The sequence below is a fragment of the Cohnella rhizoplanae genome (assembly GCF_948329515.1).
GTDB lineage: Bacteria > Bacillota > Bacilli > Paenibacillales > Paenibacillaceae > Cohnella > Cohnella rhizoplanae.
In genome coordinates, this window is sequence record NZ_CAOJCN010000026.1 from 1 (window position 1) to 56,231 (window position 56,231).

The 56,231-nt window shown below is 62.3% G+C and carries 60 protein-coding genes (1 of these 60 running past the window's edge); 22 read left to right on the forward strand and 38 right to left on the reverse strand.

Annotated features, from left to right (window positions below; translation table 11 throughout):
- Positions 1-262 (forward strand): integrase core domain-containing protein (locus PQG80_RS24960; RefSeq protein ID WP_271754394.1); only part of this gene is annotated, 262 nt, incomplete at its 5' end.
- Positions 263-638: 376 nt separating this feature from the next.
- Positions 639-1,196 carry an NADPH-dependent FMN reductase gene (locus PQG80_RS24965; RefSeq protein ID WP_271754395.1) on the forward strand — a complete coding sequence of 186 codons (558 nt, stop codon included), beginning with the start codon at positions 639-641 and terminating at the stop codon, positions 1,194-1,196.
- A gap of 71 nt (positions 1,197-1,267) precedes the next feature.
- Here PQG80_RS24965 and PQG80_RS24970 read toward each other — a convergent pair whose 3' ends face one another.
- Positions 1,268-2,476, reverse strand: coding sequence for an MFS transporter (locus PQG80_RS24970; RefSeq protein ID WP_271754396.1), 1,209 nt, complete (start codon positions 2,474-2,476; stop codon positions 1,268-1,270).
- Positions 2,477-2,641: 165 nt separating this feature from the next.
- Here PQG80_RS24970 and PQG80_RS24975 point away from each other — a divergent pair, with 165 nt between their 5' ends.
- Entirely contained in the window at positions 2,642-2,989 is a 348-nt protein-coding gene (locus tag PQG80_RS24975; protein ID WP_271754397.1) for a winged helix-turn-helix transcriptional regulator, read from the forward strand.
- Between the two features lie 34 nt (positions 2,990-3,023).
- Here PQG80_RS24975 and PQG80_RS24980 read toward each other — a convergent pair whose 3' ends face one another.
- The 3 genes from PQG80_RS24980 to PQG80_RS24990 all read right to left on the reverse strand — a co-directional run bounded on the left by PQG80_RS24980 (position 3,024) and on the right by PQG80_RS24990 (position 4,869).
- On the reverse strand, positions 3,024-3,536 hold the full coding sequence (locus PQG80_RS24980; RefSeq protein WP_271754398.1) for a GNAT family N-acetyltransferase: 513 nt from the start codon (positions 3,534-3,536) through the stop codon (positions 3,024-3,026).
- Positions 3,537-3,544: 8 nt separating this feature from the next.
- Positions 3,545-4,288, reverse strand: a complete 744-nt coding sequence (locus PQG80_RS24985) for an MBL fold metallo-hydrolase (RefSeq protein WP_271754399.1) — start codon at positions 4,286-4,288, stop codon at positions 3,545-3,547.
- A 128-nt stretch (positions 4,289-4,416) separates the two neighbouring features.
- Positions 4,417-4,869 (reverse strand): SRPBCC family protein, encoded by a 453-nt coding sequence (locus PQG80_RS24990; RefSeq protein ID WP_271754400.1) that lies wholly within the window; start codon positions 4,867-4,869, stop codon positions 4,417-4,419.
- A gap of 125 nt (positions 4,870-4,994) precedes the next feature.
- On the opposite strand from PQG80_RS24990, the gene PQG80_RS24995 reads away from it, so the two are divergent.
- Both PQG80_RS24995 and PQG80_RS25000 read left to right on the forward strand, forming a co-directional pair.
- Complete coding sequence (locus PQG80_RS24995) at positions 4,995-5,264, forward strand: DUF6597 domain-containing transcriptional factor (protein ID WP_271754402.1); 270 nt, start codon at positions 4,995-4,997, stop codon at positions 5,262-5,264.
- Positions 5,265-5,371: 107 nt separating this feature from the next.
- Entirely contained in the window at positions 5,372-5,809 is a 438-nt protein-coding gene (locus PQG80_RS25000) for a helix-turn-helix domain-containing protein (RefSeq protein WP_271754403.1), read from the forward strand.
- 45 nt (positions 5,810-5,854) lie between these two features.
- On the opposite strand, the gene PQG80_RS25005 is transcribed toward PQG80_RS25000, so the two are convergent.
- Positions 5,855-6,664 carry an NAD(P)H-binding protein gene (locus tag PQG80_RS25005; protein ID WP_271754404.1) on the reverse strand — a complete coding sequence of 270 codons (810 nt, stop codon included), beginning with the start codon at positions 6,662-6,664 and terminating at the stop codon, positions 5,855-5,857.
- A gap of 126 nt (positions 6,665-6,790) precedes the next feature.
- Complete coding sequence (locus PQG80_RS25010) at positions 6,791-7,234, reverse strand: MarR family winged helix-turn-helix transcriptional regulator (protein WP_271754405.1); 444 nt, start codon at positions 7,232-7,234, stop codon at positions 6,791-6,793.
- 160 nt (positions 7,235-7,394) lie between these two features.
- Between PQG80_RS25010 and PQG80_RS25015 the strand changes: the two genes are divergently transcribed.
- From PQG80_RS25015 to PQG80_RS25025, 3 genes are all read left to right on the forward strand, one after another.
- The gene (locus tag PQG80_RS25015) at positions 7,395-7,961 is read left to right on the forward strand and encodes an Hcp family type VI secretion system effector (protein ID WP_271754406.1); all 567 of its coding nucleotides are present in this window, start codon (positions 7,395-7,397) and stop codon (positions 7,959-7,961) included.
- Between the two features lie 32 nt (positions 7,962-7,993).
- Complete coding sequence (locus PQG80_RS25020; protein WP_271754408.1) at positions 7,994-8,146, forward strand: hypothetical protein; 153 nt, start codon at positions 7,994-7,996, stop codon at positions 8,144-8,146.
- Positions 8,147-8,209: 63 nt separating this feature from the next.
- On the forward strand, positions 8,210-9,052 hold the full coding sequence (locus PQG80_RS25025) for a type VI secretion system tube protein Hcp (RefSeq protein WP_271754409.1): 843 nt from the start codon (positions 8,210-8,212) through the stop codon (positions 9,050-9,052).
- Between the two features lie 79 nt (positions 9,053-9,131).
- Here the strand turns inward: PQG80_RS25025 and PQG80_RS25030 are convergent, their stop codons facing one another.
- Positions 9,132-10,595, reverse strand: a complete 1,464-nt coding sequence (locus PQG80_RS25030; RefSeq protein WP_271754410.1) for an alpha-amylase — start codon at positions 10,593-10,595, stop codon at positions 9,132-9,134.
- A 218-nt stretch (positions 10,596-10,813) separates the two neighbouring features.
- Here PQG80_RS25030 and PQG80_RS25035 point away from each other — a divergent pair, with 218 nt between their 5' ends.
- Both PQG80_RS25035 and aguB read left to right on the forward strand, forming a co-directional pair.
- The gene (locus PQG80_RS25035; protein WP_271754411.1) at positions 10,814-11,842 is read left to right on the forward strand and encodes an agmatine deiminase family protein; all 1,029 of its coding nucleotides are present in this window, start codon (positions 10,814-10,816) and stop codon (positions 11,840-11,842) included.
- Between the two features lie 224 nt (positions 11,843-12,066).
- Positions 12,067-12,942 carry an N-carbamoylputrescine amidase gene (gene aguB, locus PQG80_RS25040; RefSeq protein WP_271754412.1) on the forward strand — a complete coding sequence of 292 codons (876 nt, stop codon included), beginning with the start codon at positions 12,067-12,069 and terminating at the stop codon, positions 12,940-12,942.
- A gap of 151 nt (positions 12,943-13,093) precedes the next feature.
- Here aguB and PQG80_RS25045 read toward each other — a convergent pair whose 3' ends face one another.
- Positions 13,094-14,209 (reverse strand): citrate synthase, encoded by a 1,116-nt coding sequence (locus PQG80_RS25045; RefSeq protein WP_271754413.1) that lies wholly within the window; start codon positions 14,207-14,209, stop codon positions 13,094-13,096.
- A 460-nt stretch (positions 14,210-14,669) separates the two neighbouring features.
- Between PQG80_RS25045 and PQG80_RS25050 the strand changes: the two genes are divergently transcribed.
- Entirely contained in the window at positions 14,670-16,094 is a 1,425-nt protein-coding gene (locus PQG80_RS25050; protein WP_271754414.1) for an RtcB family protein, read from the forward strand.
- A gap of 8 nt (positions 16,095-16,102) precedes the next feature.
- Complete coding sequence (locus PQG80_RS25055; protein WP_271754415.1) at positions 16,103-17,437, forward strand: AAA family ATPase; 1,335 nt, start codon at positions 16,103-16,105, stop codon at positions 17,435-17,437.
- A 120-nt stretch (positions 17,438-17,557) separates the two neighbouring features.
- Here PQG80_RS25055 and PQG80_RS25060 read toward each other — a convergent pair whose 3' ends face one another.
- Positions 17,558-18,010 (reverse strand): Lrp/AsnC family transcriptional regulator, encoded by a 453-nt coding sequence (locus PQG80_RS25060; RefSeq protein ID WP_271754416.1) that lies wholly within the window; start codon positions 18,008-18,010, stop codon positions 17,558-17,560.
- Between the two features lie 170 nt (positions 18,011-18,180).
- On the opposite strand from PQG80_RS25060, the gene PQG80_RS25065 reads away from it, so the two are divergent.
- Positions 18,181-18,843, forward strand: coding sequence for a YitT family protein (locus PQG80_RS25065; protein WP_271754417.1), 663 nt, complete (start codon positions 18,181-18,183; stop codon positions 18,841-18,843).
- Positions 18,844-18,960: 117 nt separating this feature from the next.
- Here the strand turns inward: PQG80_RS25065 and PQG80_RS25070 are convergent, their stop codons facing one another.
- Entirely contained in the window at positions 18,961-19,530 is a 570-nt protein-coding gene (locus tag PQG80_RS25070) for a spore coat protein (protein WP_271754418.1), read from the reverse strand.
- Positions 19,531-19,730: 200 nt separating this feature from the next.
- On the opposite strand from PQG80_RS25070, the gene PQG80_RS25075 reads away from it, so the two are divergent.
- A complete protein-coding gene (locus PQG80_RS25075) occupies positions 19,731-20,408 on the forward strand; it encodes a hypothetical protein (protein WP_271754419.1) in 678 nt (225 codons plus the stop codon).
- Positions 20,409-20,502: 94 nt separating this feature from the next.
- Here PQG80_RS25075 and PQG80_RS25080 read toward each other — a convergent pair whose 3' ends face one another.
- The 9 genes from PQG80_RS25080 to PQG80_RS25120 form a co-directional block, all read right to left on the reverse strand.
- Positions 20,503-20,892: a hypothetical protein gene (locus PQG80_RS25080; RefSeq protein ID WP_271754420.1), complete on the reverse strand. Its 390-nt coding sequence runs from the start codon at positions 20,890-20,892 to the stop codon at positions 20,503-20,505.
- 200 nt (positions 20,893-21,092) lie between these two features.
- The gene (locus PQG80_RS25085) at positions 21,093-22,550 is read right to left on the reverse strand and encodes an arylsulfatase (RefSeq protein ID WP_271754421.1); all 1,458 of its coding nucleotides are present in this window, start codon (positions 22,548-22,550) and stop codon (positions 21,093-21,095) included.
- Between the two features lie 775 nt (positions 22,551-23,325).
- The gene (locus PQG80_RS25090) at positions 23,326-25,104 is read right to left on the reverse strand and encodes a glycoside hydrolase family 35 protein (protein WP_271754422.1); all 1,779 of its coding nucleotides are present in this window, start codon (positions 25,102-25,104) and stop codon (positions 23,326-23,328) included.
- Positions 25,105-25,456: 352 nt separating this feature from the next.
- Positions 25,457-25,906, reverse strand: a complete 450-nt coding sequence (locus PQG80_RS25095; protein WP_271754423.1) for a YdeI/OmpD-associated family protein — start codon at positions 25,904-25,906, stop codon at positions 25,457-25,459.
- 78 nt (positions 25,907-25,984) lie between these two features.
- Positions 25,985-26,548 (reverse strand): DUF2812 domain-containing protein, encoded by a 564-nt coding sequence (locus tag PQG80_RS25100; RefSeq protein WP_271754424.1) that lies wholly within the window; start codon positions 26,546-26,548, stop codon positions 25,985-25,987.
- Between the two features lie 2 nt (positions 26,549-26,550).
- Positions 26,551-26,886, reverse strand: coding sequence for a PadR family transcriptional regulator (locus PQG80_RS25105; RefSeq protein WP_334219849.1), 336 nt, complete (start codon positions 26,884-26,886; stop codon positions 26,551-26,553).
- A 161-nt stretch (positions 26,887-27,047) separates the two neighbouring features.
- A complete protein-coding gene (locus PQG80_RS25110; RefSeq protein WP_271754473.1) occupies positions 27,048-27,488 on the reverse strand; it encodes an SRPBCC family protein in 441 nt (146 codons plus the stop codon).
- Positions 27,489-27,597: 109 nt separating this feature from the next.
- Entirely contained in the window at positions 27,598-28,296 is a 699-nt protein-coding gene (locus PQG80_RS25115; RefSeq protein ID WP_271754425.1) for a hypothetical protein, read from the reverse strand.
- On the reverse strand, positions 28,293-28,799 hold the full coding sequence (locus PQG80_RS25120) for a GNAT family N-acetyltransferase (protein ID WP_271754426.1): 507 nt from the start codon (positions 28,797-28,799) through the stop codon (positions 28,293-28,295). The genes PQG80_RS25115 and PQG80_RS25120 overlap by 4 nt, the downstream gene beginning before the upstream one ends.
- 158 nt (positions 28,800-28,957) lie before the next feature.
- Here PQG80_RS25120 and PQG80_RS25125 point away from each other — a divergent pair, with 158 nt between their 5' ends.
- Positions 28,958-29,722, forward strand: coding sequence for an SDR family oxidoreductase (locus PQG80_RS25125; RefSeq protein WP_271754427.1), 765 nt, complete (start codon positions 28,958-28,960; stop codon positions 29,720-29,722).
- A 260-nt stretch (positions 29,723-29,982) separates the two neighbouring features.
- Here the strand turns inward: PQG80_RS25125 and PQG80_RS25130 are convergent, their stop codons facing one another.
- Entirely contained in the window at positions 29,983-30,582 is a 600-nt protein-coding gene (locus PQG80_RS25130; protein ID WP_271754428.1) for a GNAT family N-acetyltransferase, read from the reverse strand.
- Between the two features lie 87 nt (positions 30,583-30,669).
- On the opposite strand from PQG80_RS25130, the gene PQG80_RS25135 reads away from it, so the two are divergent.
- Positions 30,670-31,401, forward strand: coding sequence for a suppressor of fused domain protein (locus tag PQG80_RS25135; RefSeq protein WP_271754429.1), 732 nt, complete (start codon positions 30,670-30,672; stop codon positions 31,399-31,401).
- Positions 31,402-31,520: 119 nt separating this feature from the next.
- On the opposite strand, the gene PQG80_RS25140 is transcribed toward PQG80_RS25135, so the two are convergent.
- From PQG80_RS25140 to PQG80_RS25190, 11 genes are all read right to left on the reverse strand, one after another.
- Positions 31,521-32,192: a ThuA domain-containing protein gene (locus PQG80_RS25140; protein WP_271754430.1), complete on the reverse strand. Its 672-nt coding sequence runs from the start codon at positions 32,190-32,192 to the stop codon at positions 31,521-31,523.
- A 76-nt stretch (positions 32,193-32,268) separates the two neighbouring features.
- Positions 32,269-33,291 carry a Gfo/Idh/MocA family protein gene (locus tag PQG80_RS25145; protein WP_271754431.1) on the reverse strand — a complete coding sequence of 341 codons (1,023 nt, stop codon included), beginning with the start codon at positions 33,289-33,291 and terminating at the stop codon, positions 32,269-32,271.
- A gap of 81 nt (positions 33,292-33,372) precedes the next feature.
- The gene (locus PQG80_RS25150) at positions 33,373-34,236 is read right to left on the reverse strand and encodes a sugar phosphate isomerase/epimerase family protein (RefSeq protein ID WP_271754474.1); all 864 of its coding nucleotides are present in this window, start codon (positions 34,234-34,236) and stop codon (positions 33,373-33,375) included.
- A 31-nt stretch (positions 34,237-34,267) separates the two neighbouring features.
- Positions 34,268-35,416: a Gfo/Idh/MocA family protein gene (locus tag PQG80_RS25155; RefSeq protein ID WP_271754432.1), complete on the reverse strand. Its 1,149-nt coding sequence runs from the start codon at positions 35,414-35,416 to the stop codon at positions 34,268-34,270.
- Between the two features lie 12 nt (positions 35,417-35,428).
- Positions 35,429-36,490 (reverse strand): Gfo/Idh/MocA family protein, encoded by a 1,062-nt coding sequence (locus PQG80_RS25160; RefSeq protein WP_271754433.1) that lies wholly within the window; start codon positions 36,488-36,490, stop codon positions 35,429-35,431.
- 288 nt (positions 36,491-36,778) lie between these two features.
- On the reverse strand, positions 36,779-38,092 hold the full coding sequence (locus tag PQG80_RS25165; RefSeq protein WP_271754434.1) for an extracellular solute-binding protein: 1,314 nt from the start codon (positions 38,090-38,092) through the stop codon (positions 36,779-36,781).
- A 56-nt stretch (positions 38,093-38,148) separates the two neighbouring features.
- Positions 38,149-39,003, reverse strand: a complete 855-nt coding sequence (locus tag PQG80_RS25170) for a carbohydrate ABC transporter permease (protein WP_271754435.1) — start codon at positions 39,001-39,003, stop codon at positions 38,149-38,151.
- 3 nt (positions 39,004-39,006) lie between these two features.
- Positions 39,007-39,975: a carbohydrate ABC transporter permease gene (locus PQG80_RS25175; protein WP_271754436.1), complete on the reverse strand. Its 969-nt coding sequence runs from the start codon at positions 39,973-39,975 to the stop codon at positions 39,007-39,009.
- A gap of 71 nt (positions 39,976-40,046) precedes the next feature.
- Positions 40,047-41,459: an ABC transporter substrate-binding protein gene (locus tag PQG80_RS25180; protein ID WP_271754437.1), complete on the reverse strand. Its 1,413-nt coding sequence runs from the start codon at positions 41,457-41,459 to the stop codon at positions 40,047-40,049.
- A 132-nt stretch (positions 41,460-41,591) separates the two neighbouring features.
- A complete protein-coding gene (locus PQG80_RS25185) occupies positions 41,592-42,380 on the reverse strand; it encodes a response regulator transcription factor (protein ID WP_271754438.1) in 789 nt (262 codons plus the stop codon).
- On the reverse strand, positions 42,377-44,155 hold the full coding sequence (locus PQG80_RS25190) for a cache domain-containing sensor histidine kinase (protein ID WP_334219850.1): 1,779 nt from the start codon (positions 44,153-44,155) through the stop codon (positions 42,377-42,379). Before PQG80_RS25190 ends, PQG80_RS25185 begins: the two co-directional genes overlap by 4 nt.
- Before the next feature lie 204 nt (positions 44,156-44,359).
- On the opposite strand from PQG80_RS25190, the gene PQG80_RS25195 reads away from it, so the two are divergent.
- On the forward strand, positions 44,360-45,349 hold the full coding sequence (locus tag PQG80_RS25195) for a glycoside hydrolase family 43 protein (protein ID WP_271754440.1): 990 nt from the start codon (positions 44,360-44,362) through the stop codon (positions 45,347-45,349).
- Between the two features lie 188 nt (positions 45,350-45,537).
- Complete coding sequence (locus tag PQG80_RS25200) at positions 45,538-45,750, forward strand: DUF378 domain-containing protein (protein ID WP_271754442.1); 213 nt, start codon at positions 45,538-45,540, stop codon at positions 45,748-45,750.
- Positions 45,751-45,885: 135 nt separating this feature from the next.
- Here PQG80_RS25200 and PQG80_RS25205 read toward each other — a convergent pair whose 3' ends face one another.
- From PQG80_RS25205 to PQG80_RS25225, 5 genes are all read right to left on the reverse strand, one after another.
- Positions 45,886-46,335 carry an SRPBCC family protein gene (locus tag PQG80_RS25205; protein WP_271754443.1) on the reverse strand — a complete coding sequence of 150 codons (450 nt, stop codon included), beginning with the start codon at positions 46,333-46,335 and terminating at the stop codon, positions 45,886-45,888.
- 57 nt (positions 46,336-46,392) lie between these two features.
- The gene (locus PQG80_RS25210; protein WP_271754444.1) at positions 46,393-46,878 is read right to left on the reverse strand and encodes a MerR family transcriptional regulator; all 486 of its coding nucleotides are present in this window, start codon (positions 46,876-46,878) and stop codon (positions 46,393-46,395) included.
- Between the two features lie 385 nt (positions 46,879-47,263).
- Complete coding sequence (locus PQG80_RS25215) at positions 47,264-48,046, reverse strand: sporulation protein (protein ID WP_271754446.1); 783 nt, start codon at positions 48,044-48,046, stop codon at positions 47,264-47,266.
- A gap of 103 nt (positions 48,047-48,149) precedes the next feature.
- Positions 48,150-49,010: an NAD-dependent epimerase/dehydratase family protein gene (locus PQG80_RS25220; protein WP_271754448.1), complete on the reverse strand. Its 861-nt coding sequence runs from the start codon at positions 49,008-49,010 to the stop codon at positions 48,150-48,152.
- 43 nt (positions 49,011-49,053) lie between these two features.
- Positions 49,054-50,100, reverse strand: a complete 1,047-nt coding sequence (locus tag PQG80_RS25225; protein ID WP_271754449.1) for a DMT family transporter — start codon at positions 50,098-50,100, stop codon at positions 49,054-49,056.
- 133 nt (positions 50,101-50,233) lie between these two features.
- On the opposite strand from PQG80_RS25225, the gene PQG80_RS25230 reads away from it, so the two are divergent.
- Complete coding sequence (locus PQG80_RS25230; protein ID WP_271754450.1) at positions 50,234-51,571, forward strand: aminotransferase-like domain-containing protein; 1,338 nt, start codon at positions 50,234-50,236, stop codon at positions 51,569-51,571.
- A 40-nt stretch (positions 51,572-51,611) separates the two neighbouring features.
- On the opposite strand, the gene PQG80_RS25235 is transcribed toward PQG80_RS25230, so the two are convergent.
- Positions 51,612-53,300, reverse strand: coding sequence for an ABC transporter substrate-binding protein (locus PQG80_RS25235; protein WP_271754451.1), 1,689 nt, complete (start codon positions 53,298-53,300; stop codon positions 51,612-51,614).
- 247 nt (positions 53,301-53,547) lie between these two features.
- Here PQG80_RS25235 and PQG80_RS25240 point away from each other — a divergent pair, with 247 nt between their 5' ends.
- From PQG80_RS25240 to PQG80_RS25250, 3 genes are all read left to right on the forward strand, one after another.
- Positions 53,548-53,766 (forward strand): hypothetical protein, encoded by a 219-nt coding sequence (locus PQG80_RS25240; RefSeq protein WP_271754452.1) that lies wholly within the window; start codon positions 53,548-53,550, stop codon positions 53,764-53,766.
- 233 nt (positions 53,767-53,999) lie between these two features.
- Positions 54,000-54,806, forward strand: coding sequence for an alpha/beta fold hydrolase (locus PQG80_RS25245; protein ID WP_271754453.1), 807 nt, complete (start codon positions 54,000-54,002; stop codon positions 54,804-54,806).
- A gap of 29 nt (positions 54,807-54,835) precedes the next feature.
- Positions 54,836-55,810: a sensor domain-containing diguanylate cyclase gene (locus PQG80_RS25250; RefSeq protein WP_271754476.1), complete on the forward strand. Its 975-nt coding sequence runs from the start codon at positions 54,836-54,838 to the stop codon at positions 55,808-55,810.
- 59 nt (positions 55,811-55,869) lie between these two features.
- Here the strand turns inward: PQG80_RS25250 and PQG80_RS25255 are convergent, their stop codons facing one another.
- Positions 55,870-56,231: the 3' portion of a YdeI/OmpD-associated family protein gene (locus PQG80_RS25255; protein WP_271754454.1), read on the reverse strand. Its footprint extends 304 nt past the window's final position; only the last 362 of its 666 coding nucleotides appear in the window; its start codon lies beyond the right edge, outside the window; the stop codon is at positions 55,870-55,872.

Consider the following 56,231-nt stretch of genomic DNA (forward strand, 5'->3'; position numbering starts at 1 on the left):
GAGCGGCATTCACCACGAACGCATCCCGGTAAGGACGCCAAACAAAAATGCGTTCATTGAATCCTTTCACAGCGTACTGGAGCGCGAGTGTTACCAGCGTCATGCTTTCGAGACTTACGAGCAGGCATTTACGACGGTTGACCGCTACATTAACTTTTACAACGAGCGTCGGCTCCACGGCAGTCTCCGGGATCTGGCGCCTGCGGAGTACCTCAAACAATTTCTCTCCGGCGCCATTAAGCCGATAAATATTGCGGTTTAGGGAGAGAACCCCGGGTTTTGGACGAAAGTGTCCAAGGTTAGGGGGTTGAACCGCAAATGCGCTTATCTCCACGCCTGGGCGACTGGTGGAGGGCTAGTTAGTGCCCAAATGCGCTTATCTCCTCGCCCGGGCGGCACTTGGAGGGTGAGTTAGTGCCCAAATGCGCTTATCTCCTCGCCCACCTTCATACTGCGCTGCCTACGCGCAACTTGCGGAGCGCCACGGGTGCCCGCGGCCCCCGTTTCCGAAGCTTGATCAATCCCGTCTTCTGGGCTACGATACTTGCGAGGCAAGCTCCTCCCGCGGACCCGCAACGCATCGTTCAACCCAGAGCGCGGGGAGACGGCTCCTACACATCCGCCTGGAGGAATCATACATGACCAAGATCGCCATCATCATCGGCAGCACGCGCCCCGGGCGCAAGGCCGAGGACGTCGCCAAGTGGGTATACGAGATCGCCGCGAAGCGGGACGACGCCTCGTTCGAGCTCGTGGACATCGCCGAGTATGCGCTGCCCGTGTACGACGAGCCGATCCCTCCCGTCATGGGGAACTACAAGCATGCGCATACGCTGGCCTGGTCCGAGCGCATCAAGGGCTTCGACGGATTCGTGTTCGTCACGCCGGAATACAATCACTCCATGTCGGGCGCGCTGAAGAACGCGATCGATTTCCTTTATCACGAGTGGAACGACAAAGCGGCCGGCTTCGTCGGATACGGCAGCGCGGGCGGCGTCCGGGCAGTCGAGCATCTGCGGCAGATCGCGGCCGAGCTGAAGATCGCGGACGTGCAGGCGCAGGTATCGTTGTCGCTGTTCCACGACTTCGAGAACTTCAGCGTCTTCCGTCCAGGCCCCAAGCAGGAGACTTCGGTGAATAACATGCTGGGCCAAGTCGTCGCATGGAGCGGCGCGCTCAAGGTACTGCGGGCGTAATGGAATCACAGACAGACGGTCAGTCATAGGGGCGGGACTGCGGCGCGAGCCGCGATCCCGCCTCTTGGCCGTTAATCGGGCGCGAGCAGGCCGCTTCCGACATCCGGCGCGCGCGCTCTGGCCTTGGCGAAGGATAGGAGTCCAGCCGTTAGCGACAATAAGGCGAACACCAAGCTGGCCCAAGGATGATAGCGTACCGTGGAAGACGCGTCGGCGAGCAGTCCGCCCGTCACCGAGCCGATCGCAACGCCCAGATGCAGCAGCGAGGTGTTGAGTCCGAGCACGATGTTCGCCGATGCCGGCTCGATCCGCACAAAGTAAGTCTGGATCGCCGGGATCGCCGCGGAGTATGCCAGCATCCACGCGACGGCGACGGCTAGACCCGCGGCGAGACCGCCGGCCGCGGAGGAGACCGCGTGGGCCGCGACCGGCATCAGCGCAAGAGCCAGCGCCATGACGGTTAGACCGCGCACGATGACCGCGGGCGGGCCCAGCTTGTCGGCGACGCCGCCGCCAAGCCGCGTGGCGATCGTGCCGCCCAAGCCTAGCAGCAGCATCGTCCAGCCCGTGTAGGATACCTTCAGTCCGAGGTCGTCCTGGAGGAAAGGCACGAAGTACGTGTTCAGCAGCGCGATCCCCGATGAGAACAGGAGCGACATCAGCAGCCCCGCGGCGAGCGCCGGACGACCGAGCACGGCGAACTGCCGGCGGAATCCGGTAGGCGCGTCTCCCTCGACGTCGGGCATCCATCGCAGTACGCCCAGCATGACGAGCAAAGCGCCGCCTCCGAGCAGCAGGTACATGCCTTGCCAGGACCATCCGTCCGCCAGCGCGATGCCGACGGGCGCGCCGAGCACGGTAGCTGCGCTGAATGCCATCATCATCGTGCTCATCGCGCGTCCAAGCCGATCGGCAGGCATGAGCTTGGGCAGCGCGCCGAGCGCCGTCGTCAGATAGACGCCCGCGCCGACGCCGAGCACGGCGCGAAGCGCGATCATCGCGGCGTAGCCGTCGCTCGCGTACGAGAGCAGGCTCCCCGCGGCGAAGACGAACAACGCGGCGGCAAGGAGCCGGCGGCGGGATACCCGCTGCGTCAGCGAGACGAGGATCGGCGTGCCGACGGCGAAGCCGAGGGAGAAGGCGGCGACAAGCTGGCCCGCCTGGGCGATGCTGATACCGGCATCCCGGGATATGATCGGCAGGATGCCGACGACGGCCAATTCGGCGAAGCCTGTCAAAAAAGTACCCAGCGTGAGCATATACAAGATCATGCGATTCATTTTTAACCACCTCTTATCGTTGTCGCGGAGCCGCGCGGCCCTTGTAGCGACAGTATAAGCGCGATACTATATAAAAGTAAGAACGCAAAGCGTTTGGGGATAATCCTAACGAATGGACTTACTAACTTAAATTAAGTAATTGCATTACGGAGGGGAGCGTTGTTCATGTCCGTCTCGGACCCAGACAAACCGATATGCGAGGTGCTCCAGGTGCTCGGGGCCAAGTGGTCCTTCGTCGTGATCGCGGAGCTGCAGAAGGGGCCCAAGCGGTTCAACCGGCTGCAGCGGGACGTCGCGATCGTCGGGACGCAGTCGCTCACGGATACGCTGCGGCATCTAGAGCAGAGCGGCATCGTGCGGCGGGAGGTATACCCGACCGTGCCCGTCACGGTGGAATACAGCCTGACGGAAAAAGGCTTGGACTTTCAAGCCGCTCTCGCGGAGATGGAGAAGTGGGCGCTGCGCTGGCGCGAGCGGGGCCCGGAGGAGAAGCAGCCGACGGGCGAGGGATGACGGAGCCCCGCCGACTGTCGGGCCGATCGGTCATTCATGCTTGGCCTATGCTGTACAAGCAGGTCTCCTTATCCCGGTTCCGCTTGTTATAAAAATGCTTCTCGAGCTTCATCCCCAGCTTCTCCGCCACTTTTCTGGAGGCCAGATGGTCCGTCGGCATGTTCGCGACCAAGCGATCCAGTCCCAACGCATCCAAGCCATAACGAAGGCAGCCTTCGGCGGCTTCGTATCCGTATCCTTTGTTCCACGCGTCCGCGTGAATAATATAGCCGAGGTCGTTCTCAACCTTGCCGTCGATCTCGCTCGCCACGATGCCGGCATCGCCGATCATGACGCCTTCCTCTATCCTGATTACGGCCCATCTGCCGTAACCGTTCGCCGTATAGGAAGCGATCTGGCGTTGAATCCAGCTCTCGGTCTGTTCGTAAGAAAAGGGAGCCGGCCAGAACGACATCGTGGCCGGATCGGATTGTATGGCGTACAGTCCTTCGATGTCCGCTTCCGTATGCTCCCTCAGAATGAGCCTTTTCGTGCGAATAATTTCCATTTGTCCGGTCACCCTTCCTCGCTATATTTTTGAATCAGATCCAGCAGCGCCTGCTTCACGTCTCCCTCGTACACGCCCCCATGATAGCAGATCAGCCGATCGATCTCGTAGTCGAGCAGCAGCCGCACGGATCGGACCGCTTCCTCCAGATCCAGCGCGTATTGGGGATTGGCGATATTGAGCTTCCCTTCTTCTACGACGACCGCATCCGCGGCGATCAGGGTCTTGCTGGACGGGAGGTACAACGAGATATGGCCCGGCATATGGCCGGGGGTGTGAACGATCCGGATGCCGCCGCACCAGGGGAGCCGTTCGCCGTGGACGACGGTCCGATCGACGGCAGTCGGCTCGATGGCATTTAAAAAAGAGATAAAGCCTTCGGCCTGCGCGCGCTCCTGACCCGTCAATCCGTCCAGCGTGGCTTCCGCCTGCACGACGCGAAGCGATTTTTCCGAGCCTTCTATGTAAGGCTTCTCGGTCTCGTGAGCGATAACCTCCAGGTTAGGCAGCATCCGCTTCAGCGCCGCGAGCGATCCGATATGATCCATGTCGTGGTGCGTCGCGATAAGCTTGGTCACCGAGCGCAGAGGAACGCCATGCCGGGCGGTCGCTTGCTCCAGGTATTCGACGAAATGCGGATAGCCGCAGTCGACGAGAATCGTCTCCCGCTCGTCCTGCAGCAGCGTCAGCGTAAGGACGTCTCTCCGACCGTTGTTCTCGAATGCGATGTCGAGGGGCAGATAAGGGTTCATACCAAGTGACTCCTTTGTTCGAAATAATGGCGAGTCGCCGACTTGCCGCAGACGACAAAAATACAGTCCTGCCGGCGGCGGCGCCGATCGGACTGCATCTTGGTCATTATAGCGGGCGGAACGCGCAATTACCAGCCCAGATCCAGCGTCTTGCCCGTCTCGACATAGGACTTGATGTTGCTCAGGATCATCGGCCAGCTCTCCTTGGTGCTCTCGTAGGAAGGATGCCCCTCCGGCCACCGGTCGTTGACGAACGTCACCTTCGTGCTGGCGCCCATCGGCTCGAGCGTCATCGTAATGCGCGTCTCCAACGCCTCGTGGTTCTCCCGATAGGAAGGTCCCGGATGCTCCGTATAGCTCATCATGCGATAAGGCTCGAACGCCAGCACCGTGCCGTAGACGTGGACGGTCTCGTCGCCGTCGTTGCCCGGACCGACATACGCGTAGGGCGCGCCCGCCTCGAACGTAGATTCCAGTACGCTGCCGAAAAAGATCGCGCGCGTGCCCTCCGGCGATACGAGCGCCTCCCATACCTGCTCCGGCTTGCCGCCGATATAGATCGTGTACTTTAAGTCTTCCATGCTCTTCCCTCTTCTCCCGGTTCGATTGGAATTGCGGCGTATGCTGCGGACTGCTAGTATCGATTGTAACGGAACGGCGGCGGTATGTATTGGAAAAACGCGACAAAATCCGGAGGTGCACGGCCATGAAGCCCATCGAGCGTCCCTTGGATAAAGCCATCCTCAAGCCGGAGGAGGCCGCGCGCCACTTCAATCTGCGGCTGTACGCCCCATCCGCGGAGCTAGCGGACTGGGTCGAGCATTACTGGACGCTCGCCTGGGACCTGCGGGGCCATGCGCCCTTCAGCCAGCAGGTGCTCTCCTACCCGAGCATCAACCTGACCCTGGAAAATGAAAACGGCGCCTCGCACGCCGAAGTATACGGCGTGCCGCGGGTACCTTCACCCGCACGCTGACGGGATTCGGCGAATGCTTCAGCGTCAAGTTCAAGCCCGGCGGCTTCTATCCCTTCTGGCGTCAGTCCGCCGCCCGGCTGACGGGCCGCAGGGTCGCCGCATCGGAGGTGTTCGGCACGGCGGGCGAGGGACTAACCGGCCTGCTGGATGCCGTGCCCGCAGCCGAAGCGCGGCTCGCGGCCATGGAGCGGTATCTGCTGGACCTGCGGCCCGAGCGGGACGGATCGGCGGAGCTGGCCGCCCGGATCGTGCAGGATGCGGCGTCCGATCGCGGCCTGCGGCACGTCGAAGCGATGGCGAGCCGGCACGGCTTGAGCGTCCGTACCCTCCAGCGGCTGCTCGGCCGGTATATCGGCGTGTCGCCCAAGCGGATCCTGCAGCGCTTCCGGCTGCAGGAAGCGGCGGAACGCATCCGGCAGGAGAAGCTGCAGGACTGGGCCGGGCTGTCGGCGGAGCTGGGCTACTACGATCAGGCGCATTTCACCCGAGACTTCAAGGCCGTCGTCGGCGTGCCGCCCGAGACCTACGTACGCCAGCTGGGCTGAACCGAGTTCGAACCGGGCTGGCGAACGGAAGGCTGGGTTGACCGGCTACACGTTCCGGTCCGCCAGCCATTCCTTGAGGCCGCGCAGCGGCGCGCCGACGAGCCGCCTGAGATCCGGGGAGACCGCCGCCGTCTCGGAGAGGGGCAAGAGCGCGTAAACCATGCCCTGCATCCCCGGGTCGGCGCGGTGGACGACCGGTCTGCCCGACCGTTCGGTCAGCGCGCGGGCCAGATCGCCCAGGCGCCACGGACTCGACGCCGTCAGTTCATAGACCTGGCCGTCGTGACCGCTCTCCGTCAGCACCGCGGCCGCCGCGGCGGCGAGATCCTCTCTGGCGGCCGTGTTGAAGATCCAGTCGCCCGGCGGACTCGGCAGCACGCCCGCGGCCAGCGCCTCGCGCCAGCCCAGCATCTCGACGATGTCCATATAATAGGCATTGCGCAGGATCGTATAAGCGAGCCCCGATTCGCGAATAAGCCGCTCGGTCGCCAGATGCAGCTCGTGCAGCGGCAGACGTCCTCGTTCGGCGTACGCGACGCTCGTGTAGACGATCCGCCCGACCTTCGCCTCCGCCGCGGCCTCTACCGCAGCCCGATGCTGCCGCAGGCGCGCTTCCTCGTCCCGCAGCGGCGACGAGATGAACAGCAGCCTGTCGGCACCGCCGAACGCCCCGGGCAGCGATGCCGGCACGTCATAATCCCCGTATCGGACCTCGACGCCCCTGCCGCGCCATTCCTCGGCTTCCTCCGGCCGACGCGTCACGATCGCGATCCGCGCCGCCGGCACGCGCCTAAGCAATTCCCCCAGTACGAGAGAGCCAAGATGCCCGGTGGCGCCCGTCATCACGATTTTCATCCAAAATCCACCCTTCTTCGATTGAAGTTAGTTAAGTATTTAACCAAATGGATAAGAGACGCCTTACTGAATCGCCCCCATCTACCTCCGGCCTCTGGCGCCGGAAGCCTACGCATCCGTACGTCCTCAGCCCTCCAGCTTGGCGAGCAGTCCGAGCAGCTGACGAATCTCCGACTCGTCGAGCCGGCTCATGAGCTTCTCCAGCACTTCCCTGTTGCCTGGCAAGGCGTCCAGCAGCAGACGTTCCCCCTCGGGCGTCAGCGTCACGCGCCGCCGGCGGCCGTCCGCCGGGTCCCCGGCGATCCGCACGTAGCCCTCGCTGGCGAGCGGCACGAGCAGCACGCTGATATTCGCCTTCGTCACGCCGATGCGCCGCGCCAGCACGGAAGGCAGCAGAGCGCCGCCCGCCTTGGCGATCTCCACGAGGATGCGGATGCGCGCGCCGTTCAGGCCTCGCGATTGCCAATACTTCTCGGATACGCCGATCAGGCTTGCCGTCGTCTCTACCAGCGCGAAAAACGCGCGCACCTTGGGCGGCTGCTCCGACACGTATCCCTGCAAATCGTCCATGCCATCTTCTCCATTTAATTAAATACTTAACTATATGAAGAATACGACAAGGAACCTCGCGTTGTCAACGCAAGATTCGATTCCTTCAAGGACCTAGGCAAGAATAATGATCTATGCTATCATCGATACATATTGTATCATATCTGAGGAGTTGATCGTTTTGTTCGCACGTTTTATGCCAAAAGCAGCCTTGTTTCTGCTCGCCTTTCTGATTCTCGCCGCCGCATCTCCCGTAACCGCTTCCGCTGCAGGCGGTTCCTACATCCTGCTGACGCTGGATAAGATCAACGGAGAGAGCGCGGCCGATGGCGTCAAAGGGGCGATCGACATCACTTCCTTCTCGTTCGGCGCGTCGAATGCGGCTCCCTTGCCGGGCGGCGGCAGCGGTGGCGGAAAGCCTGTATATTCGGAATTTAATATGACCAAATACCAGGATTCCGCCTCCATCTCTCTGCTGCAGAATCTGACCTTGGGCAAGGCGATCAAGAACGGCACGATCGGATTCTACAACGGGCAAAGCCGGAAGCCCTACTTGACGATCAAGCTGGAGAACGTGTTCGTCACGTCCGATGCGTATACCGCAAGCGGCGGTGCGGACCGGATGACGGAATCCTTCTCGCTTCAGGCCGGCAAGGTCACGTTTATCTACGAAGCCGTCGACGCCAAGGGTCAGCCGCTTCCCCCGCAAACCTTTGAATACGACTTGGGTAAAAACGTCGGCAAATAAATCAAAATCCCGGGTAAAGGAGCTGCATCGCCATGAACGAAACGGTCAACGAGAAAACCAAGCTGTCCTGGTACGCACCCGTGCTTGAGGTGCTGTCCATCAAGGAAACCATGGACACCGGCGGCGTGTGGGCATTTACGCCAACGGACGATTTCTACCAGCGCAGCCTGCTGCTGGACAGCTGATTCCGGCGGACGCCGGGCGGCAAGCGGACATCTCCCGCGCCGCCGACAAAGGAGAAGATCGATTTGCTTGCTAAAATATTAAAATGGAGCCTGATCGCGGCTATCGCCTCCGGAATGCTGTTCCTGGCGCCATCCCAGCCGTCCGCAAGCGCGGCGGAAGGCGACCTGCCCCCGATCCTGCTGACGCTGGAGGGCATCCCGGGCGGGTACGACGGCAAGAGCAAGGATCTCAAGGGCGCGATCGTAGTGAACGGCTTTAACTACGGCGTGACGACGGGCGCCCCCATAGGCGGCGCCGACATAGGCGAACCGGTACAGTCGGCGGTCGTGGTCTCCAAGACCTTCGATTCGTCCTCGCTCCCGTTGCTGAAGGCGCTCGCGGACGGCAGGAAGATCAAGGACGGCTACCTGTACTTTCAGACGCGCACCGCCGGCCAGAGCCGGACATATATGGTCGTGCATCTGACGAACGTCCAAGTGACGGGATACAGCTCCGCGTCGGGAGGCGCGCAGCTGTCCGAATCGCTTGCCCTGAACGCGGAATCCGCGCTGTTCAAGTATATGCCCGAGAAGCCGGGCGGCGGGGGCGGCGGCGACCCGGATCCGGCCGGAGAGGTGCTGACCCAGTATCGATTCGACCCGATACAAGCAGTCACCGCCCAAGGTCACCCCTATGTCAAAGGCTTCAAGGTAACGCTCCGGGCCGAAGGGACCGACGGTACCTCGGCGAAGACGCGCTATCGCGTGAACGGAGGCGCCTGGATCGATTACGCGGGTCCGTTCGAGATTTACGCCGCGGACACGCATACGGTCGAATATTACAGCGTCGGCGAGGACGGCCGCGCCGAAGCAACCAATGTCATGGACTTCGACCGAGGGACCTTCTCCGGCCACGGCTCTTATTAAATCGGACTCGTCGATCAGCCTTTACGCCAGAGACCCCCGCGCTGCCCGCGCGGGGGTCTCTATGCGTAAGTCCGACCGGTCACGCCGGATCGGGCTGCGCCCATACCGACACGCTGCCGCCGTTCGCCGGGAATGCGGCGAAGCCGTCCTCCCCGATGACGATCCTGTCGTCCCGGGTCTGCGTGAAGTCGACCCATTCCTCGCCCGCCCGCTGCTCCCCGACGTACATCCGCTTCTCGCCGCCTTCGCCGCTCGCGACGACGACCGCGCAGCCGGAGCGCTCGATCTCCGCGACGCCGCGCCGTACCCAGCCGATCAGCTGCGGATCGTCGAAATAGTCCTCTTGCTCGCCGTAGGCCTTGTGGTGGCGGCTGTAGAGCAGCGGATCGATGGCGTTCTTTTTCCCCTCGATCTCCTCTTCGTCTCCCCCGATATGGAAGTAGTCGCCGTAGAACACGCAAGGATAGCCGCCTTCCCGCAGCAGGACGAGCGCGTACGCGCTCTGCTTGAACCAGTCCGCGATCCACGACTCCAGCGCCTCGCCGGGCTGCGAATCGTGATTGTCGACGAAAGTGACGGCGTTGGTCGGATTCGATTGGACGAGCGTATCGTCGAACAGCTTGGTCAGGTCGTATTCGGCTCCTTTCTCCGAAGCCTCGTGCAGGTTGTAATGCAGCCGTACGTCGAACAGGCTGATGCGTCCGCCGACATCCTCGAGGAACCGCTGGCAGGCGCCCGGATCGCTGTTCCAGAACTCCCCGACGATGAAGAACTCATCGCCTCGCTCCGCGTAGATCGTATCCGTGAATTCTTTTACGAAGGTGTGATCGATGTGCTTGATCGCATCCAGCCGATAGCCGTTGCAGCCGAGCGTCTCCGCCAGCCACTTGCCCCACGCGATCATCTCCCGGCGCACGTCCGGATGGTGATAGTCGATATTCGCATACATCAGGTAGTCGTAGTTGCCGAACGCGTCGTCGACGTTCTCGTTCCAGCGCTTGCCGTCGCCGACGATCCGGTAGATCCCCTGACGGTCCTCGCGCGCGTCGCAGTCGGTGCCGTTGAAGTGCCCGAAGTTCCATTTGAACGACGAATACGCATCCCCGCGCCCCGGAAAATCGAACTTCGTCCAGCCCTCGATGTCGAACGGACCGGAGATCTCCTCCAGCCGGTTGTCCGCCTTGACTTCGATCACCTGAAACGTCTCCGTCTCGTCCGCGCCCGCCTTGTGATTCATGACCAGGTCCGCGTAGATGCCTATCCCCGCCTCCCGGCAGGCCGCGACCGCCTCGAGCAGCTCGTCCTTGGTGCCGTACTTGGTGCGTACCGTCCCCTTCTGGTCGAACTCGCCGAGATCGTACAGGTCGTATACCGCATACCCGGTATCCTCCGCCGAGACGGCCTTGGTAGGCGGCGGGATCCATACCGCGTCGATGCCCCGCTCCTTGAGCTTCGGCGCGAGCTTCGCCAGGCGGCGCCAGTGCCTGCCGTCCGGCGCGAGATGCCATTCAAAAAACTGCATAATCGTATGATTGCGCTCCATTCGGGGGCCTCCATTATAGGTAGCTGCTAATTTGTCCCGCATTGATCCGACACTTCATGATTTACCTCAACCGAGGCGCGCGTAAACAAACAGGCCGGCCCGTTTCGGCCGCCGCGCACTTTGCCCGGACACATTGAGATCGCGGCGCGATTCGTATATGATGATGGAGAACTTAAAGCGGCATCCGTTCAATCTCACAGCAAAGCGAGCTGAATCTCTTGTATCCTCGAGATCTTCAATATAAAATGCCCGCCGAATGGGCGCGGCACGAACGCACCTTCATGTCCTGGCCCGTCCAGGACTCCATGGTCTACCCGGACGACCACGCATCCGTATGCGGCGGCTACGCGCAGGTCGTTCTGGCGATCGCCGAGTTCGAGCCCGTCACCGTGCTGGTGAACGAGGCCGACCTGGCGCTCGCGAAGCGTCATCTGGACGCGCCGAACATCGAGCTCCTGCCGATCGCGCACAGCGACGCCTGGCTGCGGGACAACGGACCGACCTTCCTCGTCGGGCCGGACGGCGAGCTGGCCGGCGTGAACTGGCGCTTCAACGCCTGGGGCGGCAAGTACGCGCCCTGGGATCTGGACGACGCGGTCGCGCCGCAGATCCTCGAGCGCATGGGCGTGCGCCGGTTCGACGCGCCCGTCGTCATGGAGGGCGGCTCGATCCACGTCGACGGCGAAGGCACGCTGCTCACGACCGAGGAGTGCCTGCTGAACGTCAACCGCAATCCCGAGCTGAGCCGCGAGCGGATCGCGGAGCTGCTCGCGCAGTACGTGGGCATCGACAAGATCGTCTGGCTGAACCGCGGCCTGGCCGGCGACGAGACGGACGGGCACGTGGACAACATCGCCTGCTTCGCGGCGCCGGGCAAGGTCATTATCCAGACCTGCTACGACCCATCCGATGAAAATTACGAGATCACGCAGGAGAACCTGCGCATTTTGCGCGAAGCGACCGACGCCAAGGGACGGAAGTTCGAGATCGTCGAGCTCCCGCAGCCGCCGCACGCGGCGTTCGAGGAGAGCCGGCTCACGCTGAGCTACCTGAACTTCTACTTCGTCAACGGCGGCATCATCCTGCCGGTCTTCGGCGGCGCCGCGGAGGCGACGGACCGAGAGGCCGCGCGCATCCTGGCCGAGACGTTCCCGGAGCGCCGCATCCGCACCGTCGACGGCATGGCGATCATCAAGGAGGGCGGCAACGTCCACTGCACGACCCAGCAGATGCCGGCGCGCGGCTGAAAAAGGAGCGCGACGGTGCGCGAGTGACGGTGCGCTGAACAAATTGTGTACGCGTGACGGTGCCTGAGCGACGGTGCGCAAGAGACAATCGGCGTCTTTCTCAACAATTAACTGCACATTGACCCTTATCCTTTTCGATCCCGTCGCGAACGACGCAATGAACTGCCTTTTAACCACTAAATTTTTACCGATAGGATACGGACATACCAAAGGAGGATACCCGGATGAGAAAAGTCAAAGTGGCGGCTACCCAGATGAGCTGCTCCTGCGATATCGACGAGAACATCGCCAAGGCGGACAAGCTCGTGCGCGAGGCCGCGGCCCAGGGCGCCCAGATCATTCTGCTGCAGGAGCTGTTCGAGACGCCGTACTTCTGCCAGAAGGAGAAGTCGGACTACTACGTTTACGCGACCGAGCTGGAGCACAACAAAGCCGTCAACCACTTCAAGGCCGTCGCCAAGGAACTGAAGGTCGTGCTCCCGATCAGCTTTTACGAGAAGAAAAACTATGCCCGCTATAACTCGCTCGCGGTCATCGACGCGGACGGCGAGGTCCTCGGCCACTATCGCAAGAGCCACATCCCGGACGGTCCCGGCTACGAGGAGAAGTTCTACTTCAACCCCGGCGACACCGGGTTCAAGGTGTGGCATACGCGCTACGCTAAGATCGGCGTCGGCGTCTGCTGGGACCAATGGTATCCGGAGGCCGCGCGCTGCATGGCGCTCATGGGCGCCGAGCTGCTCTTCTACCCGACGGCCATCGGCTCGGAGCCGCAGGACAACTCGATCGACTCTAAGGACCACTGGCAGATGTGCATGAGAGGCCACGCAGCCTCCAACCTGATGCCGGTCATCGCCTCCAACCGCATCGGGCGCGAGGAAGACGAGGATTCGTCCATCGACTTCTACGGTTCCTCGTTCATCGCCGGCCCGCAGGGCAATATGATCGAGGAGGCGGGCCGCACGGAAGAGACGGTGCTGACCGCCGAATTCGATCTCGATCAACTGGAGACCCAGCGCATCGAGTGGGGCATCTTCCGCGACCGCCGGCCGGAACTGTACCGGGCGATAGCTTCGTACGACGGCAGCACGACCGTCTGAACGGGTTCAAAAAAGACCGCCGGCATACGGCGGTCTCTTATTTTGCGAAAAAGCTGGGGGATCACGCGAGTATGGATCTACGTCCACACTTTCAGTCCTCTTCGAGCACCGAGCGCCCGAGGGAGAGGCTCGCAGGGACGCGACGGGTAAGTTAACCGATTTTATCGGCGATCTCAACCGGCATAGCGCCCACATAGGCCGATTGCGGGCGGAAGATGCGGTTATGGCCTGACTGCTCAAGCATGTGCGCCGTCCAGCCGACGACGCGCGCGGCCGTGAACGTCGGCGTGAACAGCGACGTCGGCAGCGCGATCGCCTTCATGATGGCGGCGGCGAAAAACTCGACGTTCGTGTGCAGCCGCCGCCCCGGCTTGTATTCGGCGAGCAGCCGCGTCGCCGTCTCCTCCACGTGCAGGGCGAGCGCGAACGCCGGGTCGTCGCCGGTCAAGCCTCGCGTCACCGATCGCAGCGCCTCGGCCCGCGGGTCGACGGTCTTATAGATGCGATGGCCGAAGCCCATCAGCCGGCCGCCCCGCTCCAGCACCTCGCGCAGCCAGGCTTCGGCCCGGTCCCGCGTGCCGATCTCCTCGAGCATGGCGATCACCTCGCTCGGCGCGCCGCCGTGCAGCGGCCCGCCCATCGTGCCGATCGCCGCGCTGACGGCGGGATACAGGCCGGCCTGCGTCGACAGCGCGACGCGGCCCGCGAAGGTGGACGCGTTCATGCCGTGCTCCATGCCGAGGACGAGATACGCGGTCAGCGCCCGGGCATGGTCGGGCTCGGGATGGCGGCCCGTCAGCATGTACAGGTAGTTGGCCGCATAGTCCAGCTCCGCATCCGGCTCGACGGGCGCGAGCCCCTGCAGGCGGCGGTAGCGGTACGCGATGATGCCCGGCAGGAGCGCCGTCACGCGCTCCGCCTGATCCGCGCGCGGCGGCCATGCGGGCTCGGACCCGTCCGCTAGCGCCGCCGCGGCGGCTTGCAGCGCGCCCATCATCGGCAGCGCCGCCGGCAGCGCGTCCAGCAGGCGGCGCAGCTCCATCGGCACGGCGCGCTCCGCGGCCATGCGCCCCTTCAACGCCGACAGCTCCCGCTCGTCCGGGAGCCGGCCGTACCAGAGCAGGTGCGCCGTCTCCTCGAAGCCGCGGCTCACCGCCAGGTCCTTTGCCCACTGTCCCCTGTATACCAGGTGTCCCCGCTCCCCGTCCACGTGCCCGATCTCGGTCTGGGCCGCCACGACGCCTTCCAATCCGGTTACGCTAGCCATTGTCCATTCACTCCTTTTCTTGTTAACTTCAATATAACGCAGCGCATCAATTATGTATATTTATTGTATTTTTTATGGATGAAAGATTAAATTTATCATCTTCATCTTCGATAACCCTTTTTAATCAGGCCCATCAACTTTTTTCATCAATATGGTTGACAAGGTTTACCTGTACCCCTTAATATAGCCATTATCTCAACAGAAAGGAGGCCGGCCGACATGACCGCTATTCGACTCCCCCGCCGCTACGACGCACGGACGCAACTGAATATGCCGCTCGATGTCCGCCGGCCTCTACGGGCCGAACCAGGAGACAGACCCGGATAACGCTTGATCCCTCGTGGGATAAGCGATGAATCCAGGGCATGATTTTGACGTATCCAGGGACCGCGAGCGAATCGGCTTGCGGCCCTTTTTGTGTTATCCAAAATTCAAGAACGATAAGAGGTCAAACAAACTTATGTTACAGGACGAAATCTATTACCGGCGCATCGATCTGCCTGCGGGCGATCTGCACGTCTATGCCAAGGACGCGCTGTTCCGCGCCATGGGCGCCAAGCCGCTCGAGATGGCGAACAATAATCTGCAAATTCCCAACATCCGCTATATGAGCTATACGCCGGACGCCCATGTGGGCGTCGGCACCTGCATCGGCACGACTGCGGTCTGGAAGGCGGACGACGGGTTCGTCTCCCCGTCCATCGTCGGCAGCGACATCGGCTGCGGGATGAGGGTGCATCTGACGAATCTGGACGCGGACGATCTGCAGGACGTCAAGCTCCGGCGCAAGCTGGTCAAAGCCATCGAGAAGCGGATTCCAACGGAAAATCATGCGCGGGGACACTTTTCCGATATCCGGCTCGAGGACGTGCTCATCAAGGGGCTCCACGGGCTGCCGGGAAAATACGTGCCGGACGCCTATACGCCTCGCCGTGCGACCTCGCTCACGCACGTGGAGCATGCGCGCTTCCGATACGACGAAGACGCGCTGAACCGGATTCCCGAGCATCTATGGCACCGGGCGCACCGTCAGCTAGGCACGCTCGGCGGCGGCAATCACTTCGTCGAGCTGCAGGCCGTGTCGCTGGACGAGAACAGCCGCGCGGTCGGCGAGTGCTGGGGGCTCCGCGACGGGCAGGTTATCGTCATGATCCACTCGGGCTCGCGCTCGTGGGGCGGTGCCGTTAACCAGCACTGCGCCTCCGAAGTCGTCAAGACGATGCGCCGGCTCGGTCTCGGTACGGCAGATCCGAAGTTGGCGTTCGCTCCGCTGGACAGCGAAGCAGGCGATGCTTACGTTAATCTCATGTATTCCGCGCTCAACTTCGCCGTCGCGAACCGCCATCTGCTCGGCTACGCGGTACGCGACGCGCTGCGCGAGACCATGGGCGCGCAGGCGGAGACGCGGACGCTGTACGACCTGATGCATAACTACGCGCTGGATGAGCGGCACGGCGAAGAGGCGCTGTTCGTGCACCGCAAGGGCGCGACCCGCTCCCTTCCCCCGGGCCACCCGGACAATCCGGAGCCGTACCGGGCGACCGGTCACCCGGCGCTCATTCCCGGATCGATGGGGACGTCCTCGTATCTGATGGTCGGCGTGCCGTCCGGAGAACGCAACTATCACTCCATCTGCCACGGGGCGGGCCGGGTTCGCTCGCGCAACGCGACCAAGCAGCTCGTCACCGTAGATGAATTCGCCGCTTCGCTCCGCGTCGGCCAGGCGGACGAGATCGTCGTCAACCACCGCGCGTTAGAGGCGATCATCGACGAGTCGCCCCAGGCATACAAGGACGTAGACCAAATTATAGAGAGCGTAACGGGCGCAGGACTGGCGGCTGTCGTCCCCAAATGCCGTCCGCTCGCGACGATCAAAGGAGTATAAAAACACAAATGACGTTAACGATTCGAAAGACGCAGCGCCCCTTCCTCATCAGACGGGAGGACTATGCTGCCGAGCCCGCCGGCATGCAGGCATATTTCGATTACACCATGGCCGTGCGGCGCATCGGCGATTGGTTGAGCGAGCGCTATGACTGCGAATTTCACCTTTATTATCAAGACGACAGCGACGACGCCTGGGACGGGATGGAGGATGACATTCGCAGCCGTTACCCCGGCATCGAGCATGCGGCCAGCCTGTTCGACCTGGTCGAAACGCGGATCTTCAAGTACGCGTCCGACCCTGCGCCTGACGCCGATATCGGTCGAAGGACATCCGCCGGAGGCGCGCATGACATCCGCAAGTCCGTCCGCAACAACGTTTTCGTCTACCCTGCGCATCGCGTCGCATTCGCTCGCGTGCCCCGGTTCGCCCAATACGGATTGGGCTACGAGGATCTGATTTTCGCGGAGAGCGATGCGCATCTCGACCGATTCCTGACGGAGATGCGCGAGCGGCAGCTGGCGGACCGGCAGCTGCTCGTGTTTACGGATACCCGCGAAGGACTGGAGCGGAGGCGAGAGACCGCGGAGCGCCCGGTCGACCGCGAGGGGGTGTTCATGGACGAGTCTCTTAAGACGCAGATTTTCCGTTCCGTGGATACCTTTTTCGCCGACGACCGCAGTTTCTATCAAACCTATGGGGTCCCCTACAAGCGAGGCATCCTATTGTACGGCAAGCCGGGCAACGGCAAGACGACGCTCGTCAAATCGATCTCCGCTACCGTGAACGCGCCGGTCGCCTACTGGCAGATTACGGAGTTCACCGGCAGCGAGTCGATCCAGCAGGTATTCGATGCAGCGGTGAAGCTCGCGCCCATGGTGCTCGTCGTCGAGGATATCGACTCGATGCCGGAGTCCTGCCGCTCATACTTCCTCAATACGCTTGACGGCGCGACCTCGCGGGAAGGCATCTTCCTCATCGGCACGACGAACTATCCGGAGAAAATCGATCCCGCGCTCATGAACCGTGCCGGGCGCTTCGACCGCGCCTATGAGGTTAAGCTGCCGAGCGAACCGCTCCGGCTTGCCTATCTGACCTATAAAGGCGCGGGACGACTGACGGACGCGGCCGCCGTCGCCGAAGCCGCGCGCAGGACGGAAGGCTTCACCTTCGCGCAGCTGGCCGAGCTGTACGTCTCCGCGGCGCTGGAGCTGCATCAGAACGGCGCGACGGATTGGGGGCCGCTGATCGCAGGCATGAATGCGGACCTGACCAAAGGCCGGAGCCGGGAATGGATGACCGACGGGACAAGTCGCAGGTTGGGATTTGCGATGGGGGATTGAACACGAACTTTACGCTGTCCGGGCAGCGCGAAAAGGCGGGGTGCCTGCACCCCGCCTTTTCTGTGGGCTTCTGAACCGCCGCGGCGGCCGAGGCGCCGGGACGATCGGCGTTCAGTCCGTTTAGACCTCCGGCGTCTCCGGCTTGGGCAGCACCGCCCGCCCTGCTACGGGGGACGACAGAATCACCGACGTGTTCAGCATGCCGCAGGGCAGGAGCCTTTCGACGAGGCGATTCAACGCGTTCAGGTCCGTCACGGCTGCCTTGATGACGAACGTGACGGCGCCCGTCACGCGGTGGCACTCCAAAACGTCGCTGTCTTCCGCAATCCGGCGCTCGAATACAAGCGGCGATATCTTGAGCTCGCTGACTTGAATGATCACCTGTACGCTGCGCCCGACGGCCGGCGCCGACACGACGGCGCTGAAGCCCGTAATGACGCCCCTCTCCTGCAGCCGGGCGAGCCGCTCCGACACGCTGGGGCGGCTGAGCGACAGCCGCTTGGACAGCTCGCTGACCGTCATCCGGCCGTCCTGCTGCAGCAGCTCGAGCAGACTGATGTCTATGCGGTCCATCTCGATTCACCCTCACCTTCAAATTGCAGGACATCCGATCCATATTGTTGCAATGTGAGATTAAGTAACACAAAAGCGCTTCACTTCAACATTTCTCGGCGCATCTCCCCCGCGTATCATGATATATAACATCACGTCATGGCGGGTTAGATGAAGCGGAGGCGTTTGTCTTGAATCATATCACGCATCAGCGGCGCAGGGAATGGCTGGTCATCGCGCTAGGCTGCATCGTCGCCGCCGTCGGCGTCTCGATGCTGAAGCAAGCCCGGATGGTTACCGGCGGCAGCGCAGGATTATCGCTCAGTCTCTCTTATTTGCTCCATATGAGGTTCTCGGTCCTGTTCATGCTGGTCAACCTGCCCTTTTTAATTTTTTCCTGGGCGAAAATGGGCCGGTCGTTCACGCTTCGGACGATCGCCGCCATCGTCCTGCTGTCCGTCTTGACCGCCCTCCAAGGGCTGCTGCCGGACTACCCTATGAGTCCGCTGAGCGAAGCGGCCGTCGGCGGCACGCTCGTCGGAGTCGGGATCTGCATGTTGTTCAAAAACGGCGCCTCGTTCGGCGGCTCGACGGTCCTGGCTCTCTATCTGCACCGGAGGTACGGGCGCGATCCCGGCAAGACCGGCTTCGCGTTCGACTTGGCCGTCATCCTGACGAGCTTGTCCGCCATCACGCCCGGCGGGGCGCTGATCTCGGCGCTGTCGCTCGCCATCACCGGGACGGTAGTGTCGCTGTACAAGAGCCGGCTGGACGCCTCGAGGCGACCGGTATCTGCACAGGCACCGACACCGCCGGCACCGGCTCAGGCCTCCTCTACGGCTGCCGCGGGATAAAAAGAAGCATGCGAAAACATCGAAGGGCTGCGGCCTGCTTCGATGTTTTTTGCATGCGCGGCAAAGCCGGCGCGATCGCTCGCCCCGGCATGCGGCCTCCGGCTGCTAGGAAGCTCGTTACTGATAGACGGTCATCGGCTGATGATGCGGCACTTCCCGGTAGAGCTGGCCGACCGTCTCCATCAGGTTGCCCGTAGCCGGCACGATCGGGTACCAGCCCTTGCGTCCCATATACGACCAGACCTCGTGCGCCTGGTGCGAGCACAAGCGGAACGCGTCCTCGAGGAACGCCCGCAGCTGCGGCGTCCCGCACTCGAATGTAGCCCAAGCGTACTCCCGGCCAGCGCGTTTGAGCGTCAGCAGGTAGGACGTGGCGATCGCGCGGTCGTCCAGCTCGGCCAGCTTCACCTGCGGCTCGATCGAAGGATAGGGAGGCGCGGCTACGGGCAGGAGCGCGGTCATCGACAGACCGGGGACGTTCAGCTTCTCCGTGGAGCCGGTCATTTTTTTCACGAACTCGATCTTCATATTGTAGTCCTGAACGTGAGCGGGATAGTGCCTGGATATCATCTCCCGCAGCTCGGGCTCCTTGGCCTGATTCAGGAACAGCGCCATCGATTGAATGAAGTTGGCGCAGCTCATCAGCAGTTCGTTCAGCTCAAGCGCTTCATGGGTACCCAGATTCAATTGGAAGAACCCCCTTAGTTTGGATAGGTGCCGGGAGTAGTATGCCGAATGAGACATGGGATATGCAAGATGCGCCGCGGGCAAGGCCTTTGGCCTCAATTATGCGGGAATGGGCGGGGATCGTTTGCTAGAGCCTTCCAGTTATTTCTATACTATTATCGTACTCGAATCGCATACTCAGAAAAGAATGTCATGGGAGCGTGAGCAGATTGAAAAAAAAGCTGACCGCAGCCGTCATCGGGCTGTCCATGGTGGCCAGCATGGGAGCGGGCGCCTACGCCGCTTCGAACCTGACGCCTATCAAGGCTTACTTGAATTCGGGACTTAGCTTCAAGGTGAACGGCAAGCCTTTCCAGTTGAAGAACGGCAACGACGGCACGTTGGCCCCGATCACTTACAACAACACCACGTATCTGCCGATCCGGTCGGTATCGGATGCGCTGGGCATCGCCGTCCACGTGGACGCCAAGGGCCTCATCCAGCTCGGCGAGACCGTCGACGGGGTGTCGATCGCGACCGGCTTCAACGGAGACCGCCGTACGAAGGACCCGTCCAAGACGGTTTACGACGGCAAGGATTACAAGGATGTGTACTTTGACAATAATAACGGCACGCGCGGATCCTCCTTCATGCTCTATCCGAAAAAGAAGTACCAGAAGATGTACATTCAGATCGCGGCCATCGGCAAGGACATCAAGGAATTTGCCGTTCAGGACAGCGATACGGATATCGAGCTGAGGACGACGCCGGTCGCCGTGAGCGACGGACTCATGACCGTCGAGGTCGACATCGGGGGCGCCGACGCGCTCTACGTGAGGGCCGAAGTGTCCGACGGCGGCTCCGTGTTCATTCCGTTCACGACGTCGTATTTTAAATGATAAGGGCAAAGAGTTAACAAAAAAAATACGTCGGCGCGGATGCGCTGACGCTTTTTGTATGCCTTGTGCCTCGCGTCGCGGAATTGCGGGCGGGCTACCTCCCGCGCCGCTTCATAAGCAGCCTGGCGAGCTCGACGACGATGCCCGCCGACAATCCGATCGCCAGCAGCTCCAGATAGACGAGCAGGCCGGCCAAGTCCTCCCATCCGTTCCGATCGTGCGAGAAGAGCACCATGAGCAGCAGGCCGAGCAGGTTGCCGATCAGGATCGACAGCGCCAGCCATCTCGCGCCGAGCCAGCCGGCGACCGCGACGACCGCCCCGATCGCGAGGCCGATCAGGAAAAAGCGGAATGCGTGAACGGCGGTCCAAGACTGCCCAAGTATAGCGAACCGCACGAGCCACAGCAGGAGCGTCGTGAGGACGACGGAGGCGGCTCCCAGGACGAACCAGCGACTGCTTTTGGATGCGGGCAAGACAGGCATGCGCATTCACCCTTTCTCGGGAAACGGCTGCCCGCAGCCGATGTACGAGACAGAAGGCGCGGGCGCTTATGCTCATTATTACACATTAAGCGGTACATGATATACCGTTAGGCGGTGCCGTGGATAAAATCGCCTAATAGCTGGCCCGATCACGATCCCCGAACCCAGAGGATACGCGCCTGCCATGCGATCAGACGACTCTATCGTATATGAGAAAGACAACTTTGCGGCGCCTGCCCCGCTACTAATCGACCATGCCGGACATAGCCTTCTTCCCGCCCCTCCAGCTCCCGTATAAGCCGTTCCCGCCATATCGCCACGCGGTCCGCGCACGCGGGGTCGCGCGCCGCGTCGACGAGCTCAGCAGGATCCGCCGTCAGATCGAAAAACTGCTCCTCCCCGCTCTGCGAGAACCAGACGTATTTCTCTCGGCCGTCCGTCACGAAGTGATGCGAGCGCTCGCCGTATTCGTGCTCTCCATGCAGATAGGGTCTCCAGCCAACCGCCTCTCCTCTGGCAGGCCCAAGCAAGCTCGCGCCCTCGACGGTATCCGGGACCGGGGCGCCCGCCGCCTCGAGCAGCGTAGGCATGACGTCGCGCAGCTCGACGACCGCCTGGGGGATGCTGCCCGCAGAGAGACCGAAGCGGCCGCCCGGATCCCAGAGTATCAACGGAATCCGCGCGCTGCCCTCGTAGGGAAGAGACTTGCGGTACATGTGGTGGTCCCCCATCAGCTCGCCATGATCCGAAGCGAACAGCACCAGCGTGTCGTTCAGTACGCCATATTCGCCCAATGCCTGAAGCAGCCGCCCGATCTGATCGTCCAGATGCGTGATCAGACCGTAGTAGGCGGCACGCGCCCGGTCGAGCCGGCGTTTGGGCAGGCTAGCCAGCTTGGTCGTCGGACCCGCATCGCCACCGAGCGCCGCTGCCGCGTCCATCCAGTCGCCCACCGGCGGCTCCGGCATCTCCATATCCTTGTACATGTCAAAGTACGCCTGCGGCGGATCGAGCGGCGAATGCGGCCTGACAAAGGAGGACCATAGGAAAAAGGGTTTGCCCGGGTCCCGCCTGCGCAGGAAGTCGATCGATTCGGTCACGCACCAGTTCGTCGGATGCAGGGCTTCCGGCAAATGCCAGGGACGGCCCACCGTCGATGCGTTGCAGTCGAGGCCTAGGTCAGTCAGGTCAGCCGACGCCCCCGCCTCCCGGCGAAGCCAGCGCATATAATCGTCTACCTGGTCGAAGTGCTCCGCGTAGGGAGTGCCGTGCTTGTCCCGGTTGTGATGCAGGTATCCGTCGTGCAACACGACATTGTGAAAGCCGCATAGGTTGCGCGCGGGATAGACGTGCATTTTGCCGACACATTGCGTATGATAGCCTGCCTGCGCAAGCTCGCCGGCCAGCATATGCGGATATTGCCACGGCACTTGGTCCTGGTAGCCGACGCGTCCGTGGGAACGCTGGCTCATGCCCGTCATAATGGCCGCTCTGGCGGGAATGCAGGACGGGACGGCAGAGTACGCATGGGGAAACAGTACCCCTTGGCTGACCATCGCATCCAAATTCGGCGTCTCGACGACCGGGTGACCGAGCGCGCTCAAGCAGTCGTAGCGCATCTGGTCGACGGTGATGAGCAGCAGGTTGGGTGGATTCATGGACCAAACTCCTCTCTACCTCAGGTCGGGCTCTAAATATCGCAACATGGCGCTACTTTATCAAAAGGATGTTTGCATGGACGCAGCCAGCGCGAATAGAACGAGACCGAGGGGCGGTGGGCCTGAGAATAGCGCAAATTTGCGCTATTTGCCGCTCGCGGCTGCGGACGGTAGGCCTTGGCGACTCGGCGGGAGGGCGGTGGGCCTGAGAATAGCGCAATTTTGCGCTATTCTCCGCGCTCGGCCGTGGACGGCAGGCCTTGGCGACTCGGCGAGCGGGCGGTGGGCCTCGAATAGCGCAATTTTGCGCTATTCGCCGCTCGCGGCCGCGGATGGCTGGCCTTGGCGACTCGGCGAGCGGGCGGGGGCCTCGAATAGCGCAATTTTGCGCTATTCGCCGCGCTCGGCCGCGGACGGCAGGCCTTGGCGACTCGGTGGGCGAGCGACTGGCCTGAGAATAGCGCATTTTTGCGCTATTCGTCGCGCTCGACTGCGGACGGTCGCTCTTGGCGACTCGGCGAGCGGGCGGGGGGCCTGAGAATAGCGCAATTTTGCGCTATTTGCAGCTCGCGGCCGCGGATGGCAGGCCTTGGCGACTCGGTGGGCGAGCGGTGATCCTCAGAATAGCGCAATTTTGCGCTATTCACCGCTCGCGGCCGTGGACGGCAGGCCTTGGCAACTCGGCGAGCGGGCGGTAAGCCTGAGAATAGCGCATTTTTGCGCTATTCGTCGCACGCGGCTGCGTGCGATAGAATTTGACTCCCTCGCCGCCCCGCTATCCCAGGTCCGCCCGATCCGTCAACGTCACGACCGGCGCGGCCGAGCCGTGCAGCTCGAACAGGACGAGCTCGTTATCCCCATCGCGCAGGAAAGGCGCGGGCACGTATAGCGTGCGCGTCGGCCCCGCCTCCCAATAACGGCCCAGGTTGAAGCCGTTCAGATAAGCCTGCCCCTTGGTCCAGCCGTCGAGCCGCAGAAACGTGTCCGCGCGGTCCTCGACATGGAAGGTGCCGCGGTAAAAAGTCGGCTGCGTCTGCGGCACATGCAAGGGTACGGACGTGCGGAGCGTAGGATCGACGAGGTTATCCGCAAACGTCAGCCCGCCCAGCTCCGTCAACGGCAGACAGCGAATCTCCCAGCCGTACAGGAACTGGTTGCCGAGCCGGATGCCCTCCGTGATCCCCTTGGGGTCTCGCAGCAGCGGGCCATAGTTGACGCGCCCCATATTTTCCACGAGGATGTCGAGCCGCAGGCCTTCTGCCAGCACCTCGAGCGGGATGCCTGCCGGCGCCCAGCGCTCGACCGTGCCGACATAGACGCCGTCCGCGAACACCAGCGCGCGGTCGCGCACCTCCTGCAGCACCAACTCCATGACGCTGCGCGGGCCCGTCACCCGCGTCGAATACAAGATGAACCCGTACGCCTGCCCGAGCTTCTCCATCGGCTCCGGGCAGGGCCGCCGCACCGGCGTCGACAGCGCGTCCAGCTGCGCGAACAGCGGCGCCGTCTCCGTCATCGCCACTTCGCCATAGGCACAGGTCGGCAGGGGCGCCGGCAGCTCGAGCGGCGGCAGCTCGAAGTGCCGCTCCAGCACCTCGCGCGCCGCATAGAACTTCGCCGTCGGCTCGCCGGACTCGCTCAGCAGCGTGTCGTAGTCGTAGCTCGTCGCGGTCGGCTCATATCTCGCGATGTGATTCGCACCGTTCATGAAGCCGAAGTTCGTCCCGCCGTGGAACATGTAGAAGTTGACCGAAGCGCCCTCACCAAGCATCTCCTCGAGCGTCTCCGACACCTCGGACGCCGAGCGGGACTGATGCGGCTCCATCCAGTGGTCGAACCAGCCGTTCCAGAATTCCATGCACATGAGCGGCCCGTCCGGCCGGTACTCGCGCAGCTTGGCGAACGCCTCCGCCGCCCGCGAGCCGAAGTTGACGGTCGCGAGCACGCCGTCGATCATGCCGCCCTGGAGCATGTGATCCTCCGGGCCGTCCGAGGTGAACAGCAGCACATCCATGCCGCGCGCGATCATGCCGTCCCGCACGTATTCGAGGTACGCCTTGTCGTTGCCGTAGCTGCCGTATTCATTCTCGATCTGCAGCGCGACGACCGGGCCGCCGTTCGTGCAGAGCAGCGGACGCAGCCGCGGCAGCAGCTCGTCGAAGTAGGCGTCTACCTTGGCGAGATACTTCTCGTCGTAGCAGCGCAGCCGCATGCTGTCGTCCGCGAGCAGCCAGGCGGGCAGCCCGCCGAACTCCCACTCCGCGCAAATATAAGGGCTCGGCCGCACGATAACGTGCAGCCCCAGCTCGCCCGCGAGTAGGATGAACGCCTCCAGGTCCGCGATGCCATCGAAGACGAAGCGCCCTTCTTCGGGCTCGTGCACGTTCCACGCGACGTACGTCTCGACCGTATTGAGCCCGCATGCCTTGAGCTTCAGCAGCCGGTCCCGCCAGTATTCGGGCACGACCCGGAAGTAATGGATCGCGCCGGACAGCAGCCTGACCGGACGGCCCTCGTACACAAATTGATCGCCAGAAACCGTGAATGTCGCCATCGTCTCGCCTCTTTTCTTATCCGATAATCGATTTATTATCTTCGCGCCGCGGCTCGCCCTTTACGCAGCCCATCATGATGCCTTCCGTAAGCTTCTTCTGCAGCATGCTATCCTTCCACTTCGCAGCCAGCCAAGATTGAGATGGCTTCATTATACGTGCGACGGGTTTCATGCCATATGAACGATTCGTATGAGAAGCATGGAGAATATTAAGGGATTTGATGGCGCTTAAATAGCCGCCTCCGCCGCACCTCCGGTGGACCGCAACCGCGTCGTCGCCCCGCTGCAAGGCAAAGAAGCCGGCTCTCGCGAACCGGCCTGCAGCGTAAAGGCGCCCTAACCGATAGAAATGTTAGACGGTTTTCCCTTCGCCGAGCGCCTGCACGGCCTTGTCGATGCGCCGCAGCCGCGTCTCCTCGGTCTTGGCGCCTTCGACGGAGAGCACGACGCGGCTCTTGTTGCTATTGGAGAGTCCGTCGAAAAAGGCGCGTGCCGCAGGCGCTCCGGCCAATGCCTCGGCCAGGTCGTCCGGCACCTTCACCTCGCGCGGATCCGTGTCCAGCTTGAGCGCCACCTCGACCTCGTCGCCTGCCGCCACGCCGGCAGCGCCGCGATGCTCCGCGCTGAGCGGTATCAGGTAGCGTCCGCCCATGACCGCGACCGTGCTGCGGTACGTATAGCCGCCGATCGTCACGTATACCGCCGGCTTTTTGCCCGAACCCAGCGATTCGACCGCTTCGGCCGGCACCTCGATGCCGGTCGCCGTCTTGCCCGCCAACTCCACCGTCGCTCTGAACTTCATATTCGCCCCGCTCCTTTGGCTATCGTCGCTTCCTCTCAAGTATAGCAGGCCCGCTTGCCTCCGGCTCGCCCGTCCCTATTACGTCCTCTCCCCGCCGATCTCCTTGATCTTCCGGTTCATCTTGGCGATGCCGTACCCGAGCAGAGAGAACACGATAACATAGAGGGCGAGAAGGGGCACCGTCACTCCCCATCGCATCGCGCCATCGAGCCTCGTGACGATATTCGTGAAGTTAGCGAACAAGATTACGAGATTCGCGAGCAGGACCACGGTCATTACGTTCTGTATCTTCTTGTAGTGCTGAACCAGGGAGTCCCGGTCCGTATACAGCTTGGGCGTCTCGCCCGGCTCCCACGGCCTGCGGAAAAAATGCCAGATCCCGCTGTACGAGCTCACGTACTCCCAGCCCATCTCCCTGTATAGCGCGATGTATTCGTCCAGCTTGCCGTTCTTCTTCGTGAGACCGCCCTGATAGTCCAGGCCGTACGTGTATCTGACGGACTCGTCGCGTTCGAACTCGCTCCTGAATGCGCGTCCCTTCGTCATATGCAGCCCGCGAGCCGACAGCTCGTTCAGCCACTGCTCTTCCTTCTCGTAGTCCCAGCTCATCCATGCGTGCCATCTTTTCTCCGTCCGCGCCATCTTTAGAACCTCCCGTTCAAGGCTTGCCGTCCGGCAGCGAGCAGCTCTTCCAGCCTGTCGACCTCCGCCGTCAATACGGCCCGACCATCCGCCGTGATCGCATACATCTTGCGCCGGGCGTCCGCGCCCTCCGCGCCCGGACGGGGCTCGATGAGCCCTTTGCCCTGCAACGTGTTCAGCGCGGTGTACAGCGTGCCCGCCCCAAGCTTCAGCCGGCCTCCGCTCATCCGCTCGACCTCCTGCATCATGCCGTATCCGTGCGACGGCTCCGCGCAGAGCGTCACCAGAATGTAGTAGAACGCCTCCGTCAGCGGCAGCATTTGCTTTGTTTTGTCCAAGTCCCAACCTCCAACCTCTGAGCTAAATTAGATCGTCTCTTGATATATCGTATAACGATATAATATTACGCGATATATCGGATGTCAATATAGTTTGCAGAAATAAAAAAAAGCGCCACCGGGTCGGAATCCGACCTGACGGCGCTCTCGCGTTCCGCTAGTTATGACTGCACGTGCGCATCGGGCGCCTTGTCCGCGACGACGTTAAGCGCGATACCGTGCTCCAGCAGCGCCTTCAGCGCGCAGAGCACCATGGTGAAGCCGCCCGTCGAGTCCAGCGCCTGAGCGACCCTCGCATCCCCGTCCCCCTGGAACCCTGCGTTCACGACGCTGACGAAGGTTTCGTTTTCAGCCCGCCGCTCGAAGGTCCACTCGACGCTGGTGAAGCCATGCTCCTCGTCGCCCCAGCGAATCGCCAGCCTGCGATCCTGTTCGATCTCGACGACGTCGACCTGGGCCGAGGCCCCGTACATCTCCCAATCCCACCGTACGCGCGCCCCGGCAGTCAGCCTGCCGCTGCTCTTGGTGAACCAGAATCGCGTCGTGACCGCGGGATCGACGAAGGCTTCGAACACTTCCGCCGCCGGTCTGCGCACGAGCATCTCTGCCTTCGCGACCGGCTCCTGGTTCAATTGAAGGTTAAGGGAAGTCACGATCATCTCTCCTCGGATCAAAATGTGCTTGCTATCGCTAGTGTAACACGTCCTTCTCTTAGAGGCCGAGAGCCCGGACGAGCTCCGATATCGCGCCTTCGAGCGGACGCAGCGGATGACCGATCGGCGCGCCCCGATCGCGCTCTGTACGGAGGGCCGCATCGACCATCGATAGCTGCGCGACGGAAACCGGCCTCGCCGGGTCGGCGTTCAGGAGCCGGTTCAGCTCCCCCTGCACGGCGTCATGGTACGCCTCTTTTTCCCCGCGCATGACGAGGTCGAACGCCTCCGGCAGCACGACGGTCTCGATCTGCGGCCTCGCATAGCCGCCCCTCTCGGCATACGCGTACAGCCGGCTCATCGTCCCCTCGACGGTCGCCGGGTTCGTGAAGAGCAGCGCTTGGGGTCCGGCGCGCCGGCAGATCTCCGCGAAGTACGGTTCGTCGATCTTGAGGATCGGGCGCTTGACCGCCAGCCGCTCCTCCTCCAATAGGGCGATATAGTTCGTGCACGTGATCAAAATCGCGTCCGCGCCGGCGTTGGCCATCCATTCCAGCTGCCGGACGACATGCGCCTCCGCTTGACCGGCGGTAAACGATTCATCCGCGCCCATGCGCGCGATCAGCCCCGGATCTACATAGTGGGCCCACGACAGCCCGTCGGGTACGCGGAGCCTGTCGATATAGGCGATATTCGACTCGTGCGCGTGCAGGCAGGCGACGGTCAGCTTCCTTGGAGCTTCCTCCGCGGGCCTCACAGCTCCAACCGCCAGTCGTTGCAGCGCATCATGCTGCCCGGCGGATACTCGAACTCGCATTCGCCGATCAGCGTGAAGCCGAGCTTGCGGCAGACGGCGTTCGACGCTGGATTGTCGGTCCCGGGGTAGGCATGGATCGCACGGTGAATGCCCTCCGCGCGGGCGCTCGCGATCGCCTGGGAGACGGCGGCGGTCGCGAAGCCTCTGCCCTGGTAAGCCGGCAGAATGCCCCATCCCATCTCATGCACCTGCTCTCCCGCCCATGTCCGGTCCCAATAGCCGACGCTGCCCACCGGCTCGCGCGCCGGGAGCAGGACGATGGCGAACATGCGGCCCGTTCCTTTTCCGGCGATCCGCAAGTACCGTTCGTGTCGATCCGCGACCTGGGCCTCGGTCTCCGGCCCGCCGAGGTGCTCCGTCATCTCCGGCGCGTTGAGCCGGCGCAGCAAGTCCAGATGATCCTCGGACCAGGATTCGATGACAACGTTCGCTTGTTCCTTCATCGGGCGACGCCCCTTTCCGTTTATCCCATTCTATCAGCCGGCGCACGCTTCATCCATCGACCTTCGGTCACGGCTCGCGCTGCGAATAGAAGCGCAACATCGCAAAAGAGCCCCCGTGCTATAACTGGTCTTGTAAAAAATAAAAGGGAGCTGAGCCTATGACGAGACTGAACGGTAAGGTTGCATTGGTGACGGGGGCGAGCAGAGGAATCGGCCGAGGCATCGCGCTGCGCCTCGCCGCGGACGGGGCGACCGTCGCGGTGCATTACGGGAACGGCCGGGAACGCGCCGAGGAGGTCGTCCGGGAGATCCGGTCCGGCGGCGGCTCGGCGTTCGCGATCGGCGCGGACCTGGTCTGCGCCGGGGGCATCGCCGCGCTGTTCGAGGCGCTGGACGGGCGGCTGGACGGGCCCAAGGAGGGGACGCGTCTCGATATCCTGGTCAATAACGCCGGGATCGGCCAGCAGCTGGGCATTGAGGAAACGACGGAGGCGTCGCTGGACGCGGTGATGGACCTGCACGTGAAGGCGCCGATCCTCGTCATCCGGGAGGCGCTCAGCCGCATGAACGAAGGCGGCAGTATCATCAATATATCTTCGGCCGTGACGCGGATCCCCTTGCCGAATCTGCTGGGATACAGCGTGTCCAAGGGCGCGGTTAACACGCTCACGCTGAACCTGGCGCAGGAGCTGGGGGGCCGCGGCATCCGGGTCAACGCCATCCTGCCCGGCATCATCGACACCGACATGAATGCGGGGACGCTGCAGGATCCGGGCGGCCGGCAGTTCGCAGCGGGACTCTCGGTATTCGGCCGATGGGGCCAGCCCGAGGACGTGGCCGATATTGCCGCGTTCCTCGCCTCTCCCGATAGCCGCTGGGTGACGGGCCAGCTCATCGACGCGAGCGGGGGCTCGCGGCTTTGATCGCGGGGGAAGGTCGAACGCCGGTCTAATCCAAGCGCCGAAAAGACGCTTTGGCTCAACCGATCGCTCATAACCGGCCAAGTGCTGTCATACGACAGCACTTCATGCACTGCGGCGCCCATCACCGACTAGGTGCTGTCGTACGACAGCACCTCATGCACTGCGGCGCCCGTCACCGCCAAGTGCTGTCATACGACAGCACTTCACGCACTGCGGAGCCCGTCGCCGACCACTGCCATAAACCATCCCGCCTCATCTTGTTACTCTCCCTCCCCCTTCTCCTCCCACTCCGCCATCAGCATCGCATTCAAGATCGGCATCGCCCGGTCATAATCGTTGTGGTACGGGCCGAAGGTCTCGTCGCGTACGATCTCCAACCCGAACCGGCCATAGAGCCGCACGGCTTTATAGCTCCAGGTCTGGGTGTGCAGGTAGATATCGCGGTCGCCCTCCAGTTCTATCATTACGCTAAGACAGGCGGATACCAGCGCCTTCCCCAGACCTATCCCCTGATATTCGGGCTTCACCGCAAACCAGTGTATGGAAGGATCCCGACGGCCAGCCGTATCGTCCCACCAGCACATGATCGTGCCTACCGATTCGCCCTGCGCGTTTTCCACGAACAGCAGTCGCTTTTCAAGCTCGCCGGCCAGCGGCAGATACCTTTTTTGAAAGTATCGAGCCGCCTCCTCCACGCTGCCGAATTCGTCCACGGAAGCCTCGATCTCCGCCCACTGCCTCTCGCTCCCGGGCGTGTATCGGACGATCGCATATCCCTCCGGCAGCTCAGCCTGCGGAAACGGTCTTCCGGCCTGCCTCTTCATAATGACATTAAAATACGGCACGGTTCGGTCCAACATCGTATCCCCGTCCCCTCTTTCGCTTTGCATCCATACAATTTTCCGATATATTTACATTATTTATCCATTCTATACTTGGAGGTTTATATGAGCAAAGAGGAAGTATCCGCCGCCGGCAGCATCATCTATCGCCATGAAGCCCAAGACCGCCCGATCGCCTACGCCGAGGAAGACAGTCATTACCTCGAACGGGTCACCCAGCATGTCGAGACCCATATCGGTCCGGTGACGAGCGTCCTTCACGAGATTATCTCCGATCATGTCCACCTCGACGTTCTCTTAGTCGCGCCGACGCCGAGCCGGAACTACTACACGCTCGTCACCTGCGGCATGGGCCAGCGCCCGATGACCGTGCCGGAAGGCGCCGAAGCCTATCGCTACGCGGAGCTCTTGCTGTGCCTCCCCGCGGATTGGCCCTTGTCCGAGGCGGCATTCAACCATGAGGAGAACTACTGGCCCGTACGCGCGTTAAAAACGATCGCTCGTCTCCCGCACGAATACAACACCTGGCTCTACTTGGCGCACACGATTCCGAACGGCGATCCGGCCGAGCCCTATGCGGACAATACGAAGCTCTCCGGCATGATCTTGGCGATCCCCTCTACGGTTCCGTCGACCGAAGAATTCTTCACGCTGACGGCGGCGCCCGGGAAAGACGTACACTTCTTCAGCCTGCTCCCGCTGTACAAGGAAGAGATGGACTTCAAGCTGAATCAGGGCCCGGAGCCGTTGTTCAAAAAGCTTGAAGCGGCCGGCTTCACCGAGCTGCTCCAAGCGGATCGCAAAAACGTATGCAAAAAACGATTTGGTTTGTTCTAACGCATACCTCATGACAGCGCATATGCCGGACTGCCCGCCGTCGCCGGAAAGCGTCTAGGAAGAGCGTCCGGCCGCGCGAGCGCGGGCGGACGCTGCCGCCGCCCACTCCGCTCCCCGAATCAGGCTGGCCCGGAACCCCGCATTCTCCAAGGCAACCATGAGATACCCGCGGTAGCCGGCATTGAAGTCATGCGGCCAGACATGACCCAGCAGCAAGTGGAACACGCTGCCCCGCCCGTATTGAAGGGCAAGCATGACCGGCTCGCGCCGTCCGGTCCCGCCGAAAGCGGGATCCGAGTATGCTGTAGCCAATACCGTATAAGCCGTGCCCGCACAGGGACCATGCCATGGTAGAGCTCGTCGCATGTCACAAAATCGGCTAGCCCGGAGACGGCCGGATGCCCGGCGTCCTCGATGCGGACCTCAAATTCGTGGAAGTCGCCGTGACCGGATTGCTCTTCTTGAAAAGACAGGCCGAGCATCCGCTGGTAAGCCGGCCAGTCCGGAAAGGCATTGTTCGCCGCATGCAGCACGACGAGGCCCGTGCCGCCGCCGACCGCGCGTTCGAAATTCGCCTGCGCCTTCTCCCCCCAGGCCGTTCCGTTATAATCTACGAAAAGCAGATCGTAGCCGGCGAGCGTCTCCTCGTCCGCCAAGGCGTCCTCGGGCCGAAGCGACAGGTCGACGGCGAACCTGCCCGATTCTTCGAGCAACGCCTTGCAATACGGGGCCGACCGCTCCCAGTCATGATTGTTCTCGCCGCTCAGAAGCAAAGTCCTTATAAGCTCCATAAATACACACCCCAATCTGGCAATCGATAACTCCCGAAGCGATGGCCGGCTTTACGTGCGCGCGCGGCAAGCAGCTTTATTCGTTGGCGAACACCTTGCGGGTCCGATGGGGGACCGGCAGCGGAATCGCGCGGCCCGTATGCATGCTCTCGATCGCGCCGAACCCGATCTCGTTGACGGCTACGAAGTGCGCGTCGGTGCAGTGCGGCAGCGGCCCGCCGTCCAGATAATCCGCGATCTGGTCGTAGGCGACCGTGAAGACGCTGGCCGGCGCCGGCAGCTGCAGCGGCTCGAGATCGAGCTTCTGCCCCTGGGCGTCGAACAAGACCGTCGGCGTATACATGCCGACGCGAAGCATGCCTTTCTCGCCGAATACCTCCGCGTACATGGAGCCGTGCTCTCCGTTTCCGCCGACCTGGACGCCCGTGACGCCGTTGGCGAACCGGATCGTCATATGGTCCAGCGTCGGCTCCGGCTCGTAGCCGGTGGGCGCATCCCCCTTCGCCGTCCCTCGCGCGTATACCTCTTCGGGCTCGTAGCCCGCGAACTGACAGATCAGGTCCGTCGTATGGCTGGCGAAGGAGAGCACATAATGTCCGCAATAGGCCACCACCGTCTTGACCTCGCCGAGCAGCCCCTCGCGGACGAGCTGTTGAAGCCGCAGGATGTGGGGATTCCAGTGACGCGAATAGGACACGACGACCGGAATTCCCTTCCGCGCCGCGGCTTCGACCATGCCGTCCATCTCCTCCAGCGAACAAGAGGGGGGCTTCTCCAGGAATATCGCACGCGGACCGGCCTCGATCGCCTCCATGACGACCCGATAATGGTAGGGCCCCCTGACGCAGACCGCTACGATATCGAGCGCCTCCTTCTCCAGCATGGCCGCGCTGCCGTCATAATAGCGCAGCGCCGGGAAGGCCTCTCCCCATACGCCGGCAAACTTTTCCCTGGCGGCCTCGGACAATTCGGCGGCCGCCGCCAATTCAACCTTGCCGCTCTGGCGGATCCCGCCGACGTGGCAATAGGGATGCTCGCTGGCGGGCGTGGCGTACATGGCGGCTATGGCGCCAAGACCAATGACTCCGACTTTATACATGACGCTCGCTCCTCGCTCTAGCTCTCGCTACTGGATCTGCCAATCTCGCTCCGGACATGGACCTTCCTGCGGCGACATCATTCACATCCCCAGCTCCTTCGCCAGCCGGGACAAATAATCGAGTCCCATGCGGGAGGCCTGCCGGCAGTCCTCCAGGCCTTCGAATTCGATGGACAGATAGCCGTCGAAACCCGAATCCCGGATCGCGGCCATCACGCCCGGCATGTCGACGTCGCCGTGTCCGACGATCGCGCCGCGGAGGAAGTTGCCGCGCGTCGTCGGGAACCAGCCTTCGCCGGGATTCCTGGCCGGATGCCGCAGGTAAAAATCTTTGACGTGCACCATGGACGCATACGGTAGGCATCTGCGCGACGCCGCGACCGAGTCCTCATCGGCGCACATGAAGTTGCCGATGTCCATGGTCAGCTTGAAATTCGGCCGGTCGACGGCCTGCACCAGCGTCAGCACGCGGTCGCTCCCCTGGACCAGGTACCCGTGGTTCTCGATGCTAGTCGTGATCCCGTACGGGGCGGCGTAATCGGCAATGCGTCTGCAGGCGTCCGCCATCCGCCCGAGATGCCGGTTGAAGCAGCGCACGGAATGCTCGTCGCTCCACCCCGCATCGTGGCGCATCCGCTTCACGCCGAGCCGGGCGGCGATATCGACCTCCCGCATGACGCGGCCGACCTCCCGCTCGTACGCTTCCTCGTTGTCCGCGATGAAGTTCGCGCCTACCGCATAGTTTGACAGCTCGATCCCGGCATCCTCCGCCTTCAGGCGGATGGCGTCGATGAGTTCCGGATTGTCCGACAGATCGTACCCGGCGGGGACGACCTCCATATGACTGCCGCCGTGGTCGGCGATCCATTGGACCGCATCCGTCACGGACATCTCCCCGGACGCGATCGCCCGCTCCAGACTGTACGAGCTTAACCCCACTTTTATCAAGCGCGCTCCTCCTCTTCTCGCATCTGCCTCAGACGAACGCCGGAAGCCCGCTCACCTGGACGACGCGCCCCCCGGACCGGATCGACTCCGTCGCCGCCACGCCGGCCGCGACGCTCATCCGCCCCGCGAGCGGCGTAGCGACGGGCGTCGTGCCGTGCTGGATCATATCCAGGAAATCGCGGGTGATGACCGCATCGGCGCCGCCGTGGCTGCCTTCCGCGTGCTTGACGTCGTAGACGACGTCCGACAGCTCATGCCATTTGTTGGACCGTCGCGTCTTCACGTAGACCTTGTTCTCGAGCTCATTGTTCTCCATGCGGCCTTCCGATCCGATGAAGACGTAGTTGCGTTGATAATCCGGCGTAAAATGGTTCTGAAGATAAGTCGCCTTAATGCCGCCTTCGAGCTCCATGATCACCATGCTGTTGTCTTCGACGTCGATCTCGCGCCGGAATGCGCATTGGTTCAAATGCGTGAAGTCCGCGTCCGTGCACGTATCGTTCTTGGCGCAGGTCGGACAGGTCAGGTCGTCGGGCATATCGCCCCCGTAGAAGTCGAGACTGCCGAAGGCCGCTACCTTTTTGGTATACCGGCCGGTGATCCAGTGGATCATGTCGAGGTCGTGCGCGCCTTTTTGCAGAAGCAGCGAGGTGGAGTTCTTGGAGTTGCCGTGCCAGTCGTGGTAATAGAAATGCCCGCCCCAACCAACGAAGTGACGCACCCACACCGCCTTGATTTCGCCGATCGCTCCCGAATCGACGATCCCCTTCATCGTCCGGTACAAGTTCACGTAGCGCATGTTATGACCCGCCATCAGCTGCCGGCCGGATTCCTTCCAGGCCCGCAGGATGTTGTCGCAGCCCTCTACCGTGATCGCCAGGGGCTTCTCGCAGTAGACGTGCTTGCCCGCCCGCAGCGCCGCCACCGCGTGCTCCTCGTGGACGAAGTCCGGCGACAGGACCGCGACCGCGTCGATGTCGTCCCGCGCCAGCAGCTCGCGGTAATCCAGCGTGACGAACGCCGCCGGGTTAATCTCCTGCCGGAAACGCTCCAGATGGTCCGCGTTCACGTCCGCGGCGGCGACGACGACCGAACGGCCGTCCGGCCGGTGCCAATACGGAGCGAGCTGCTCCGCTCTCCCCCGCGATCCGATGAGTCCTATTCTAACTTGATCCACATTCGCTCCCCCTTAGAACGTAACTTCTCTGCCGGATTCCGCGGACTCGTAGATGCCGCAGAGGATCTTCATCATCTCGACGCCGTCCTCCACGGGGCTGATCGGCCGCTTCCCCGTCAGACAGCAATCGACGAAGTGATCGATCTCGTTCTGAAATGCCCGAGGCACGTCGAGCCCCGGCGTATCTGTCTGCGGCGTGATATTCAAGATCGTGTCATGCAGCTCCTTGGTCATCGACAGTACGGGATCGAGCTCGAAGCCGCCCTTGTCTCCGTACGCCTTGACGATATTCTCGTCCTTGGCGGCATGGAGGGAGAAGCTGACGTCCACCATCAGCGACGCCCCGTTGTCGAAGCGGATCACGGCATTGGCCATGTCTTCCACATTGTTAGGGCCGCTGCCGGCATCGGCCGCCTGATACAGGCTCAGATGCTGCTTCAGATTCATCCGGTCGCCGAGGCGGCGGTAGGTATGCCCCTTGATGTTCTCCGCCTTGGGCCGCCCCATCAGATACCACATCAGGTCGATCACGTGAACGCCGAGATCGATCAGCGGGCCTCCGCCCGACTTGTCCTTGTCCGCGAACCAGCCGCCGGGATTGCCGAATCTGCGCAGGTACGACGCCTTGGCATAGTAGATCTGGCCGAATTCCCCCCGATCGACGAATTCGCGCACGAGCTGGGCATTGTCGTCGTACCGGCGCACATAGCCGATCTGGAATGTCTTGCCCGTCTCCCGCACGGCAGCCTGGACGCGCAGCGCCTCCTCGACCGTGCGGCACAGCGGCTTCTCGACCAGCACGTGCTTGCCCGCCCGCAGGGCCGCGATGCTGATGTCCGCGTGGGTATTGTTCCAGGTGCAGACGCTGACGGCGTCCAGGTTCGGATCGGCCAGCAGCTCCCGGTAATCCGTATAGGTTCGGACCGCGCCGAACCGATCGGCCTTCTGCTTCGCCCGCTCCCCGTTCATATCGCAGACGGCGTACAGCTCCGCGCGCTTGTTATGCTGATAGGATTGCAGGTGAAAATCGGAAATGGATCCCGCTCCGATGACGGCAACGCGAATTCGACTCATCTGCCGCAGCTCCTTTGGATGGCCTATTGATGATCCATTCTATCCCTCGCGCCGGAAGCGCTTCTCTCTCGTATATGCCATTTTCCGCATGGGGCGGGGCCGTTTGCAACTCTCCAATTCCGGTATATATGGCTTTTCCGAACATGAGCGCGCAAAAAATCGCCCTCCGTCGGCGGCATGCCGGGAGGGCGATTCGTTATAGGCGCGGATACGCGCTAGATGCTGCTTTTGCGATTGCGCGGAGACCGGAGCATGCCGGCGCCTCCGCAAGCGGGCATACACTCGGCGTTACTGTCCCGCCTGCGCGATCTTGTCGTGCTCGGCCGCGAACGCTTCCGGCGTGACGGCCTTGCCGAAGAGCGCCTGGATCTGGTTCAGGTGCGTCTCCGCCGCGCCCGGCTTCATCTGTACGTCGGCGAAGAGGGTGACGCTGGTCGCTTTGTTCATCTCGTCGAGCAGGTCGATATACAGCTGCGGCAGTTTGACGGCCGCGGTATCGACCTTGGTCGCCGGGATGACGCCCGCGTCGGCGACGGATCGCTCGCCCCAGCGCTTGACGAAGTATTCGACGAACGACTTGGCTTCTTCCTTCACGTCGGAGTTCTCGGCGACGAACAGGCCGACGCCCGGGCCGCCGACCCAGCCGTCGATGTTGCCCTTGCCGCCCTCCACCGTCGGGAACTTGAAGAAGCCGACGTTGTCGCGGAAGTCCTGCGGAATGTCCTGATTCGTCGTGAAGTTCGGCAGCTCCCACGTGCCCACCATGTACATCGCGGCCTGGCCGCTCAAGAAACGCGCCTTGGCCTCGTCGTTGGACAGGCCGTTGAAGCCGGCGTTGAACGCGCCCGCGTCAACCAGATCCTGCACGTTCCTGGCCGCCTGGACGAGCCCGGGATCGGCGAAGGAGATCCTGCCGCCGATGGCGTCGGACAGCGCCTGGGATCCCGCGATGCGGTCCGCCATGTACATGTACCACATCGATCCCGTCCAGCGGTCCTGGTTGCCGAGCGCGACCGGCGCGACGCCGCTCGCGGCCAGCTTCTCCACGACGTTCCTGAATTCGGCATAGGTCGCAGGCGCCTCGAGACCGTACTTGCGGAACAGCGCTTTATTATAGTAGATCGGCGCGATGTTGAACTCGAGCGGCAGCGCATAGGTGCTGCCGTGGATCGCATAGGCCTCCGTGGTACCCGCTACGAACGAATCCTTCAGCTCGCCCTGCAGCAGATCGTCGAGCGGCGTGAACAGCCCGCCTTCGACGAACGGCTGCAGATACCCGGCCGCCCACGTCAAGCCGACGTCCGGCAACTCGTTGACGGCGGAGAGCACGCGGATCTTGGCCTTATACTGTTCATTGTCGAGCACCTCCAGCTTGACGGTGACGCCCGGATGCGCAGTCTGATATTCCTCGATGATGCTGTCCACGATCCCATGCTGACCCGGCGCGCCGGCTTCGGGCCACAGATGCATCATCTTGATCGTCACCTTGTCGCCGTGTGCCGGCTCGTCTGCCGGTTGCCCGTCCGTTTGCGTTCGGCATCCGGCCGTCAAGAGCGCCAAGACGATCGCCAGCGCGGATACCGCCCCTTTTTTTAAGCGCACGCTCGTTTCCTCCACCGCGCATCCCGCCGATCGGCCGATCGCCCGCCGGGATGCTTCTATTCCTTGACGCCGCCCAGCGCCACGCCTGAGATAATATACCTGGACAGCAGGAAGTATATCACGAATAGCGGCAGGGCCGTTAACGACAGCCCCATGTAGATCGATCCGAACTCGGTTTTGTAAATATCCCCTTTAAGCAGGCTGACCATGATCGGCAGCGTGTACTTCTCCTTCTGCGTGAGCAGGATGAGCGGCATGAACAGGTTGTTCCAGTTGGCGACGAAGGCGAAGATCGCCTGCGTGGCGATCGCCGGCACCATAATCGGCAGGACGATCTTGTTGAACGTGTAGAACTCTCCGGCGCCGTCGATGCGGGATGCCTCGACCATCTCGATCGAGAGCGTGGCGAGCAGGTATTGGCGCATGAAGAACACGATCGCGGGGGCCGCGATGGCCGGCAGGATTAGCGGCAGGAAGCTGTTGGTCCAGTGCAGCTGATACATGAACTTGTAGAAGCCGATGGCGCTGGCCTGCGCCGGGATCATCATGACGAGCATGATGAGCGTGAAGAACGCCTGCCGCAGCTTCCAGTTGTACGCCACCAGCGCGTAGGCGGTCAGCGACGAGAAGTAAACCGCGCAGAGCGTCGAGAATCCCGAGATGATGAGCGAGTTGGCGAAGCCCTTGAGCGGATCGAAGCTCTTGCTCAGCAGTACGTCCAGATTCGTCTTCCAGTGGGTCGACGGCAGCAGCGACAGTCCGCTCTGGATCTCGGCCGTCGAACGCGTGGCGTTCACGAACATGATCCAGAACGGCAGGATGCTGAGCAGCGCCAGGAGTATGCACACGATATAGACGATCGTCCGGTTGACGTTCAGGGAGGCTCTGGATTCCGTCCGAATGTTTTCCATGACTTACAGCCCCCTTGCCGCCGCTTGCGCAGCCTTTTTGTTTCTCTTTTGCGCTCTCTTGAGCCGCGACGCGTCGCGGTCGCGCATCAGGTAGAACAGCAGGCCCGACAGGATCGCGGCGATGGCGAACATGACCATGCTGGCCGCGGCGGCCTTGTTGAACATGTAGCTGCCCTTGAACGCTTGCCCGTAAATGAACACGGACGTCGTGAGCGTGGCGTCGTCCGGACCGCCGAACAGGAACAGCTGCGGGATGTCGAACAGCTGCAACCCGCCGATCATCGACGTGATCAGCGTATACAGCATAATCGTCTTGAGACTCGGCAGCGTGATGCGCATGAACGTCTGGAAGCCGTTCGCGCCGTCGATCGATGCCGCCTCGAACAGAGCCGGATTGATCCCCATGACGCCCGCGATCAGGATGATCATCGTGTTGCCGTACCACATCCAGAATTGAATGAAGGCGACGATGCCTCGCGCGGTCGTCTTGTCCTGCAGGTAATTGACCGGCGCGTCGATCCAGCCCAGGCTCTCGAACAAGCTGTTCACGGGGCCCATCGGGTAGGAGAACAACGAGTTAAAAAGCACGGCGATCGTGCTCGCCGTGATAATATTCGGCATATAGAGCAGCACTTTGAACGCGCCGGTGCCCTGCACTTTGAGCCGCTGGTTGGTGAACCAGGCGGTGATCAGCAGCGCGAGCACGATCTGGGGGATAAAGTTGAGGATCCAGATCAGCGCGGTATTGGCCAGCGAAATTTTGAACGACGTGTTGTGCAGGATGAGATCCTTGAAGTTGTCGAACGGGTTGTCCAGGAAGTGGATCGGCTTCGGGATGACGCCTTTCATGTCGGTGAATCCGATGACCGCCGTATACAAGACCGGGTAGAACGAGAAAACCAAAAACGCGAGCAGAAAAGGCAAGCTGAACATGTAGCCGAATTTCGAGTAGTTGACGCTCTTGCGGCGCATGGCTACCACCCCGTCTAATTAAGATAAAGGGGCGGGTTTACGAGCCCGCCCCTTCGGCGCACAATGCCGTTTTATTCGCTTTCGATGCCGAGCTGGTCTTTGACCTTTTGCTTGAAGTCGGCGATCGTCTTGTCGCGGTCCTTGGTGCCGTTCGCGTATTCGCGCACTTGATCGCGCCAGATGAGGTTGATCGATTCGTCGAATTGCGTCAGGTTCTTGCCCGTCGCGTTGGCATTGGCCGGTACGAATACGTCGAACATGTTCTGGCCGCCGAGCAGCGCGACTTCGCCGTTGGACTTGGACATGACGACGCTCGATGCGACGCTGTCCTTGGTGCCTTGCTCGCCGTCCTTCATCGTGCCGTTCGCCCAGTAGTACTGGAGGCCGGTCTCGGAGGTGTCGAGCGTGACCCACTTGATGAAGTCGGCTACGGCCGCTTTCTTGGCGTCATCCTTCAGGACGGCCTTGTTGCCGAGCAGCCACGTGCCGCCCCAGAAGAAACCGGTCGGCGGTTCGGTCACGGCCCAGTCGCCGTTCGTATCCTTGACCTGGCCGTTCATGACGTAGTTGATGAGCCATGCGGGGCCGAAGAAGCCGAAGATCGGCTGCTTGCCGGTGCCGGACATGTCCGCGTACCAGCCTTCCGTCCAGTCCTTCGTATCGTTCGAATAACCGTTGTCCTTCAGCTTCTTGGAGAGATCGAGGAACTGCTCGCGCTTCGGATCGATATGCAGCTTGCCGCCCTCGATCCAGCCCTTGTCGGAGCTGTTCTCGATCGGGTGCCAGATGTCGCCGTCGCCGGATACGATGCCGTAACCCTTCGCTTTAAGCTTGGCGGCCGCGTCGTAGAACTTATCCCAGCCCGGGCCGACCTCGGTCTTGATCGTCGCCGGATCGTCCGTGCCGAACACGTCCTTGGCGATCGAGCGGCGGTAGATGAAGGCGCCGCCGGTCGCTTGATAGGCGAGGCCGCGCAGCTGGCCGTCCTTGCTGCCGATATCCACCGAGTATTGGGCAATGCCGGCATCCTTCACCAACTGGTCGCTCAGCCCCAGGTCTGCGTAGTTCGCGGCATAGTCCGATGCGTCGCCCTGCGTGTACTTGAGGACGAAGGCCGATTCGGCCGCGTAGATGTCCGGCGCGTCCTTGCCGCCGCCGGCGAGCGCCTGGTCCAGCGCGGGCTGGTAAGCGCCGTCCGTCGTCGCGATGACGGTCGTCTTGAACTCGACGTTCGCGTCCGGATGCGTTTCCACGTACTTTTTGGTCATGTTCGGGATTTCGTCCGTGAAGCTCCAGAGATTGATCGTGACTTTCTCCGCCGGCTTGGCGCTTTCGGATGGGGAAGCGCTGCTTGAAGCGCTTGCATTCGCGCTCGGGCTGGCCGACTTGCTGGCGCCCGCGTTGTTGGAGGAGTCCGAGCCGCATGCGGCCAAGACGGAAGACAAGAGGACAAGAGCCGTACTTGCGGTTAAAGCGCGTTTCATTTTTTTAGCCTCCCTTTTTGGCAACACCGTTAACTTTGTAATCGCATACACAGTATAAATCCGGAAATGTAAGCGCAACAGTTAACGGCGGTTGGGAGAAATTCCACTTTTATTGGATCGTTGAGGACGGGATCATTGGATGGATGGATCCGCGTCCAACGATTGCTGGCGGTACTGCCGGGGACTCATGCCTTCGTTGTCCTTGAATACTTTGATGAAGTATTTGACCGTCTGATAGCCGACCTTCTCGGCGATCTCCCATATCGGCAATCGCGTCGCGACGAGGAGCTCCTTCGCCTTTTGCAGGCGGATGCGCGTCAGATAATCGCTGAAGGTGACGCCCGTCTGCTCCTTGAACAGCACGCTGAAATAGCTCGGGTTCAGGTGGAGATGCTCGGCGACCTGCTTCATGCCGACCGTATCGTGCAGCCGATCGTAGATGTAGGCGATCGCGTCCTTGATGGAGCTGCTGTACCGCGCTTCGTCCCTCCCCATTTCCAGCAGCTTGGGATCCACCAGCTTCTCCATCGCGTCCATCCGGTCCCTGCCGCTGTCGCGCTCGAACGCTCTCTGCACGGTATCGATCAGGATCGACTTGTCCACGGGCTTGAGCACATAATCGAACGCGCCGAGCTGCAGCGACCGCTTCGCGTACTCGAATTCGGCGTGTCCGGAGATGACGATGACCACCGGCAGCGGCCCGCGCGCCGCGAGCGTCTCGAGCATCTGCAGGCCGTCGATCTCCGGCATCCGCACGTCGGTGATGATCACATGGACCGGATGGGTCTTGAGCCACTCGAGCGCCTCCACCCCGCTCGCCGCGCTCTCGATTTGGTATTTGCCCGCCGCCCAAGCGACGAGCGTCTTCTGGATGCCGAGGCGCGTGCGCGGCTCGTCGTCCACGATTAATAAAGTTTTCACAGCGGTTCGACGCCTCCCGGTATCGTAATATCAAAGCGTACAATCGTGCCGACGCCGGCCTTGCTCTCGATCTGCAGGCCGTTACCGCGTTCCGCCGTGGGCGGATAATACAGCTTCAATCGCCTCTGCACGTTGGACATGGCGACCCCCGTGCCCTTGCTCGAAGGCGGCTGCGGGACGACGCCCTCGATGCGCTGCATCAGCCTCGCCAGCGTCTCCTCGTCCATGCCCAGCCCGTCGTCGACGACGGAGATCGTGGCGAAGCCCGGTCGGTCCGACGTCACCTGGATCGTCACCGTCCCCGGACCGATGCGGCTCTCCACCCCATGCAGAATCGCGTTCTCCACGAGCGGCTGAATCATCAGCTTGGGGATCGGCACGTTCAGGAGGCGGTCGTCCGCCGAGATGGTCCAGTCGAGCCGGTCGATCAGTCGCATTTTCATAATCTGCAGATACCGCTGCGCGTGCTCGAGCTCGTCGCGGACCGTCACCCATTGATCCTGGCCGCCGGTGCTGCCGATGACATAGCGGAACAGCCCCGACATGGCGAGGATCGTCTGCGCCAGCTCACTCTCCTCCTTTTCCTCGAGGGACCAATAGAGCGCTTCCAGCGTGTTGAAGAGAAAATGCGGGTTAATCTGGGCCTGCAGCGCCTTGAGCTCGGTGCGGCTCTCCGTAATCTCCTTCTCGTACACGACCTGGATCAGCTCGTTCATGTGCGTAACCATCTGGTTATAGGTGTTGTTCAGCTCCCGGATCTCCAGCGATGCCATCTGCGGCGAAGGAGATAGATTCTGCTTGAGCCCGCCGATCCGCGCGCCCCGCATCGTGCGCATCAGCTTGAGGATCGGCCGGGTGATGAGCGTCGAGAGCAGCAGGGTGAGCAGCAAAAAGGCGACGGCGCCGATGCCGATCGACAGCAGGACCGCGGTCCTGAGCACGGAGATCCCTTCCATGGTGGCGTGGATCGGCGTGAGCAGCACGAGGGTCCAGCCGGTCGCCCGCGACCGCTGCCGCACGGACAGCAGCTCTTCGCCCCCGACGGTGACCGTCGGGGCCTCCTGCGCGAGCACCGCCCTCGCGTCCTCCGCCGGGAGGTCCGAGGTGATCGGATCGCCCCGCTCGTCAGCGAGCAGCATATACTCGCCGCTCTCCTCCGCCTCGTCCGCGAGCGGATCGTTCATCTCGAAGTAATCGCGGCTCAGACGAACCGCCAGGTAGCCGCCCGCCGCATAACCGCGATCGATCAGGCTGATGCGGCGCATGGCGAGCACGGTGTCCGGCTGCGCCGGGTCGAGCCCGAACCAGACGAGACGCCCCTTCACGAGGTCGGTGCGTCCGATCATGTCCTGCGTGACGCGCGCCGTCAGGCGGGTCTCGTCCAGCGGGAACAGGCGCCGGTAGTCGTTGGTATAGAGCTCGAGCGAACGAATCCCCGACGAATACGCGATATACGTGCTCGCGATCGGGAGCAGCGACTGGCGCTCGCTGAACGCGGAGCGGACGCCCCCGGCCTCCTTGAGCAGGAGCTTCTGCACGTAGTCGTTCGTCACGACCTGGGTGGTCAGCGAGTCGACCTGGTCCAGGAGCACGTCCAACCGACCATTAGCCTGCACCGCCGTCTGCTGGATATGCTTCTCCGCGCTGCTGCGCAGCAGGTCTGATACTTGACCGTAGATATAAATGCCCGCAAAGGTCAGGATAACGATCATCGTGACCGTAAAGACGGCGAATATCTGGTTTCTTAGCGTATTCATCTCGCTCAGCTTGGCCACTCGGATCGCCCACCTGTATCTTGCATGACTTCAATCCCGTCTACTGTATCACAAAGACCGATTCGTCGGCGAGAAGCGCCCGCAGATCGGCAAAACCTAAAAATTGTAGGTATAAAACCTAAACAAAGTGAGGTATTCGGCATAGGTCCGATCTGCTAAGATTAAGGGCAAACCAGCGGTAGCGCTTACAATGGAGGGGCAAAGATGACGACAAGATCGCGTGCCGACGAACCGTTGGTCACCCATATTTATACGGCGGATCCTTCCGCACACGTGTTCCAGGGCAAACTGTACGTCTATCCCTCGCACGATCTGGACCACGAGATGGCGTCCAACGACAACGGCGACCAGTACGATATGGAGGACTACCACGTCCTCTCGCTGGACGAGGACCTGGCGCATGCCGTGGATCACGGAGAGGCGCTGCATCTGCGGGACATTCCGTGGGCCTCCAAGCAGCTGTGGGCGCCGGACGCCGCGTACAAGGACGGCACGTATTATCTGTTCTTCCCGGCGCGGGACCCGCACGGTATCTTCCGCATCGGCGTCGCCACGGGGCTCTCGCCGCAAGGCCCGTTCCGCGCGGAGCCGAGCTATATTCCGGGCAGCTTCAGCATCGACCCCGCCGTGTTCGCCGACGACGACGGCAGGACTTATATGTACTTCGGCGGACTGTGGGGCGGGCAGCTGGAAAAATGGCGGACGGGAACGTATAACGCCGACGGAGAGGGTCCCGCGGCAACGGAGCCTGCGCTTGGGCCGCGCGCGGTCGAGCTGAAGGGCGACCTGCTGGGCTTCAAGGAGACGCCGCGCGAGATTCGCATCGTCGACGAGGCGGGCCAGCCGATTCTGGCCGGGGACGAGGACCGCAGGTACTTCGAAGGCCCCTGGATGCACAAGCACGACGGGCGCTACTACCTCTCGTACTCGACCGGCACGACGCACAAGATCGTCTACGCGATCGGAGAGACGCCTTACGGGCCCTTCGTTTTCCAAGGCACGATCCTCACGCCCGTCGTCGGCTGGACCACGCATCACTCGATCGTCCGGTACAACGACAAGTGGTACCTGTTCTACCACGACAGCTCCCTGTCCGGAGGCGCGGACAACAAGCGCTGCGTGAAGATGACCGAGCTTCGCTATAACGACGACGGCACGATTCAGACCATCGACCCTTATCCGCCTAGCGAATAAATTTTTCCTGCGGTTGCACTTTTGGCGAGTTTATCCAGTGCGGGCGCGATTCGATCCTCGCAGTCCGCTCGGTTCTTTGTAGATATTTAACATAAGAGTCGGGCGAGCTGCGTAATTTATGAATAGTTTCCGCCGCAATGGGGTATTTTCTCGATGAACAGCCAAATTTGCCCGAAGGAGTGAGATCCATGAAAACGTTAAACGCAATCGCGCTCGCTTTGCTGATTATCGGAGGCATTAACTGGCTGCTGGTCGGTTTGTTCGAGTATGATCTGGTCGCCGATCTATTCGGCGGTCAAGATTCCGCCGGCGCCCGTGTCGTGTACACCATCGTCGGTATCTGCGCGCTGTACTCGATCCGTTTCTTTAACCACGTCAGCAACGATGATCGCGTTCGTTAACGCAACCATGCCGCTGCGCGAAGAGCCGGACGGCTGCCCTTAAGGGCGGCTATCCGGCTCTCGCCTTGTGCGGATGCGATTGTGCGATTGAAGGATTAATGGTTACGCGGGAGATGAGCGCGGCTGCCTGAACGATCAGGCTTCGGACTCGCTCGCCAACGCGTCTCCCAGCCTGTCCATGAGCACGTTCGTTCCATGCTCCCGCTGCTCCGCCGTATCGAGGCCGTCGAGGAAGACGCCTTGCTCGGTGAAAATCAACCTCGTGCCCTTTTCGACCGGATGCAGCTCGACGGTCGTCACGGAAGCCGAGATTCGCCGGCCGTCCAGGTCCATGACGTATGAATAGACGATCCGTTGATTCGGCACGATATCTTGATAGCATGCGTCGAAAGTGTAGACCGGGCCGCCCGGAGGCCCGCCTCTGTTGTACTCCCTGCCGCCCACGCGGAAATCGAAGGTCTCCGCCCCCGCGAACCAGCGCGCTTTGGCGTCGGCATCGGACCATGCGGCGTACACGCGTTCCGGCTTGGCCGGATACACTCTCTCCACCGTAAACGCCGCATGATGCACCGATCTTTCATCCATCTCATTCATCCTCCTTAAGGTAACGTGCGTGGTTTTCTCCGATCCGTTCTCTTCCGGTCATTTATCGTCAGGCGCTTCCGCCAGCCATTCGCCCAATCGGTCGAGCGATCGCTCCGCGTGCGTCCGGCGTTCCCAGAAGTACTTCTCGTGGCTCTGCTTCATCATGCCGAGCAGCTTGGCCAGATCGTCCACCGTCAGCTTTTCCCGCTGTCGCATGAGATCCGCCGCCTGCTCCAGCTCCGACAGCAGCTGTTGTTGGATCCGGATCTTGCCCTTGAGGCGGTCGATCTGCGCGCCGACGATCTCCTGTAGGTCGGGCCCATCCCGTCCGAGCACGGACTGAATCTCCTCGAGCGGCAGACCCAGCTCCTTGAGCGCCAGGATGCGATGCAAGCGGGAGAGGTCGGCTTCGTCGTACAGCCTGTGCCCGGACTCGGTCTGGCCCGACGGCGGGAACAGCCCGATCTGATCGTAATACCGCAGCGTGCGGATCGTCAGCCCCGTCAGCTTGGCGATCTCTCCGACTTTCCAATACCGCTCCATGCGCCAGCCCTCCTCCGTCGCCGCTAACCTCATTCGCGTCCTTGTCCGCCGGCAACTTCACTATAAGACCTTACGTTGCGTCAGGTTCAAGCCTATATTTGATTTTTCGGGAAAATATTTTTCGTTCTATCCCATTCGGCTTGGGGATGCGGATTCCCTGCTTGGCGCGCGCTAACTGGCAGTGTACGGGGCCCTGCGGCCGAGCGATCGAGCCGGCGGGATAGTGACCGAATGTGCCTATCTCGCGCTGCCGACCACCGTATGCCGCCGCGTTAGTGTCCAAATGCGCCTATCTCGCGCTGCCGACCACTTCCTGCTACCGTGATTGCCCTGAGAATCAAAGAGAACCGGAGCAATCTGCTCCGGTCCCCTCCAACAATTCCGTTTAATGCGCATATTGGTCGATGATGCCTTGGAGAATGCCCGCCACGTGCGCCGCGCCGCCGTCCAGGTCACGCTGCGTGAGCGTCAGGCGCACGAAGCTCTCGTCGGTATCCATCGCTTCGGCGAAAAAGCCGGATAGTCCCGACGCGCGACGGTCGATCTGCAGCAGCAGACGAAGCCCGTCGGACGCCGGTCCGACGAAGGTCAGCTCCAGCTCGTCGAGACGCCCGCGGTATCTCCCGCCCGACGGAATCCACTCGAGCTCCTGCACATACGGGACCGAGCCGCCCAGACGCGGCGCGTAGACGGTCTCCGAGTGGCGCAGGCGAAACCCCATCTGCTCGACCGCCTCGAGTACCACGCGCTGGCCCGCTCCCGGCACGACGTGGATGGCATCCTCGTCGGTCGGATCGACCGCGGATTGAATATCCGCGACAGTCTTGATCCACGCCTGGCCGCCGCCGATCGAGATGGGCACGCTCGCCGGGAGGACGAAGGAGAACGGAATCTCCCTCTGCTCCTGCGGCTGTACCGTCAGGGGACCGGCCACCCGATATTGCGCGATAACCGCATGCTGGCGGATCTTATTGTCATTGATTTCTCGCAAATACGTCGTCATGACCGACAGCCCGATGCCGTCGATTCGCTGCTCCAGGCTCCCGCCCTGCACGCGGACGACGCCGCGGATCTCCTCGCCTTGCGCGTAAGAGGACTTTTCCAACACCGTATCCAGCTTCGCCGCTCCGATACCCACGCTTGCCAATACCCGTCCGAAAAAAGACATCTTCCGCATCCCATCCCTTTATAAAAGATATGGCTGCACGCCAAAGGATAATACGGAAGTCATCCCTTTCCGATTCAAAATATTGGAAAGGTTGGCCGCCGCTTCATTCCACTCGCTCCAGCGCAGCGGCGAAGCCTTCGCGCCAATCCGCGTAGCGGGGGCGCCAGCCAAGCCCCTTGGCCTTGGCATTGTCCGCGCCGCGTTCGCCGCGGGCGGCGCCAGGCTGCCGCTCAGGCTCCGGCGCGCCCAGCAGCGCCGCGTAATGCGGCAGCCACTCGCCGCCGGGCGCCGGGCGGTCGTCCGCGACGTTCACGGCGCCCGGCGGCCAAGCTAGCGCGAGCAGCGCCGCGGCGGCTGCGTCGTCGACGTGCACGAACGACGACACGCCGTCCGTCGCGGGCAGCGCGCCGCGCCGGACCTGCTCGGCCATGTAGCCGTCGGCGGCGTACCACGTGCCCGGGCCGTAGAACAGCCCATAGCGGAGGATGACCGCCTCGGGCATATCCTGCGCGGCCGTCTCCAGGGCGTGCACGCCTTGGATCGTGCCGCTGCGCGGCGCGGGCGCATCCAGGTCGAGCGGCTCGTCTTCGCGTGCGGGTCCTTCGCCTGGCGCATACGCCCAGGAGATGCTCTGGGCGATCATGCGGCGCGCGCCCGCGGCCAGCGCGGCGTCGACCAGGTTGCGCGTGCCGAGCGTCCGGATGCGCGCATTGTCCGCAAAGTCGCGTTCGCCAAGCGCGGTCAACTGGTGGATGACCGTCTCGGGCTCCGCCTCGCGAAGCGCGGCGAAGACGGCCTCGCGGTCGAAGACGTCGAGGACGACGGCCTTCGCGCCCTGCGCCGCAAGCCGCGCCGCGGTCAAGGGGTGCCGCGTGAAGCCCGTCACCTCATGGCCGGCTTCGACGAGCAGCGGAATAAGCGATCTGCCGATGGCGCCCGTGGCGCCGGCTACTGCAATTTTCATAAGTGAGACCTCCTCGTTGGTTGGTGCGGTGACTTGACGCTCTTTAGGGTCTACGAGGACCCGAGCGCGAGAAAGCGAACGGATTGCCAGACGAGAATGTCCCGCTTGAACCGACGGCCAATGAGGATTCCGGACCCGCATATTCGCCTTTTCCATCCATCCGAGGCCGCTTGCCCCGGTAGTTCGCGCCGATCACCCCCGCCAGCATGCAGGCCGAGCCGATCGTCTGCGCGCCGCTCCAGGGATCGCCCATCAGCAGCACGCCCGAGGCGATCGACACGAGGTTGCCCAAGTTCACGAACAGGCTGACCTTGAACGCCTCGAGGCGGGCGAGCGCGAAGTTGGACAGCCAAGAGGAGACGACCGAGGACAGGAACGCGATATAGAGGAGCGGCAGCCAGAAGCCCGGCTCGGCGAGCGGCGCGAGCAGCGCCGGCATCGTCCCTTGGACGAGATGGCGCACGAGGGCCAGCGCGACGAAGAACAAGCATGCGGTCCGCATCATCGCGTAGCTGAGCTGCGCGGCAGTGTAGGAGGTCCTCAGGCTTCGCGCCAACACGCCATACAGCGCTAGAGAGGCGGCCGACGTCAAGATCATGGCGCCTCCGAAGACGCCGGTCCCCCGCAGCGCGTCCGCCGAGACGCCGGTCATGAACGCGAGGCCGCCGACCGAGACGAGGACCGACAGCAGCTGCAGCAGGTTCGCACGCTCCTTAAGCAACAGCGCGCCCAGCAGCAGCGCGAAGATGGGCGCGGTCGCCGAGAAGATGCCGGCGCCCGACGTCGTCGAGGCGTCGAGCCCGACGGACTGGAAGGCGAAGAAGGCCGTCGGATAGACGAGACTAACGAGCAGCAGCGCCCAGCGCCTGCCGCCGGGCGGCGCTTTCGGAACCCGGATCCAGCCCGCCCGTACGAGGAGCGCGAGCACGGCGAACGATAGGGCGAAGCGGTACGCGAGCATGTCGAACGGATCCGCGTAACGCAGCGCCAGCTTGGTGAACATAAAGGAAAATCCGATCACCATCGCGTATAATAGAGCCAGCATATAGATGGCGGCGTTGCCTCTGACGGGCGCGCCTGATAGATTCATTGCCTCTTCCTCCCGATGGCGAGTGCGAGCCGGCCGGCTTCATGCTCTCAGCATAAGGGATGGGACGCAAGCCTGCCATCGCTACATCTCCGAACTGTACCGGTACAGTTTGCCCGCGGGAGTCGATTCGGTCATGACGAGATACGAAGCGCTGGTGCGCGACATCGAACAAAAAATAGACGACGGCCGCATCCGCGGCGGACAGCGTCTGCCGTCCGTCCGGGAAGCGTCCGCCGCCTATGCATGCAGCAAGAGCACGGTCCTCCGCGCATACGCCGAGCTCGAAAAACGGCATCGGCTGTATACGGTGCCGCAAAGCGGCTATTACGCCGTGCCGCAGCGGCAAGAGGCGCCCCCTGCCTCCGCTTCCTTGAATTTCTCATCGGTCGCGCCGGATCCCGATGTATTCCCCTACCTGGACTTCCAGCATTGCATCAACAAGGCGATCGACCGCTACCGCAGCCACCTGTTCACCTACGGCACGCCTCAGGGACTCCCTTCCCTGCTGCAGGTAATGAGCCGGCACCTCGCAGGTTATCAGGTATTCGCGCCCGCGGAGCGTATCACGGTCGCCTCTGGCGTGCAGCAGGCGCTGTCCATCCTGACGACCATGCCGTTCCCCTCCGGTAAGCGCGCCGTGCTGGTCGAGCAGCCTACCTATACGATTTTTCTCGAAATGTTGGCGATGCACGGCGTTCCGGTCCGGGGTATCGCGCGAACGGAGCGGGGGATCGACCTGGACGAGCTGGAACGTTTGTTCAAGACGGGCGACATCAAGTTTTTCTACACGGTCCCGCGATTCCAAAATCCGCTCGGCGCCTCTTACGACAACCGGACTAAAAAAGCGATCGCGGAGCTCGCGATGCGCCATGACGTCATCGTGGTGGAAGACGACTTTCTCGCGGACCTGGAGACCGACCCCAAGTCCGATCCGATCCACGCCTTCGGGCCTTCGCATGTCGTCTATCTGAAGAGCTACTCTAAAATTCTGTTCCCCGGTCTCCGGGTCGGCGTCGCCGTGCTGCCGCCGGAGCTGCAGGCCGTATTCAGCCGGCACAAGCGGCTCTCCGACATCGACAGCTCCATGCTCTCGCAGGCTGCGCTCGAGATCTACATCCAGAGCGGCATGTTCGAGCGGCGCAAGCAGCGGATCTCGGATACTTACCGCACCCGCATGCAGCGGCTGGGAAGGGCGCTCGACGCCTGCAACGATACGCCGGACGTTCGGCATCTGCGCCTCGAGGCCGGCATGCATACGCACCTGGAGCTGCCGCCCTCGCTGCGCCTCGCGACGCTGATCGGCCGTCTCACCAAGCGGGGCTTGGAAACAAGAGGCGCCGACGCGTGTTTCCTGCCCGCGTTTCCCAAGCGCTCCCTGCTCCAGCTCAGCATCTCGCAGATCCCGGAGGATCGCATCGACGAAGGCGTGGCCGTCATCTTCGCGGAGATCGGCCGGATGCGGCGGGGCTAGAGGAAGACCGATGCGGACGGCTGCCATGCGCGTCAGCCCTTCACTTCGCGTCGCCTGACCGTATCTTCCATTCGTGTACGTTGATGAACATGCCCAGGTCCTTCGGCGTCGCGCCGACGACGCGCCCGTTAACTGCGCCGAGCGCCTTGACCGAGTAGACGGCGGGCATCGGCACGTCCTCGGCCAGGATGACCTGGAGCCGGTCGTACAGCGCCCGGATCTTCGCCTCGTCGACCTCGGACCCGAGCTGCGCGAGGATGTGTTCCACTTCGTCGTTCTTGTAGCCGTTGGGGTTGCCGGCGCCCAGGAAGTAAGCCAGATCCGGCAGCGGATGGACCGGCGTCAGCGTCGCGGGCATGAGACACAGATCGAAGTCCTGCTTCACCAGCTTGCCGTTCACCGCCGCCGGATCATACGTCCGCACGATGACCCTCATCCCGACGACCGTCAGATCGTCGGCGACGCTGTCCGCCGCCCGCGCGAGCGTGTCGTCGCCCGACGGGACGGACAGCGTCAGCGTCTTCGCGACGTCCCAATCCGTCGCCTTCAGCAGGGACCTCGCCTGGCGCGGGTCGTAGGCGGCCGGCTGCACGCTCCCGTTCCGGTAGGGGCTGATGCCGTTGAAGTAACCGTCCGCCGGATCGCCCGCGCCGCGAAGCAGCTTGTCGACGATGCGTCTCCGGTCGATCGCATGCGAGATCGCCTGGCGCTGCAGCGCGTCCGGCACGGCCTTCTCGTTGATGTATAAGTAGGACGCCGACAGCGGCTGGCCGCCTACGGTCGTGACGCCGGGGAGGTTCTCCACGCGCGCATAGTCGGCGACGGGAATGACGCCCGCGGACGGGATATTCATGTCGATCTCGCCGCTCGCGAGCCGGTCCGCGAGGTCCGTCCCGCGCATCACCCGGAAGCTCAGCCGGTCCAGCGCGGGCCTGCCCTTGAAGTAATCCCCGTTGGCGGTCAACTCGACCGACCGCTCCGGGTCGTAGCGATCAAGCTTGAACGGTCCGGACGTCACGCGGGGCATCCGCATGAAGGCGTCGCGGTTCACGTCCTTCGGCGCGACATCCTTCAGCGCGGACCGGGGGAGCGTACGCAGATTGCGGCCGATCGTATCCTCGAAGACCGTCAGCGTCGTCGGCACCTTGGTCACCATCTCGATCGTCCGTTCGTCGATCTTGCGCACGCCGGAGATGTCGGTCTCGCCGTCAGGCAGGAAGCCCGAGGGGCCAAGCCCCTCGAGTATCGCGAACATATAAGCAAAGTTGGATGCGACTGCGGCATCCGCCATCAGCTTCAACGTGAAAATGACGTCGTCCGCCGTTACGGGCGCGCCGTCGGTCCACCTGGCCTGCTGGTTCAGCTTGATCGTGAACGAGCGGTTGTCCGTCGTCTCGATGGAGTCGGCGAGCATCGGCTTGTACCGCAGATCGGCGTCGATCTCTACGAGAGGCGGGAACAGCAGTCCCGCGATATAAGCGGATACGCGCCCGACCGGCGAGAGCGGATTGATATCGGCGGGCGCATCGGTGACGCCGATATTCACGGTTTTCTCGCCATCTGCGGCTAGCGGGCCGCCCCCCGGCGCCGAGACCGCGAGCAAGGGGGCGGCCGGTGTCGGGGCCGGCCCTCCAGTCTGCTCCCGATGGCCGGCGCAAACAGTCAGCAGGGCCGGAACGGCCAGCAGCAGGAGCCCGACGAGGAGGGTCGGGAAGAGCTTGAACTTCATGGCTGCGCAGCTCCTTATCGCCGTTGCGTAATGCTTCATTCGTTTTATATCCGGTATATATCAGATTTTATCGGTTTGTGTCGAAAATACAACAGATGAGATAGGATTTATTTCCTAAAAAAATCACTTAGGGACTTGATGACACGCATTGTAAACCGAGCGTGCGATCCCGCCGATGCTTCGGGCACCGCGATCCCGTTTAAATGTAAGTAGATAGAGACGCGGATTGAAGCGAGGAGGATGCCATATGGATATCCGAAAAAAAGCCGAAGAAATCGTATCCCGAGTCAAAAACGACAAGGACTTCTCTGATAAGTTCCGGCGGGATCCCGCCGCGGCGATCGAGACGGTCATTGGCGTCAATCTGCCGAACGACCGGCTGAACGCGCTGATCGCGGGCGTCAAGGCGAAGCTGGCCACGGATAAGGCGGGCGACCTGCTGGGCTCGTTCAAAAAGCTGTTTTAAACGCAGGCCTCTCCCGAGACATGGATGAAGCGGGCAGTTGATGCGCTGCCCGGAGCATGGACCGGAGCTCGTCCCGCGACAGCGGCGAGCCTTCCGGTCCTATTTGTGCTTGCGGCGCGCGAATAGGTCGCGCGGCTCGTCGCTTCGGCACGCGCGATCCGATATAATAAGAAGAAAGCGAAAATAGACGAATTTTGTCGGAGCATAAGCTCGTCTAGGAGGGAGGAACGCGAATGACGAACGACATCGTGGCGCGCAACAACGTGAACGTGCTCGGCCGCGGCGAACAGCCGATCGTGTTCGCGCACGGCTTTGGCTGCGATCAGGATATGTGGCGTTATATCGTCCCCGGCTTCGAGGCGGATCACCGCGTCGTCCTGTTCGACCATGTCGGATCGGGCCGTTCCCGGCTTCAATCCTACGACACGCGCAAATACGGCGATCTTCAAGGCTATGCCGAAGACGTCAATGAGATTATGGAGGCGCTGGACCTGCGGGACGCGATCTTCGTGGGACACTCCGTCAGCAGCATGATCGGCCTGCTCGCATCGGTTCGCGAAGGCTCCCGGTTCAAGCAAATCGTGATGATCGGCGCCTCGCCCCGATACGTGAACGACCCGCCCGGCTACTATGGGGGATTCGACGCGAGCGAGATTCAGGATCTGCTCCGCATGATGGAGATGAACTTCGTCGGCTGGGCCAGCTACCTGGCGCCGATCGCCATGCAGAACCCGGACCGCGAGGAGCTGACCGAAGAACTGGAGCGCAGCTTCTGCTCCAAGGATCCGCATATCGCCCGTCAATTCGCGGAGGTCACCTTCCTGTCGGACTGCCGCGCAGCGCTTGCCCGCATGCCCGTGCCGTCGTTGATCCTGCAATGCGCGGAGGATAGCATCGCGCCGATCGAGGTCGGCAACTACCTGCACGACCATCTCAAGGACAGCACGCTTCGGTTAATGCAGGCCAAGGGACACTACCCCCATCTGAGCCATCCCGAAGAGACGACGACGCTGATTCGACAATACATAGGCGGCCTTTAAGGGCTCCCGGGGAAAGGCAGTCAATGCACTTGGACGAGCAGCTTAATCATGCGCCATGCGGATACTTCTCGTTATCCGGCGAAGGGCATCTTCATTCGGTCAATCTGACCTTGCTGGACATGCTCGGTTACGGAGGTTCGGAGTTGACGGACCGTCATATCGAAGCGATCCTGTCCGTGACCAACAAGCTTTTTTTCCATACCTACTTCTATCCATACATAAGGCTGTACGGCCACGTTAAGGAAATGTATCTGTCCTTGCGGACGAAGGACGGCCGGGAACTCCCGGTGCTGATGAACGGCGTCAGGCAGGAACGCGGAGGCGAGGTCTTCATCGACTGCGTCGTACTGGAGATGAACAAGCGCATCGAGCACGAGAAGGACATCCTGCGGACGAAAACGCAGCTCGAGGCGTTGTACCAGGCCACGCATGAAGCGAATCTGCGGCTCGAGCAGCTGCATGCGGAATACGAGGAGAAGCAGCAGGAGCTTCTGCGGCTCAACGAGCGGCTGGAGACGCTCGCCTCCACGGATCCGCTCACCGGTCTGCGCAACCGCCGCTTCTTCCAGGAACGCTTGCTGTTCGAGACCGAGCAGTACGGGCGGACGCAACGGCCTTTTTCCCTGCTGATCCTGGATATCGATCACTTCAAGTCGATTAACGATACTTACGGGCACCCGGTAGGCGATCTCGTGCTCGCGAGCCTCGCCGACCTGCTCCGTTCGAATTCCGGCCCGGACGACGTCGCGGCCCGGTACGGCGGCGAGGAGTTTGTCCTGATCCTGCCGGGGGCGGGCCGCGACGATGCGATGTGCGCTGCCGAGCGATACCGCTCGGGCGTAGAGGCCGCTGCCTGGGAGGGACTCCGCATCACGATCAGCATCGGCGTCTCGACGATCTCCCCGGGCGATACGGACGCGGCCCTGGTGAACAAGGCGGACCACGCGCTGTACGCCTCCAAGAGCGGCGGGCGCAATCGGGTCACGCACGCAGACGGGACGTGAGGTCGGGAGGAGCGTACCCGGCGGCATCTAGTCGACCGGGTCTTTCTCCGCTCTGCGCTTTACCGCCTTCGATAACTGTCCACGCTCTTATATCCCGCCAGCAGGATCGCCTTCATCTCCTCCCGGCGCTTGGACCGGGTATCCTCCTGGACGGCGCTGTAGACATACCTGGCCCAGTCTTTGCGGTACCCCGGCGTGAGCGACCGATAGAACGCGTGCGCGTCCGGGCTGTCCTGCAGATCCCGCTCGATCTCCGCGATCAGGGAGACGTAGTCGTCCACGCGCTGGCTCGGCTTGCTCGCGGCCGCGGTCTTCCTCGCCTCTTCCTTGAAGCCTACCACGGTGAACACCTCGTTCAACCCGACCATGCGCGCGAACCTGAGTTCGCTCTTCCCGATGTAGCCGTCTTCGCCGGCCCCGA

Excerpts from the sequence above, each read along its gene's own strand:
- PQG80_RS25045 (WP_271754413.1), bottom strand. The coding sequence starts at position 14,209 with ATGGCTAGCGTAACCGGATTGGAAGGCGTCGTGGCGGCCCAGACCGAG.
- PQG80_RS25005 (WP_271754404.1), bottom strand. The coding sequence starts at position 6,664 with ATGAAAATCGTGATGACGGGCGCCACCGGGCATCTTGGCTCTCTCGTA.
- PQG80_RS25215 (WP_271754446.1), bottom strand. The coding sequence starts at position 48,046 with ATGTCTTTTTTCGGACGGGTATTGGCAAGCGTGGGTATCGGAGCGGCG.
- PQG80_RS24985 (WP_271754399.1), bottom strand. The coding sequence starts at position 4,288 with ATGAACCCTTATCTGCCCCTCGACATCGCATTCGAGAACAACGGTCGG.
- PQG80_RS25210 (WP_271754444.1), bottom strand. The coding sequence starts at position 46,878 with ATGGAGCGGTATTGGAAAGTCGGAGAGATCGCCAAGCTGACGGGGCTG.
- PQG80_RS25010 (WP_271754405.1), bottom strand. The coding sequence starts at position 7,234 with ATGGACGATTTGCAGGGATACGTGTCGGAGCAGCCGCCCAAGGTGCGC.
- PQG80_RS24980 (WP_271754398.1), bottom strand. The coding sequence starts at position 3,536 with ATGGAAATTATTCGCACGAAAAGGCTCATTCTGAGGGAGCATACGGAA.
- PQG80_RS24975 (WP_271754397.1), top strand. The coding sequence starts at position 2,642 with ATGTCCGTCTCGGACCCAGACAAACCGATATGCGAGGTGCTCCAGGTG.
- PQG80_RS25080 (WP_271754420.1), bottom strand. The coding sequence starts at position 20,892 with ATGCCTGTCTTGCCCGCATCCAAAAGCAGTCGCTGGTTCGTCCTGGGA.
- PQG80_RS25200 (WP_271754442.1), top strand. The coding sequence starts at position 45,538 with ATGAAAACGTTAAACGCAATCGCGCTCGCTTTGCTGATTATCGGAGGC.
- PQG80_RS25130 (WP_271754428.1), bottom strand. The coding sequence starts at position 30,582 with ATGTTGGACCGAACCGTGCCGTATTTTAATGTCATTATGAAGAGGCAG.
- PQG80_RS25055 (WP_271754415.1), top strand. The coding sequence starts at position 16,103 with ATGACGTTAACGATTCGAAAGACGCAGCGCCCCTTCCTCATCAGACGG.
- PQG80_RS25220 (WP_271754448.1), bottom strand. The coding sequence starts at position 49,010 with ATGAAAATTGCAGTAGCCGGCGCCACGGGCGCCATCGGCAGATCGCTT.
- PQG80_RS25100 (WP_271754424.1), bottom strand. The coding sequence starts at position 26,548 with ATGGCGCGGACGGAGAAAAGATGGCACGCATGGATGAGCTGGGACTAC.
- PQG80_RS25175 (WP_271754436.1), bottom strand. The coding sequence starts at position 39,975 with ATGCGCCGCAAGAGCGTCAACTACTCGAAATTCGGCTACATGTTCAGC.
- aguB (WP_271754412.1), top strand. The coding sequence starts at position 12,067 with ATGAGAAAAGTCAAAGTGGCGGCTACCCAGATGAGCTGCTCCTGCGAT.
- PQG80_RS25180 (WP_271754437.1), bottom strand. The coding sequence starts at position 41,459 with ATGAAACGCGCTTTAACCGCAAGTACGGCTCTTGTCCTCTTGTCTTCC.
- PQG80_RS25170 (WP_271754435.1), bottom strand. The coding sequence starts at position 39,003 with ATGGAAAACATTCGGACGGAATCCAGAGCCTCCCTGAACGTCAACCGG.
- PQG80_RS24965 (WP_271754395.1), top strand. The coding sequence starts at position 639 with ATGACCAAGATCGCCATCATCATCGGCAGCACGCGCCCCGGGCGCAAG.
- PQG80_RS25240 (WP_271754452.1), top strand. The coding sequence starts at position 53,548 with ATGGATATCCGAAAAAAAGCCGAAGAAATCGTATCCCGAGTCAAAAAC.
- PQG80_RS24970 (WP_271754396.1), bottom strand. The coding sequence starts at position 2,476 with ATGAATCGCATGATCTTGTATATGCTCACGCTGGGTACTTTTTTGACA.
- PQG80_RS25110 (WP_271754473.1), bottom strand. The coding sequence starts at position 27,488 with ATGCTCGTGCGCAGACCGGCGGCGGAAGTGTTCGAAGCCTTCGTCGAT.
- PQG80_RS24990 (WP_271754400.1), bottom strand. The coding sequence starts at position 4,869 with ATGGAAGACTTAAAGTACACGATCTATATCGGCGGCAAGCCGGAGCAG.
- PQG80_RS25225 (WP_271754449.1), bottom strand. The coding sequence starts at position 50,100 with ATGAATCTATCAGGCGCGCCCGTCAGAGGCAACGCCGCCATCTATATG.
- PQG80_RS25090 (WP_271754422.1), bottom strand. The coding sequence starts at position 25,104 with ATGGCGACATTCACGGTTTCTGGCGATCAATTTGTGTACGAGGGCCGT.
- PQG80_RS25195 (WP_271754440.1), top strand. The coding sequence starts at position 44,360 with ATGACGACAAGATCGCGTGCCGACGAACCGTTGGTCACCCATATTTAT.
- PQG80_RS25140 (WP_271754430.1), bottom strand. The coding sequence starts at position 32,192 with ATGGAGCTTATAAGGACTTTGCTTCTGAGCGGCGAGAACAATCATGAC.
- PQG80_RS25085 (WP_271754421.1), bottom strand. The coding sequence starts at position 22,550 with ATGAATCCACCCAACCTGCTGCTCATCACCGTCGACCAGATGCGCTAC.
- PQG80_RS25135 (WP_271754429.1), top strand. The coding sequence starts at position 30,670 with ATGAGCAAAGAGGAAGTATCCGCCGCCGGCAGCATCATCTATCGCCAT.
- PQG80_RS25160 (WP_271754433.1), bottom strand. The coding sequence starts at position 36,490 with ATGAGTCGAATTCGCGTTGCCGTCATCGGAGCGGGATCCATTTCCGAT.
- PQG80_RS25030 (WP_271754410.1), bottom strand. The coding sequence starts at position 10,595 with ATGGAGCGCAATCATACGATTATGCAGTTTTTTGAATGGCATCTCGCG.
- PQG80_RS24995 (WP_271754402.1), top strand. The coding sequence starts at position 4,995 with ATGAAGCCCATCGAGCGTCCCTTGGATAAAGCCATCCTCAAGCCGGAG.
- PQG80_RS25050 (WP_271754414.1), top strand. The coding sequence starts at position 14,670 with ATGTTACAGGACGAAATCTATTACCGGCGCATCGATCTGCCTGCGGGC.
- PQG80_RS25205 (WP_271754443.1), bottom strand. The coding sequence starts at position 46,335 with ATGGATGAAAGATCGGTGCATCATGCGGCGTTTACGGTGGAGAGAGTG.
- PQG80_RS25245 (WP_271754453.1), top strand. The coding sequence starts at position 54,000 with ATGACGAACGACATCGTGGCGCGCAACAACGTGAACGTGCTCGGCCGC.
- PQG80_RS25060 (WP_271754416.1), bottom strand. The coding sequence starts at position 18,010 with ATGGACCGCATAGACATCAGTCTGCTCGAGCTGCTGCAGCAGGACGGC.
- PQG80_RS25095 (WP_271754423.1), bottom strand. The coding sequence starts at position 25,906 with ATGAAGTTCAGAGCGACGGTGGAGTTGGCGGGCAAGACGGCGACCGGC.
- PQG80_RS25235 (WP_271754451.1), bottom strand. The coding sequence starts at position 53,300 with ATGAAGTTCAAGCTCTTCCCGACCCTCCTCGTCGGGCTCCTGCTGCTG.
- PQG80_RS25145 (WP_271754431.1), bottom strand. The coding sequence starts at position 33,291 with ATGTATAAAGTCGGAGTCATTGGTCTTGGCGCCATAGCCGCCATGTAC.
- PQG80_RS25230 (WP_271754450.1), top strand. The coding sequence starts at position 50,234 with ATGACGAGATACGAAGCGCTGGTGCGCGACATCGAACAAAAAATAGAC.
- PQG80_RS25125 (WP_271754427.1), top strand. The coding sequence starts at position 28,958 with ATGACGAGACTGAACGGTAAGGTTGCATTGGTGACGGGGGCGAGCAGA.
- PQG80_RS25120 (WP_271754426.1), bottom strand. The coding sequence starts at position 28,799 with ATGAAGGAACAAGCGAACGTTGTCATCGAATCCTGGTCCGAGGATCAT.
- PQG80_RS25020 (WP_271754408.1), top strand. The coding sequence starts at position 7,994 with ATGAACGAAACGGTCAACGAGAAAACCAAGCTGTCCTGGTACGCACCC.